This window comes from Streptomyces sp. NPDC001604 (genome assembly GCF_042893475.1).
Lineage (GTDB): Bacteria > Actinomycetota > Actinomycetes > Streptomycetales > Streptomycetaceae > Streptomyces.
On the sequence record NZ_JBIAUY010000013.1, the window covers coordinates 229,516 to 282,240 of the forward strand.

General features: G+C 68.6%; 52 protein-coding genes and 8 pseudogenes. 28 read left to right on the forward strand and 32 right to left on the reverse strand.

All coding sequences use genetic code 11. From position 1 onward, the window contains the following. Positions 1-76 precede the first annotated feature (76 nt). The 5 genes from ACFY1E_RS31015 to ACFY1E_RS31035 all read right to left on the reverse strand — a co-directional run bounded on the left by ACFY1E_RS31015 (position 77) and on the right by ACFY1E_RS31035 (position 4,492). Complete coding sequence (locus ACFY1E_RS31015; protein ID WP_389081536.1) at positions 77-775, reverse strand: response regulator; 699 nt, start codon at positions 773-775, stop codon at positions 77-79. Beyond that, positions 772-1,878, reverse strand: coding sequence for a sensor histidine kinase (locus tag ACFY1E_RS31020; RefSeq protein ID WP_389081538.1), 1,107 nt, complete (start codon positions 1,876-1,878; stop codon positions 772-774). The genes ACFY1E_RS31015 and ACFY1E_RS31020 overlap by 4 nt, the downstream gene beginning before the upstream one ends. A gap of 573 nt (positions 1,879-2,451) precedes the next feature. Next, on the reverse strand, positions 2,452-2,598 hold the full coding sequence (locus ACFY1E_RS31025) for a hypothetical protein (RefSeq protein WP_389081540.1): 147 nt from the start codon (positions 2,596-2,598) through the stop codon (positions 2,452-2,454). A gap of 298 nt (positions 2,599-2,896) precedes the next feature. Further along, positions 2,897-3,358, reverse strand: a complete 462-nt coding sequence (locus ACFY1E_RS31030; RefSeq protein ID WP_389081542.1) for a hypothetical protein — start codon at positions 3,356-3,358, stop codon at positions 2,897-2,899. Positions 3,359-3,943: 585 nt separating this feature from the next. Continuing rightward, on the reverse strand, positions 3,944-4,492 hold the full coding sequence (locus tag ACFY1E_RS31035; RefSeq protein ID WP_389081545.1) for a hypothetical protein: 549 nt from the start codon (positions 4,490-4,492) through the stop codon (positions 3,944-3,946). 92 nt (positions 4,493-4,584) lie between these two features. On the opposite strand from ACFY1E_RS31035, the pseudogene ACFY1E_RS31040 reads away from it, so the two are divergent. The 4 genes and pseudogenes from ACFY1E_RS31040 to ACFY1E_RS31055 all read left to right on the forward strand — a co-directional run. Further along, positions 4,585-5,142, forward strand: a pseudogene (locus ACFY1E_RS31040) (transposase family protein); the annotation flags it as partial. A 178-nt stretch (positions 5,143-5,320) separates the two neighbouring features. Further along, positions 5,321-5,488: a transposase family protein gene (locus tag ACFY1E_RS31045; protein WP_389081663.1), complete on the forward strand. Its 168-nt coding sequence runs from the start codon at positions 5,321-5,323 to the stop codon at positions 5,486-5,488. Positions 5,489-5,720: 232 nt separating this feature from the next. Continuing rightward, complete coding sequence (locus ACFY1E_RS31050) at positions 5,721-6,671, forward strand: SDR family NAD(P)-dependent oxidoreductase (protein ID WP_389081547.1); 951 nt, start codon at positions 5,721-5,723, stop codon at positions 6,669-6,671. 553 nt (positions 6,672-7,224) lie between these two features. Further along, the gene (locus ACFY1E_RS31055; RefSeq protein WP_389081549.1) at positions 7,225-7,827 is read left to right on the forward strand and encodes a hypothetical protein; all 603 of its coding nucleotides are present in this window, start codon (positions 7,225-7,227) and stop codon (positions 7,825-7,827) included. Between the two features lie 136 nt (positions 7,828-7,963). Here the strand turns inward: ACFY1E_RS31055 and ACFY1E_RS31060 are convergent, their stop codons facing one another. The 3 genes from ACFY1E_RS31060 to ACFY1E_RS31070 all read right to left on the reverse strand — a co-directional run bounded on the left by ACFY1E_RS31060 (position 7,964) and on the right by ACFY1E_RS31070 (position 11,417). Continuing rightward, complete coding sequence (locus tag ACFY1E_RS31060; protein WP_389081551.1) at positions 7,964-8,170, reverse strand: hypothetical protein; 207 nt, start codon at positions 8,168-8,170, stop codon at positions 7,964-7,966. Positions 8,171-8,227: 57 nt separating this feature from the next. Beyond that, positions 8,228-8,995, reverse strand: coding sequence for an N-acetyltransferase (locus ACFY1E_RS31065; protein ID WP_389081554.1), 768 nt, complete (start codon positions 8,993-8,995; stop codon positions 8,228-8,230). Between the two features lie 118 nt (positions 8,996-9,113). After that, positions 9,114-11,417 (reverse strand): beta-L-arabinofuranosidase domain-containing protein, encoded by a 2,304-nt coding sequence (locus tag ACFY1E_RS31070; RefSeq protein ID WP_389081556.1) that lies wholly within the window; start codon positions 11,415-11,417, stop codon positions 9,114-9,116. 1,011 nt (positions 11,418-12,428) lie between these two features. On the opposite strand from ACFY1E_RS31070, the gene ACFY1E_RS31075 reads away from it, so the two are divergent. Further along, complete coding sequence (locus ACFY1E_RS31075; RefSeq protein ID WP_389081557.1) at positions 12,429-13,862, forward strand: glycoside hydrolase family 43 protein; 1,434 nt, start codon at positions 12,429-12,431, stop codon at positions 13,860-13,862. A gap of 203 nt (positions 13,863-14,065) precedes the next feature. Here the strand turns inward: ACFY1E_RS31075 and ACFY1E_RS31080 are convergent, their stop codons facing one another. Then, positions 14,066-15,097, reverse strand: coding sequence for a medium chain dehydrogenase/reductase family protein (locus tag ACFY1E_RS31080; RefSeq protein ID WP_389081558.1), 1,032 nt, complete (start codon positions 15,095-15,097; stop codon positions 14,066-14,068). Between the two features lie 172 nt (positions 15,098-15,269). Here ACFY1E_RS31080 and ACFY1E_RS31085 point away from each other — a divergent pair, with 172 nt between their 5' ends. Beyond that, positions 15,270-15,935, forward strand: coding sequence for a TetR/AcrR family transcriptional regulator (locus tag ACFY1E_RS31085; protein WP_389081560.1), 666 nt, complete (start codon positions 15,270-15,272; stop codon positions 15,933-15,935). A 629-nt stretch (positions 15,936-16,564) separates the two neighbouring features. Continuing rightward, a complete protein-coding gene (locus tag ACFY1E_RS31090) occupies positions 16,565-17,500 on the forward strand; it encodes an alpha/beta hydrolase (RefSeq protein ID WP_389081562.1) in 936 nt (311 codons plus the stop codon). A gap of 337 nt (positions 17,501-17,837) precedes the next feature. Here ACFY1E_RS31090 and ACFY1E_RS31095 read toward each other — a convergent pair. Continuing rightward, a pseudogene (locus ACFY1E_RS31095) lies at positions 17,838-18,403 on the reverse strand (rhodanese-like domain-containing protein). Between the two features lie 75 nt (positions 18,404-18,478). Here ACFY1E_RS31095 and ACFY1E_RS31100 point away from each other — a divergent pair. After that, complete coding sequence (locus ACFY1E_RS31100; RefSeq protein ID WP_010358257.1) at positions 18,479-18,760, forward strand: metal-sensitive transcriptional regulator; 282 nt, start codon at positions 18,479-18,481, stop codon at positions 18,758-18,760. A gap of 37 nt (positions 18,761-18,797) precedes the next feature. Here ACFY1E_RS31100 and ACFY1E_RS31105 read toward each other — a convergent pair whose 3' ends face one another. From ACFY1E_RS31105 to ACFY1E_RS31115, 3 genes are all read right to left on the reverse strand, one after another. Beyond that, on the reverse strand, positions 18,798-19,550 hold the full coding sequence (locus ACFY1E_RS31105) for a sulfite exporter TauE/SafE family protein (protein WP_389081565.1): 753 nt from the start codon (positions 19,548-19,550) through the stop codon (positions 18,798-18,800). Next, positions 19,547-19,909 carry a rhodanese-like domain-containing protein gene (locus tag ACFY1E_RS31110; protein WP_389081567.1) on the reverse strand — a complete coding sequence of 121 codons (363 nt, stop codon included), beginning with the start codon at positions 19,907-19,909 and terminating at the stop codon, positions 19,547-19,549. The genes ACFY1E_RS31105 and ACFY1E_RS31110 overlap by 4 nt, the downstream gene beginning before the upstream one ends. A gap of 63 nt (positions 19,910-19,972) precedes the next feature. Continuing rightward, positions 19,973-21,349, reverse strand: a complete 1,377-nt coding sequence (locus ACFY1E_RS31115; RefSeq protein ID WP_389081570.1) for a rhodanese-like domain-containing protein — start codon at positions 21,347-21,349, stop codon at positions 19,973-19,975. Between the two features lie 180 nt (positions 21,350-21,529). Here ACFY1E_RS31115 and ACFY1E_RS31120 point away from each other — a divergent pair, with 180 nt between their 5' ends. Further along, a complete protein-coding gene (locus ACFY1E_RS31120) occupies positions 21,530-21,916 on the forward strand; it encodes a DUF302 domain-containing protein (protein WP_389081572.1) in 387 nt (128 codons plus the stop codon). A 615-nt stretch (positions 21,917-22,531) separates the two neighbouring features. Here the strand turns inward: ACFY1E_RS31120 and ACFY1E_RS31125 are convergent. Next, positions 22,532-23,158, reverse strand: a pseudogene (locus ACFY1E_RS31125) (transposase); the annotation flags it as partial. Between the two features lie 104 nt (positions 23,159-23,262). On the opposite strand from ACFY1E_RS31125, the gene ACFY1E_RS31130 reads away from it, so the two are divergent. After that, on the forward strand, positions 23,263-23,763 hold the full coding sequence (locus ACFY1E_RS31130; protein ID WP_389081574.1) for an SgcJ/EcaC family oxidoreductase: 501 nt from the start codon (positions 23,263-23,265) through the stop codon (positions 23,761-23,763). On the opposite strand, the pseudogene ACFY1E_RS31135 reads toward ACFY1E_RS31130, so the two are convergent. Together ACFY1E_RS31135 and ACFY1E_RS31140 are read right to left on the reverse strand one after the other, a co-directional pair. Beyond that, positions 23,729-24,158, reverse strand: a pseudogene (locus ACFY1E_RS31135) (sensor histidine kinase); the annotation flags it as partial. The gene ACFY1E_RS31130 and the pseudogene ACFY1E_RS31135 overlap by 35 nt on opposite strands. 267 nt (positions 24,159-24,425) lie before the next feature. Further along, entirely contained in the window at positions 24,426-24,632 is a 207-nt protein-coding gene (locus ACFY1E_RS31140; protein WP_389081672.1) for a hypothetical protein, read from the reverse strand. A 313-nt stretch (positions 24,633-24,945) separates the two neighbouring features. Between ACFY1E_RS31140 and ACFY1E_RS31145 the strand changes: the two are divergent. Then, positions 24,946-25,128, forward strand: a pseudogene (locus tag ACFY1E_RS31145) (IS5/IS1182 family transposase); the annotation flags it as partial. A 101-nt stretch (positions 25,129-25,229) separates the two neighbouring features. Then, a complete protein-coding gene (locus tag ACFY1E_RS31150; RefSeq protein ID WP_389081576.1) occupies positions 25,230-26,216 on the forward strand; it encodes a TerC family protein in 987 nt (328 codons plus the stop codon). 7 nt (positions 26,217-26,223) lie between these two features. Here ACFY1E_RS31150 and ACFY1E_RS31155 read toward each other — a convergent pair whose 3' ends face one another. Beyond that, positions 26,224-26,532, reverse strand: coding sequence for a zinc-binding dehydrogenase (locus ACFY1E_RS31155; RefSeq protein ID WP_389081579.1), 309 nt, complete (start codon positions 26,530-26,532; stop codon positions 26,224-26,226). 118 nt (positions 26,533-26,650) lie between these two features. On the opposite strand from ACFY1E_RS31155, the pseudogene ACFY1E_RS31160 reads away from it, so the two are divergent. Further along, positions 26,651-26,799: pseudogene (locus tag ACFY1E_RS31160) on the forward strand (esterase); the annotation flags it as partial. 195 nt (positions 26,800-26,994) lie between these two features. Here the strand turns inward: ACFY1E_RS31160 and ACFY1E_RS31165 are convergent. Next, entirely contained in the window at positions 26,995-27,585 is a 591-nt protein-coding gene (locus tag ACFY1E_RS31165; protein WP_389081581.1) for a TetR/AcrR family transcriptional regulator, read from the reverse strand. Positions 27,586-27,687: 102 nt separating this feature from the next. Between ACFY1E_RS31165 and ACFY1E_RS31170 the strand changes: the two genes are divergently transcribed. Next, the gene (locus tag ACFY1E_RS31170) at positions 27,688-28,500 is read left to right on the forward strand and encodes an alpha/beta hydrolase (RefSeq protein WP_389081584.1); all 813 of its coding nucleotides are present in this window, start codon (positions 27,688-27,690) and stop codon (positions 28,498-28,500) included. A gap of 217 nt (positions 28,501-28,717) precedes the next feature. Here ACFY1E_RS31170 and ACFY1E_RS31175 read toward each other — a convergent pair whose 3' ends face one another. Both ACFY1E_RS31175 and ACFY1E_RS31180 read right to left on the reverse strand, forming a co-directional pair. After that, on the reverse strand, positions 28,718-28,915 hold the full coding sequence (locus ACFY1E_RS31175) for a hypothetical protein (RefSeq protein ID WP_389081586.1): 198 nt from the start codon (positions 28,913-28,915) through the stop codon (positions 28,718-28,720). Between the two features lie 370 nt (positions 28,916-29,285). Beyond that, entirely contained in the window at positions 29,286-29,504 is a 219-nt protein-coding gene (locus ACFY1E_RS31180; protein WP_389081588.1) for a hypothetical protein, read from the reverse strand. A 955-nt stretch (positions 29,505-30,459) separates the two neighbouring features. Here ACFY1E_RS31180 and ACFY1E_RS31185 point away from each other — a divergent pair. Further along, a complete protein-coding gene (locus tag ACFY1E_RS31185; RefSeq protein ID WP_389081591.1) occupies positions 30,460-30,897 on the forward strand; it encodes a hypothetical protein in 438 nt (145 codons plus the stop codon). Then, the gene (locus ACFY1E_RS31190) at positions 30,894-33,887 is read left to right on the forward strand and encodes a caspase family protein (protein ID WP_389081593.1); all 2,994 of its coding nucleotides are present in this window, start codon (positions 30,894-30,896) and stop codon (positions 33,885-33,887) included. The genes ACFY1E_RS31185 and ACFY1E_RS31190 overlap by 4 nt, the downstream gene beginning before the upstream one ends. A gap of 373 nt (positions 33,888-34,260) precedes the next feature. Here the strand turns inward: ACFY1E_RS31190 and ACFY1E_RS31195 are convergent, their stop codons facing one another. Next, complete coding sequence (locus ACFY1E_RS31195; RefSeq protein ID WP_389081596.1) at positions 34,261-34,461, reverse strand: DUF6192 family protein; 201 nt, start codon at positions 34,459-34,461, stop codon at positions 34,261-34,263. Between the two features lie 74 nt (positions 34,462-34,535). On the opposite strand from ACFY1E_RS31195, the gene ACFY1E_RS31200 reads away from it, so the two are divergent. Then, positions 34,536-34,973 carry an ester cyclase gene (locus ACFY1E_RS31200; protein ID WP_389081598.1) on the forward strand — a complete coding sequence of 146 codons (438 nt, stop codon included), beginning with the start codon at positions 34,536-34,538 and terminating at the stop codon, positions 34,971-34,973. Between the two features lie 10 nt (positions 34,974-34,983). Here the strand turns inward: ACFY1E_RS31200 and ACFY1E_RS31205 are convergent. The 3 genes and pseudogenes from ACFY1E_RS31205 to ACFY1E_RS31215 all read right to left on the reverse strand — a co-directional run. Next, positions 34,984-35,082 (reverse strand): annotated as a pseudogene (locus ACFY1E_RS31205) (hypothetical protein); the annotation flags it as partial. A 254-nt stretch (positions 35,083-35,336) separates the two neighbouring features. After that, the gene (locus ACFY1E_RS31210; protein ID WP_389081601.1) at positions 35,337-37,649 is read right to left on the reverse strand and encodes a substrate-binding domain-containing protein; all 2,313 of its coding nucleotides are present in this window, start codon (positions 37,647-37,649) and stop codon (positions 35,337-35,339) included. Beyond that, a complete protein-coding gene (locus tag ACFY1E_RS31215) occupies positions 37,649-37,867 on the reverse strand; it encodes a hypothetical protein (RefSeq protein WP_389081603.1) in 219 nt (72 codons plus the stop codon). Before ACFY1E_RS31215 ends, ACFY1E_RS31210 begins: the two co-directional genes overlap by 1 nt. Positions 37,868-38,580: 713 nt before the next feature. On the opposite strand from ACFY1E_RS31215, the gene ACFY1E_RS31220 reads away from it, so the two are divergent. Further along, positions 38,581-39,189 (forward strand): hypothetical protein, encoded by a 609-nt coding sequence (locus ACFY1E_RS31220; protein WP_389081606.1) that lies wholly within the window; start codon positions 38,581-38,583, stop codon positions 39,187-39,189. A gap of 28 nt (positions 39,190-39,217) precedes the next feature. Here ACFY1E_RS31220 and ACFY1E_RS31225 read toward each other — a convergent pair whose 3' ends face one another. The 3 genes from ACFY1E_RS31225 to ACFY1E_RS31235 all read right to left on the reverse strand — a co-directional run bounded on the left by ACFY1E_RS31225 (position 39,218) and on the right by ACFY1E_RS31235 (position 41,045). Continuing rightward, positions 39,218-39,964 (reverse strand): hypothetical protein, encoded by a 747-nt coding sequence (locus ACFY1E_RS31225; RefSeq protein WP_389081608.1) that lies wholly within the window; start codon positions 39,962-39,964, stop codon positions 39,218-39,220. Beyond that, the gene (locus ACFY1E_RS31230) at positions 39,961-40,488 is read right to left on the reverse strand and encodes a GNAT family N-acetyltransferase (RefSeq protein WP_389081611.1); all 528 of its coding nucleotides are present in this window, start codon (positions 40,486-40,488) and stop codon (positions 39,961-39,963) included. The genes ACFY1E_RS31225 and ACFY1E_RS31230 overlap by 4 nt, the downstream gene beginning before the upstream one ends. Positions 40,489-40,595: 107 nt before the next feature. Continuing rightward, on the reverse strand, positions 40,596-41,045 hold the full coding sequence (locus ACFY1E_RS31235; RefSeq protein ID WP_389081613.1) for a hypothetical protein: 450 nt from the start codon (positions 41,043-41,045) through the stop codon (positions 40,596-40,598). A 142-nt stretch (positions 41,046-41,187) separates the two neighbouring features. Here ACFY1E_RS31235 and ACFY1E_RS31240 point away from each other — a divergent pair, with 142 nt between their 5' ends. Beyond that, positions 41,188-41,346, forward strand: a complete 159-nt coding sequence (locus ACFY1E_RS31240) for a hypothetical protein (protein WP_389081615.1) — start codon at positions 41,188-41,190, stop codon at positions 41,344-41,346. 172 nt (positions 41,347-41,518) lie between these two features. Here the strand turns inward: ACFY1E_RS31240 and ACFY1E_RS31245 are convergent, their stop codons facing one another. Beyond that, on the reverse strand, positions 41,519-41,818 hold the full coding sequence (locus tag ACFY1E_RS31245; protein ID WP_389081618.1) for an antibiotic biosynthesis monooxygenase: 300 nt from the start codon (positions 41,816-41,818) through the stop codon (positions 41,519-41,521). A 501-nt stretch (positions 41,819-42,319) separates the two neighbouring features. Here ACFY1E_RS31245 and ACFY1E_RS31250 point away from each other — a divergent pair. The 4 genes from ACFY1E_RS31250 to ACFY1E_RS31265 all read left to right on the forward strand — a co-directional run bounded on the left by ACFY1E_RS31250 (position 42,320) and on the right by ACFY1E_RS31265 (position 45,706). Further along, entirely contained in the window at positions 42,320-42,598 is a 279-nt protein-coding gene (locus ACFY1E_RS31250) for a polyprenyl synthetase (RefSeq protein ID WP_389081665.1), read from the forward strand. Next, complete coding sequence (locus ACFY1E_RS31255) at positions 42,591-43,643, forward strand: polyprenyl synthetase family protein (RefSeq protein WP_389081620.1); 1,053 nt, start codon at positions 42,591-42,593, stop codon at positions 43,641-43,643. Before ACFY1E_RS31250 ends, ACFY1E_RS31255 begins: the two co-directional genes overlap by 8 nt. Before the next feature lie 95 nt (positions 43,644-43,738). Next, complete coding sequence (locus ACFY1E_RS31260; protein ID WP_389081622.1) at positions 43,739-44,899, forward strand: oxygenase MpaB family protein; 1,161 nt, start codon at positions 43,739-43,741, stop codon at positions 44,897-44,899. A 288-nt stretch (positions 44,900-45,187) separates the two neighbouring features. After that, complete coding sequence (locus ACFY1E_RS31265) at positions 45,188-45,706, forward strand: hypothetical protein (RefSeq protein WP_389081624.1); 519 nt, start codon at positions 45,188-45,190, stop codon at positions 45,704-45,706. On the opposite strand, the gene ACFY1E_RS31270 is transcribed toward ACFY1E_RS31265, so the two are convergent. Then, positions 45,690-46,109 (reverse strand): YybH family protein, encoded by a 420-nt coding sequence (locus tag ACFY1E_RS31270; protein WP_389081626.1) that lies wholly within the window; start codon positions 46,107-46,109, stop codon positions 45,690-45,692. The genes ACFY1E_RS31265 and ACFY1E_RS31270 overlap by 17 nt on opposite strands. A 75-nt stretch (positions 46,110-46,184) precedes the next feature. Here ACFY1E_RS31270 and ACFY1E_RS31275 point away from each other — a divergent pair. Beyond that, positions 46,185-46,386, forward strand: a pseudogene (locus ACFY1E_RS31275) (Tn3 family transposase); the annotation flags it as partial. A gap of 236 nt (positions 46,387-46,622) precedes the next feature. On the opposite strand, the gene ACFY1E_RS31280 reads toward ACFY1E_RS31275, so the two are convergent. Together ACFY1E_RS31280 and ACFY1E_RS31285 are read right to left on the reverse strand one after the other, a co-directional pair. Further along, a complete protein-coding gene (locus tag ACFY1E_RS31280) occupies positions 46,623-47,468 on the reverse strand; it encodes a helix-turn-helix domain-containing protein (protein ID WP_389081628.1) in 846 nt (281 codons plus the stop codon). Then, positions 47,465-48,178 carry a peptidoglycan-binding protein gene (locus ACFY1E_RS31285; protein ID WP_389081630.1) on the reverse strand — a complete coding sequence of 238 codons (714 nt, stop codon included), beginning with the start codon at positions 48,176-48,178 and terminating at the stop codon, positions 47,465-47,467. Before ACFY1E_RS31285 ends, ACFY1E_RS31280 begins: the two co-directional genes overlap by 4 nt. 351 nt (positions 48,179-48,529) lie before the next feature. On the opposite strand from ACFY1E_RS31285, the gene ACFY1E_RS31290 reads away from it, so the two are divergent. Further along, the gene (locus ACFY1E_RS31290) at positions 48,530-49,033 is read left to right on the forward strand and encodes a hypothetical protein (RefSeq protein ID WP_389081633.1); all 504 of its coding nucleotides are present in this window, start codon (positions 48,530-48,532) and stop codon (positions 49,031-49,033) included. Between the two features lie 269 nt (positions 49,034-49,302). On the opposite strand, the gene ACFY1E_RS31295 is transcribed toward ACFY1E_RS31290, so the two are convergent. Continuing rightward, on the reverse strand, positions 49,303-50,130 hold the full coding sequence (locus ACFY1E_RS31295; RefSeq protein ID WP_389081635.1) for a hypothetical protein: 828 nt from the start codon (positions 50,128-50,130) through the stop codon (positions 49,303-49,305). A gap of 514 nt (positions 50,131-50,644) precedes the next feature. On the opposite strand from ACFY1E_RS31295, the gene ACFY1E_RS31300 reads away from it, so the two are divergent. From ACFY1E_RS31300 to ACFY1E_RS31310, 3 genes are all read left to right on the forward strand, one after another. After that, on the forward strand, positions 50,645-51,013 hold the full coding sequence (locus tag ACFY1E_RS31300) for an STAS domain-containing protein (RefSeq protein ID WP_389081638.1): 369 nt from the start codon (positions 50,645-50,647) through the stop codon (positions 51,011-51,013). Between the two features lie 265 nt (positions 51,014-51,278). After that, complete coding sequence (locus ACFY1E_RS31305; protein WP_389081640.1) at positions 51,279-51,569, forward strand: ANTAR domain-containing protein; 291 nt, start codon at positions 51,279-51,281, stop codon at positions 51,567-51,569. Between the two features lie 604 nt (positions 51,570-52,173). Continuing rightward, positions 52,174-52,458, forward strand: coding sequence for a hypothetical protein (locus ACFY1E_RS31310; protein WP_389081643.1), 285 nt, complete (start codon positions 52,174-52,176; stop codon positions 52,456-52,458). The last annotated feature ends 267 nt before the right edge of the window (positions 52,459-52,725 follow it).

Below are 52,725 nucleotides of genomic sequence, written 5' to 3' on the forward strand. Positions count from 1 at the left end.
AGAAAGCCGCAGAGCGGGGAGCATGCCGATCAGGCGAGCCGGTCCATGGTGTCCGGATACCGGCATCACAGGGCTGTCAGGCTCGGTCGCCGTCCCCCGCCAGCCCCGCCCGGTACGCCAGGACCACCGCCTGGACGCGGTCGCGGAGGTCCAGTTTGGTGAGGATGCGGGAGACGTAGGTCTTCACGGTCTCGTGACTGATGACCAGCTCGGTGGCGATCTCGGCGTTCGACAGGCCCTCGCTGATGAGGAGCAGGACCTCGTGCTCACGGGGCGTGAGGACCTTCAGGCGCTCGCGCTCGGGAGACGCGGTGGCAGCGGAGGGGCGCACGCGTTCGGCGAAGCGGCCGATCAGGGTGCGGGTGACCGCGGGAGCCAAGAGGGACTCACCGCGGGCGACGACGCGTACCGCGTTGATCAGTTCGGGCGGCGGCGCGTCCTTCAGCAGGAAGCCGCTGGCGCCGGCGCGCAGGGCCTCGTACACGTACTGGTCGACGTTGAAGGTCGTCACGACGAGGATCCTGGCCGGGCTGGCGGAGTCGGGCCCCGCCAGGATGCGGGTGGCCTCGATTCCGTCGAGCAGGGGCATACGGATGTCCATGACGACCACGTCCGGCTTCAGCTCCTGCACGAAACGGATCGCCTCCCGGCCGTCCACGGCCTCGCCCACGACCTCCATGTCGGGCTGGGCGGAGAGGATGGTGACGAAGCCGGCACGCACGAGGGCCTGGTCCTCGCACACCAGCACCCTGATCGCAGGGGGCGGAACACTCACGCGGCACCTCCCGCAGGAATGCGTGCGTGCACGCGGAAACCGCCCTCCGGGCAGGGCCCAGCCGCGAACTCGCCCCCCAGCATCTCCACCCGCTCCCGCAGCCCGGTCAGGCCCCGGCCGCCCGAGACGTGCGGGCCGCCGTCCAGCGGGGCGGTGGACGTTGGAGCGCCGTCGGCCGTCCCGGCGGTGGTGATCTCGATGTCCGTCCAGTCGGGGGTGTGTGCGAGCCGCACCAGCGTCCGTCGGCCCGCGGCGTACTTCACGGCGTTCGTCAGGGATTCCTGCACGACGCGATACGCCGTGAGCTGGGCACCCGTGGCCATGGCCGGCTGCTCTCCGTCCTCGACCAACTCGATCGGCTGGCCGCTCGCTCGTGACTGCTCCACCAGATCAGGCACCCGGCCCGGCACCGGCGTCCGCTCCCGTGGCGCAGCATCACCAGTCGCCTCCAGCACCCCGAGCAGGAACCGCAGCTCGGCCAGCGCGCGGCGGCCGGTGCCGCTGATGGCGTCGAGGGCCTCGTGGAGACGGTCCGGCGACTCGGTCAGGTACTGCGCCGCACCTGCCTGCACCACCATCGCGGTCACATGGTGGGTCACCACGTCGTGCAACTCCCCGGCCAGGCGGCTGCGTTCCGCCGCAATGGCCATCTGCGCGGACAGGCGCCGACGCTCTGCTTCCTGCGCCCGCCGCCCGCGTACCTGGACACCCAGACCCCACACCGCCGCCAGGACCATGTAATAGAGCAGGTAGTCGGTGAGGCCCGAGGGCGAGCCCAGCATGTGCAAGGCGACGCCGAAGACCACGTACCCACCGGTCGCCGCCAGCGGTACGACCCGCCGGAAGCGGGCCTGGTGGGCGCCCGCGGAGTACAGCGCGACGTACAGCCCCAGGCTGCCGAAGGCGGGCGGGAAGCCCAGGCACTCGTACGCCGCGAACGAGGCACCCACCACCGTGAGGCAAGCAGCCGGCCACCGGGTGCGCACCGCGAGCGGCAGGGTCTGTCCCAGGGACAGCAGCACACTCGCGACAGAGGCGTCATGGGTGGGAAGGTCGCCGAACTGCACCCCGAACTGCGACAGCGGCGGCGCAAACGACAGCACCGTGAAGACAAGCGCGACCCCACAGTCCCTGGTGGCAGCAGAGCGCGATCCCCACCACCGCGACAGCACACGGAGCCGGGCGGCTGTGGCGGCCACTAGGTTCACGCGTGTGGAGAGGTGCCTGTCGTGGGCACGCGCCATTGGCGAGAGGGATGCCGAGCCCGATGGGACAGGCGCTGCTTGGTCTTCCGTCATCATCATCCACGATCCCGTAGGTCCCGCCCTGAGCGGCATGAGGACCGGACCGCGGCCCGCCCGCCCTTTCGGCACGACCGGTTCGGTATCCGCCCCACATGCCACCGCGGGCCGGACGGTCTTGCACGGTGAGCCTAGCGTCCTGTGGCGAGGGACTGCGTCCCCCGGAAGAGGACAGCCGGGTAGCTCGCTCGGGGGACCAGCGGAGACGGCAAGTGCCCACCCGTCGGCGACGACGCGCAAGGGGCGCGGCCCGTAGCTTTCCAGCATCGAAAGCGCAGACCGCCCACCTGGAGCCCGTCATGCGGAGGAAGCCGTGTCAGGCGGCGACGAATGCCCCCGAACGGGCCGAGCGGGTCGCCGTGGCCACGCGGTCTCCTACCCGAGCATCGCGGCCTGCTGGTGCACCACGACGTCGTCGTACAGGGCGCGGCCGGGGCGGCGCGCGGCGAGCAGCCTGGCGCTGAGAACGGTGGAGGTGATGACCGCGCGCTGGTAGAGCAGCGGGGCGCGGGGGATGTCCACTCCCCGGTTCCATGCGGAAGGGGGGCGTGTGGGGGGCACTGGGTCCGGCCGGTGGCCGGTGGTCGGACTCGGGTTCGGCGTTTGGTGGGCGGCGGGTGGGCGGGTCGGCCAGGGACCAGCAGGCGGCGTAGAAGCGGTAGGCCGACATGTGGCCCCGCAGTGTCTTCGGCTCGGTGATGTCCAGGCAGTGCGTGGCGATGGCGGCATCCACGATGTCCTCATCCAGGCCCGGCTCGAGGCGGCCGCCACGCAGGACGAGGGCGAGGTGACGGCGGGCTTCGGCGAGCAGCGCCTGGGGTCATGCCAGGGAAGGTGTTGCTGCGCCGCTGGCCGTGTCCTCCACCTCGCCAGTGAAGGCCAGAATTCCGTGCACTTGACACAAAGGATAGGCATTTCTACTGCGGCTCGCGAAATCTTTCAACAACTGATATCCGGCACACAGAACAACTTCATTGCCTTGATATGACTGCAGGTTGATTACTGCAGCTTCCAGGAGGCCAATCTCATCAGAAAGCAGGGGGATATCACCTCGCCTCTGAATGGAGGTGAATCCGGCTCGCGCGTAAAGCAGCGGTATCAGCCCAGATCCGCTCGCCCTGGCAAGCGTCTCTTCGTTCGCATCGCTCAGCTCGGCAATGCAGGTATAGGCGTGCTCGAGAACCTCTACAAGGGCGCCCACCTCTTCGGACGTGATGGCAATCACGTCCGAAGAGGTGGGCGTCAGGGACTCACTGGGCTGGTCGCGGTGGCGTCGGCGCATCGATCTACTCCCGGAAGGGCCTGCACTGCTGGTGTACCGCTTGCTGTCCGGCCGTTCCCCGCCATAGCCGATCACGCAGGAGTCAAGCGACGTCCAAATCATATCGTAAGCGCTTTCCCGCCCCAGCGCCTCTGACACCCTTTTTGTGGATTTGCTCCATTTCGCCGGATGAGGCCAGATTGAACATCCGGCCTCATTCAACCGGTCGGACAACGTCGGCACGTGTCAGCCGCAGGGAGGCGGCTACGATCACGACGTGATCACGTAGGAAATCATTGCAGCGGTCGCAGCAAGAGCCGTCAAAGCCTTGAGTCGATCCCCACTGGCTTCTCGAGACGACCTCTCCTGTCGACTACGAGTTCCGCCACTGACAGGCCGATCGTGAGCTCCAGAAGAAATAGCGATACCTTGCTCATTTTCCCCATCCACTGAGATGGTCGACCGGTGAGGTGGCCAGCGCCACCTCACCGGTCGACCACTTGACCCCATTCAGGACTATTCGGCGAGTTCGGCCTGTCGAATTGCCCCGGCTAAGGGCTGTCCCGCAAAGATCTCGGCTCCGAGTACGGGGCAGCCTGAAGACCCTCAGCCGGCGGTTCTTGAGGTGTTCAGGGACCGGGCGAAGTCGGTGAGTGTGCGGAAGTCGTTCTCCCGTAGGCCGATCCGCGGGTTGACGTGGTGGAGGAGCCCGGGCCCGTGGTGGTGGGCGGTCACGTAGGTCTGATCCAGCTCGCTCTGCTCGTCGTCCACCCAGGCGAAGGGACGGCCGCCTGCGTAGTCCACCAGCGGTCTGGTCTTCCAGTGGACTCCATCAGGGCGCTCTTGTAGGAGGACGTCGCCGAAGTCGACGAAGGGAAGTTCCGGAAGGCCAACGACCGGTGCGATCCACCGGTTGGCGTCGTCCATCCATGTGGTGGCCCAGCACAGCTCGAAGCCGAGCTGGAGCAGGTTTCGCCCGTGCTCTGGGTTGAACCAGACACGTAGGGGGTGCCGGGACGAGAGGCCCCTGGCGTCCTCATGGGCGTCGTTCCGGGGGACTCTGAGTGTGGTGTAGCCGTCAGGACGCCTCTCCGGCTGGGCCGCGTAAGGGTTGAGCGGCCCGTCCACGTCGAGGAACAGCAGCGGTCGGTTCACGGTTTCCCCCGGTCTTGCGCACTGTGGACTGCGCTGATCAGCGTAACTGTGGGATGGTCTCGGCATTGGGCTGCCTGAGTAATGATCATGATGTGGCGAGTGTGATCACGGCATCGGAGCCGGCCTGGACAACCCCGTTTGCGGGGCTGAGCCCGCGCTGTTTCGGCAAGCTGCTGACCACGCTGCGGCGCCCTGGAGCCGATGGGCTCCACCGAGGCCGGCCGTGGAGCCTGCCGCTCGAGGACCGGGTGTTGCTGGTCACGGCCTACTGGCGCACCAATCTGACGTTGCGGCAGCTCGCTCTGTTGTTCGGCGTCTCGAAATCGACGGCCGGCCGAGTCATCAACCACCTCGGCCCCCTGCTCGCGCTCCGGCCCCGCAAGCGGTTCGCCAAGGACACCGTGCTCATCGTGGATGGCACCCTGGTGCCCACCCGCGACCACAAGATCGCCGAGCGGTCGAAGAACTACCGGTACTCCACCAACCACCAGGTCGTCATCGACGCCGACACCAGGCTGGTCGTCGTGGTCGGCCGGCCGCTCGCCGGGAACCGCAACGACTGCAAGGCATGGGAGGAATCCGGCGCCAAGGCCGCCGTCGGCCGCACCCTCACCATCGCCGACGGCGGCTACCCGGGCACCGGACTCGTCAACCGTGAAACGAGGCTGTGCAACCGTGCGCCGGTGACGCTCCGTCACGGGTAGCGGGACTTTGGGCGAGTGTGATGGCCTCGTACGAACTGTGTCGCCGCACCTGGATGTGGTGCGGGTGGAACGGGTGTGGTCGTCGGGTGGTGTGGTTCGTATCGCTGCGCGTACCCGCGAGTTGATGGTGGCGTGTCCGGACTGCCGGTGCGCGTCGGCGCGGGTGCACAGCCGGTATTCCCGCACGCTGGCCGATGCCGCTGCCGTGGGTCACCCGGTGCTGATCAGTCTGATGGTGCGGCGGTTGTTCTGTGACAGTGCGGACTGGGGTGGTTGTGATCAAGCAGTGTGATTGCGCGCCCGAGTTGACCCACTGAGTGCTTCACCTGGCCGCGCTCGCTCTCAGTTCCGCGCCCGTCGTGGGCGGAGCGGCCCTTTTGCTCTCGGCACTTATCCGGAGGAGTGTCGGAAATTTGTCGGCGGTGAGCGTGATCTGTCGGCGGTATGTCGGTCGAGGTTGCGACCTTGAACGGGTTGGTGCTCTCCATGAGCACGCTGCCCCGGAGCGCAAGGAGCCTGTCATCGTGTCATCCGCATCCCAGAGCCGACCGTGGGACGTTCACCGGCTGCCGTCTGCCGAGGGCAGGACCTTCCTGGTCACCGGGGGTAACGCCGGGATCGGCTACTTTGCCGCAGAGCAGCTCGCCGCCACCGGCGCCGTCGTCATGCTCGGCAGCCGGGACCGCGCGAAGGCCGACACCGCCATGGCCTCGATCCGCTCGCGTGTCCCCGGCGCGCATGTGGTGCACCTTCAACTGGACCTCGCCGACCTGTCGTCCCTGAAGACCGCCGTGGACAGGCTGGACGTCGATCATCTCGACGCGGTGGTCCACAACGCAGGAGTCGCGCTCGACGACCCGCCACGTCGAGAGACCAAGGACGGCCACGAGCTGATGTTCGGCACCAACCACCTCGGCCACTTCGCGTTGACCCAGTGGCTGGCCCCCCTGCTGTCCGCGGCGCCGGCGGGCCGCATCGTGACGGTGGGAAGCTTCGCGGCGCGGTCCGAGCGACTGGACCTCGACGATCTGCAGTCGACCCGGGACTACCGGCCCAAGCGCGCCTACGGCCGATCGAAGCTGGCGCAGATGTGCTTCGGCTTCGAACTCGATCGCCGCCTGCGTGCCGTTGGCAGCACGGTGCTCAGTGTGGTGGCCCACCCCGGCGGCGCACTGGACTCCCTCACCCCGTCCCGCCCGCCGGTAAGCGTGACAACCCCCAGCGAGCGGCTGCGCGCCTTGCCCTCCTCGCTCTTGGTACAGGGCAAGGACGCCGGAGCATGGCCCGTCGTCCGTGCCGTCCTCGACAAGGAGGTGCAGGGAGGGCAGCTCTGGGGGCCGAGGGCCTTCGGCCTGCGTGGCATACCGAGGCGTGAGCCCGTCCCCTCTCATATGGCCGCCCCAGCCGTCGCCGCTCGTCTGTGGGCCGTCAGCGGCGAGCTGGTCGGCGCCGATCCGCACCTCGGCTTTCGGTAGGCGCGGAGCCGCGCGCCCAGGACCGCGGCTGAAGCCTGGGACCTCGACCCGGACGGCCAGACCACTGCATCGGCACTCCTGGTGCGCGAACCAACCGAGATCGGCTTGCCCGGGCGAGTTGGGAGATCAACCTCTACTGCACTTCGGCTGCAAGCACTGCTGTCGCGGCGAACGGCCCTAGCCGGCTTGAGCTGGGAGCAGAAAATCAAGCTCAGCGACATCTTCCGGGATGCGGGCGTCGCACGGGGAGCCGGGCCGCTTGCACCTGCGCAAAGCACGAGGGCAAATGCCCCCGTCGGCCATCTGGGAGCCGAAGGTCTCGTCGATCCAGCGCGGTACTCGCGATGCACTTACGACCGCGCGGGCAGCTGGTGGCAGAAGGGGCCAGGCTGCACCTTCCACCCACGGCCGGAAAAGGGCAGCGTTCCTCCATACTGCTGATGACCCTACGAATCCGCGGCGTTACAGGCTCGTTGTAGCAGTCCAAGGCGCTGCCTGGAGTGGCCGTTCGGGCAAACCAGCCAGGGACTTGGCGAACGAGGAGAGCGAAGGCATGAGCGAGGGATGGTCCGCGCTGGTAGTGGCCATTGTGGGTGTCGCCGGCACACTCGGCGCGGCACTCTTGACGCAGAGTCGGGCTGACCGGACCAAGCGGATGGAGCTGGACGCGGCCCAGGCGCAAAGACGCGAGGAGCACCGGCAGGCCGAGGCCTTGCGACAGGCAGAGCGTTCCGAGCAGAAGGCGCAGGCGCTCTTCGATCTGCTCCGCTCCTGCTACATCTCATTGAACACGGCCTCACGGCAGTACATGACCGCTCAAGTCAATCTCCTGCACGCGCTACAAACGGGCACGAGGATCGACCTTTGCCTGGAACAGCTCGAAGCCAGCCGCATCGCCCAGCGGGACAGCTATGCGGAGGCTGAGATGGTGGTCCCTGACGGAGTGCTGGCCGCGGCCACAGCAGCCGGCCACCGTCTGAACGCAGGCTATGGACTGCTCAAGCGTATCTCCGCGACCACCCCATACGATCAACAGGAACTGAGCGCCTTCGCGGCAGGGGTCGATGAGTCGTGGAGCCAACTGGCTGCAATGCAGCAGCAGATGCGCCAGTCCCTCGGGATCGAAAGCAGCCTGCGGCTCGCAGGTACCGACTGAGCGTCGGGCCTACCAAGTTGAGAAGCGCAGCGAACGGTCACACGAACAGTGGCTCGCCACACCCCGGCATCGTTCCAGTCCCCCAGCCCACGCTGACAGTTCATGCCCGAGCAGTAGCTCCACTGGGAGTGTCAACTTACTGACTTCGGCTTGTCAGGGTGACGTAGGCACGTCCCAGGAGGACGGGCGCTGGAGCGGCCCGGACTTCGGCGCCCTCTTGAGGGCCCGCGTCGACGTCCTCGGCGCCGTCCGAGGTGTAGGCGACGGAGATGTGGGGGTAGCGGCTCGGCGCGGCCCTGAAGACGGCCCCGGCGCGGGGCCGTCGCCTGGGTGAGGATTCCATGATCTCGGTGATCGGGCTCCCGGGCCATCCGCTGGTTTATCTCGGCGAACGGTGTGGTCAGGTGGTGGGCGGATTCACGTCGTGCCGGATCCATACGTTGGGCTCGACATAGACGGCTTGGTCATGTGCGGTGTCACAGTGCACCGGGACGAGCGCGCCTGGCACGTCGATGTCGCCGTCGCTGGTGAAGGGCAGGCCGGTCCACCGGCGCCACTGGGACAGTGAGCCGCTGACCGTCATCGATGCCGGGGCGATCTTCTGGATGCTGCCACCGGCCTTGACGTGTACCCGGAGCCAGGGGTCGGTCGGAAACCCGTCGGCGCCCTGTCGCCGGATGTAGTCGGTCATGGTGACACGCGGTTCGCGGTGCTTGGCTGTGGGACGGACCGGGGCCAACAGCACGTTGTGGCCCTGCCGTCCGACGGCGTCCCGCAGCGCGGCCAACATCCTGTAGGACAGGCCACGGCCGAGATAATCGGTGTCCACCGTGATCTCCAACGCACTGACAGCTGTCGGTGCGCGCCCATGGCGTCGGTCGCGGATCGCCCAGACCAGTACCTGATCCCAGCCCTTGTCCGGCATCTCCTCACGGCCGTCAAGGTCTGCGTTGAACGGCACACTCAGCCCGCGGGCCACGACACGGTCACCATCCGTTGCCACCACGCAGTACCGAGGGAAGTCCTCCGCCACCCAGCCCAGCAAGGCTTCCCCCACCGGATCGTGCGGTATGAAGGCCGGCCACGTCTCAGCGATCTCGTACATGAGGGAGAGCAACGACGGACGCTCGGCAAGAGTGGTGATCACAATGCTGTCGATCTCTGTCACGGCCAGGACACTGCCACGGGACCATCCCTTCTGGCCAGCGGTTTTACCCCAAGGAACCCCATAGCCGCCCGCAGCGAACAGGGGGGAGAACGACCGAGCCATCCTTCGGCGACGGACGCTAGTTCAGCACGATGCGCCAGCGGTTGTCGGCGGTGCCGTCGTCCGCGTCCTGGACCGCGAACGCGCCGACGGCGGTGGAGTTGCCCGCGATGGCGAGCAACTTGCCGCTGTTCACGTTGCGGATCTTGTACGTCCCGTCGCCCTGGTCGAGCAGGGTCCATTTGTGGTCGGCGGTGCCGTTGTCCGACCACTGCAGAACGGTCGCGCCGTCTGCCGTGTCCATGTTCAGGACGCCGAGCACCTTGCCGCTGTTGGCGTTGCGGAAGCGGACCGCGCTTCCATCAGTGATCATTTCCCAGTTGTGGTCGGCGGTGCCGTTGTCCGTCCATTGCAGAGCGCGGCCGCCGTTGGCCGTGGACATGTTCTGAATGCCCAGCACGAGACCGCTGCTCGCGTTGGCGAGACGGACCGTGTTGCCGGTGGTGTTCCAGTAGACGGTGTAGTTGAAGCCGTGCGCGTCGTGGAACGGGCCCAGGTTGACGGTGGAGCCGTTGGCAGTGGCGGTGAAGGCGAGCGAACTGCTGCTGGTCCGCTTGACCGAGGACGCGTCCAGCGTGGGGAGCGAGCTGAGAGCGGTGTCGCCGTAGTTGCCGGCCAGGACCACCGGGCCGTATGTGATCGCGGCGACGTTCGCGTTGTCGTTGGCCGGTCGGATGCCGATCCGCATGGGCAGGCGGACGGTGACCGTGTCGCCGGAGGTCCACGAGCGGTTCAGGGTGGCGTAATTGCCGGGCGTGGTGGTGATGTTCTGCGCGACGCCGTTGACGCTGATGGTGGCCCCGGTGGTCCAGCTCGGTATACGGATGCGCATCGCCCACGTTCCGCTGACACTGCCGGTGACCTGAAGGGTCGTCGTGTCGCTGACAGGGTAGGTCGTCGTCTGGGTGACGGTGATACCGCGCTCCGTCCAGGTGAGCACCGACGGCACGAACATGTTCACGGTCAGCGTGGTGTCGTTGTGGAAGTAGATGGAGTCCATCAGCCTGGTGTGCATCTCCAGGCCAGTGCCCTGGCAGCACCAGAAGGTGCCGTAGTCGGTGCTCCAGGTGCCGCCGCCCAACGCCGGGCCGACACCGCGTCGGCCTCCCGGTTTGAGGGGGGTGAAGTAGGTGACGTGGCCGTGGTCGTCGGCCGGGTTCTGCTGGCCGATGATCTGATTCAGCCACGCCCGCTCGTAGTAGTCGAACAGGGCGACGCGGTTCGGGTCGAGCGTGAACAGCTCCCGGGTGAGGGTGAGCATGTTGATGGTGTTGCAGCTTTCGCACGTGTCGTTGGTCAGGTAGCCGGCGATGGCGTTCGGGGCGCGGAAGTGCTCCGCCTGGCTGTTGCCGCCGATGGCGTAGGTGTGCGCGTTGAGGGTGATGTTCCAGGCGTTGGTGGCGATGTCCCGGTAGCGGGTGGTGCCGGTGGCCTTGTACTCCCGGGCGGCCCCGATCCACTTGGGTACCTGGGTGTTGGCGTGAATTCCGTTGAGCTGGTCCTGGTTGGCCGCCAGCGGGTCGAACACCGCGGCGTGGTCGAACCGCTGGGCGACGGTGAGCCAGCGCGCGTCGCCCGTCTGCTGGTAGAGATCGGTCAGTACGGCGTTCATGCCGCCGAACTCGACGCGCAGCATGGTCTGCATCTGCTGGGTGGTCAGCCGGCCGGTGCGCCAGTCGACCCATCCCGCCAGGGCGAGGAGCACGTCCCGGGCTTGTGTGCTGCCGATGTGGCGCCATACATCCAGCAGGCCGGTGAGGGTCTTGTGGATGGTGTAGTACAGCACCTCGCCACTGGTTCCCTGCTCGAGAGCAGTGAAGTTGGACTCGGGGTAGCCGGAGAGGTACCCGGGGTTGAAACCGGCAGCGCTGTTGTTGGCCTGGCACTTGGCCAGTTCCGCGACCATGTAAGTGGCCTTGTCCCGGCAGGTGGTGTCCCCGGTCACGGCGTACGACTGTGCCCATGCCGTGAGGAAGTGCCCCTGGATGTGGGTGCGGAAGCCGAACGTCGGCGCGTCCCAGCCGCCGTTGGCAGCCGCGCCGTTGGTGGACAGCTTGTGGGTGGCGCGGAAGTTGTACAGCAGCCGGTCGACATCAATGAACCGCAGATAGTTCTGGGTGCGGTTCTGGTTGTCCAGCCACCGGCTTGCGGTGAGCCGGACTTGGCCGAGTTCGAAGGGGTGCGCCAGGACCCCGATGTCGCTCCTCGCGGGGGCGATGGCCGCTCGGGCGGAAGACGCGCCGAGGAAGGGTCCGGTGGCAGAGGCGGCCACGGTGGCCCCGGCCAGCTGCAGGAGACGACGCCGGCTGACGGAGGAAGACATCTTGAGCCTTTCGATACGGCAGGGCGACTGCTTGGACTTTTGATGTGCCGGCTCACACGTCCGACGGTCGGGCGTGGCGCCTCACGGGCTTGAGTGCTGCCGACGCGGCGCCCTCCGGCCGACAGGACGACGACCTCTTCTGCACGTGGTTCGATTTTTCAAACGCCGTCCGAAATATGGAACGAGGGTCTTCGCTGACACATGGGATGGATTAAGGGATATGGACGTTGCTTGTGTCTAGCCGTGTGACACAAAATTCTTGCCGGCTGTCGGGACGTCCCGCAGTTCTGCGACCACGTGCCGCGGGGGCTGCAGTTCCGTGGCCCGGTACACGACGGCCTGCGGACGGGCCGTGCAGCCGCTCTGCGCATGCGGGTTGGCGGTCAGCTTCGCGTAACCGGCGGTGTAGGCGCGGCGTCGGCCTTCACCTTGGCGGCCATACGGGCGAGGTCAGCGCCGGCAGGCAGGAGGCCGGGTGCGCGAAGGCTCCGCCCACGGCCGCCGAGGGGGCGGCGACGCCGGCGAGACCGACAGCTGCGACGCGTGGCCTTGAGCATGGTGCGCCGACTGATCTGTCGTGTCGCATGCATGCACAGGAGACGGCGAATGTGTCGGATGTATTGACGCGCTCTCCATTCCGGATTTAGCCTCTGCCCGATTTCACGAACAGTGTTCGATATCTCGTTCAACGTGCCCGATTGGACAGGGAGTTGGTTATGAAGGCTGCCGGCCCAAGCGCCGCCCACCTCGAACGCCTTCACCGGCGCTGAGAAGCACAGACACCCGGCCCGTGTCGCAGCCGCCCCACCTGGGCGGACGCATGTGCTCTCGCGCCCTGACCCGCCGTCACCACGGCGCCCTGGGCGAAGCGGTGAAACCCCGTCGTTCGCCCCCCCGGTTCCAGCCCGGGCGCTGTCCTGGTCCTGTCCCGCCCATTCCGAGACCAAGTCCCCCCTGCCACCCCGCTCCCCCTTCGCCCGACGGTGGCACCCGCACCCGACAGGAGATCCGATGTCTGCGCTCCGCGCCCGGCTGACGGTGATATTGCTCGCCGTCTGCCTCCTCTTCACGGGCCAGGCCCTCACCGCACCCCAGCGGGCGGCCGCTGCTGACCCCGGCTACCTGATGGTGCACTTCACCGGGGAGGGAGCGACCAACCAGCAGATGTACCTCTCCCACAGCACCGACGGCCTGCACTGGAACGACCTCAACGGCGGCGGCATGGTCCTGCGCTCCACCGTCGGCACCAAGGGCGTTCGCGACCCCGCATTCGTCCGATCCCCCGACGGCAGCAAATACTGGATCATCGCCACCGACCTGTGCATCAGCTGCGGGCAGGACTGGAACGCCGCCATCAACAACGGCAGCCGCAACCTCGTCGTGTGGGAGTCCACCGACCTGGTCACCTGGTCGCAGCCGTGGCTGCTGAACGTCGCCGGTGCGATCCCCGACGGCCGCAACGCCTGGGCACCCGAAGCGATCTGGGACCCCGAGAGCAACGACTACGTCCTGTACTGGGCCACGAACGTCCCCTTCAACGGCGCGACGAAGCACCGCATCTTCGCCGCCCACACCAGCGACTTCCGCACCATCACCACCCCCCAGCTCTACATCGACCGCCCCGGCACCCAGGAGATCATCGACACCCAGATCATCGAAGTGCCCCCAGGCGTCGGCAACTACCGCTACGTACGGGCCTCCGGCGACGGACAGATCACTCTCGAAGGCAGCAACTCCATCCTCGGCACGTGGACCAAACTCGGCGATCTCTCCGGCATCGGCCTGACCGGGTCGATGGTCGAGGGCCCGATGTGGATGAAGTTCAACGGCACCAACAAGTGGGCGCTCTACCTCGACCAGTACGCCACCAACGGCGGCTACATGCCCGTCACCACGACCGACCCCTCCAACCCCGCCGCCTACCAGAAGCAGGCGTCGACCAGCTACAACATGGGCGGCACCAAAAAGCGCCACGGCTGGATCATGAACCTCACGGCCGCCGAGGAGAGCCGCGTGCTCGCCCGCTGGCCCAACACCCCGGCGCAGCGGCTCCAGTCGTACAACTTCCAGGACCGCTATGTACACCACACCAATTTCGACGTGCGCATCGATCCGAACGTCAGCCCCGTCGAGGACTCCCAGTTCCGGCTGCGGCCCGGCCTGGCGGGCACCGGCACCGTCTCCTTCGAGTCGGTGAACTACCCCGGCTACTTCCTGCGCCACGCCAACTACGACTTCCAGCTCGTGTACAACGACGGCAGCAGCCAGTTCGCCGCGGACGCGACCTTCCGCAAGGTCGCCGGGCTCGCCGACTCCACCTGGTCGTCGTTCCAGTCGTACAACCACCCCGACCACTACATCCGCCACTACGCCTACGAGCTGCGCCTCGACCCGATCACCACAGCGACAGCCCGCAGCGATGCCACCTTCCGTGTGACGAACTGACCCGCATCGCCAGGAGCACCGACGCCTCCAGGCCGGCGCCGACACGGAGGCGTCACCCCCAACGTCCGCACGGCCCCAATGGCGGCACCAAGGCCCAGGTCCCGAGGGCGTTCGCGCCGCAACACCACACAGAGGGACGGTGAGGCGGCGAAAGAACGGTGCGGCCACCGGGCAGGTGTGGGCGTGGGATTCCGGGTGCGGCGTCAGGCGTGCAGCACGACCTTTCCGGCGACGGTGCCGGACTCGGCCAGCCGCATTGCCTCGGCGGCCCGGGTGAGCGGCAGCTCGGCGGCGATCTGGGCAGTGATCTCACCGCGCTGCAGCGCAGCGAACACCTCGGTGAGGTCGGCGTGCAGCCGGGCCCGGAAGCGGCCGGGGCTGAGGGCCCGGCCGGCCCAGACGTTGAAGAAGTAGGCGCGGCGGCGGTTGGGCAGGGCGTTCCACACCCAGATGCGGCCGAGCAGCTTGAGCACGGGCCACTGCTTGGAGCCCTCATCGTCCCGGGTCGAGGCGCTGCCGTAGGAGACGAGCGTGCCGCCAGGCGCGAGAAGGCGCCAGGAGTCGACGACGCTGCGGCCTCCGACGTGGTCGAAGACCGCGTCCACTCCGCCCGGCGCCAGCTCGCGGACGCGGGCCGGGATGTTCTCGGTGCGGTAGTCGATCGGGGTCACCCCCCGTTCTCGCAGGGCCCCGTGGTGGAGCGCTGAAGCGGTGCCGATCACCTTCGCGCCCACGGCCTGGGCGAGTTGGACCAGGACCGAGCCGACTCCCCCGTTGGCGCCGTGCACCAGGACGGTCTGCCCGGCGCGGAGCCGGGCCTTGCGGTGCAGCATCTGCCACGCAGTGATGCCGTTGACCACCACGGTCTCCGCCTCCGCCGCGCCGACCCCGTCCGGGACCGGCACCGCGTCGGCGGCGTCGACGACCACGTGGCTGGCCCAGCCGCCGACCTTGAGCAGCGCGGCCACCCGGGTGCCCACCAGGCCGGGAGCGACGCCGTCGCCCGTCGCCATGACGGTGCCGACCAGGTCGTAACCGGGGACGAACGGGAAGGGCGGCTGGTCGTAGTAGCGGCCGCGGCGCATCTGCTGCTCGGCGAAGGACACGCCGGTGGCCTCCATTCGCACGACGACCTGGCCCGGACCGGCGGTCGGGACGTGCCCCCGGCGCATCTGCAGTCCCTCCGGCTCGGCCTTGCCCGGCAGCACGACCTCGACCATCTCTGCAGCGTTCATGGCGACCTCCATCGATCCGACCAGCACAGTTAGTAGCTGGTGCTTTCGTTAGAAGTTATAACTTCATCGCGGAGTGACAGTCAAGAGCGTTCGTAATAGGGTCTAACTCAGGACATGCGCCGGGAGACGGATCCCCGGAGGCCGGTGATCACACGCGAGAAGGGATGAGCACATGACCGTCGCGGGCAAGGAGACACCGCGCGACCGCTACCGCGCCCAGCTACGGGCCGAGATCAAGGAGCACGCCTGGGAGCAGATCGCTGCCGCCGGGGCGCCGGGGCTCTCCCTGAACGCCATCGCCAAGCAGATGGGCATGAGCGGCCCCGCGCTCTACCGGTACTTCGCCAGCCGGGACGCGCTGATCACCGAACTGATCCGGGACGCCTACCGCAGCCTTGCCGACACCGTCCGCACCGCTGCCGCCTCGGGCGCGGACCTGGCGGGACTGGGACGCGCGCTGCGCGCATGGGCACTGGACGGCCCCCAGCGCTACTTCCTCATCTACGGCACACCGGTCCCCGGCTACCACGCACCCGACGACATCACCGCGATCGCATCCGAGATCATGCAAGCCCTCCTCGACGCCGCCCGGCCGACCGGCAAGACCATCGTCACCGTGGACGACGGCCACCCCGCCACCCACCTGGAAGCCCACCTCGCCCAGCACCGGCAATGGGCGGCAGACCACCCCGCGCCCCCGGCCGCCCTGCGCCGCGCCTTGCACTTCTGGACCCGCCTGCACGGCGTCCTCTCCCTGGAACTGGCAGGCCACTTCACCGGCATGGGACTCGACCCGGCCGAGCTCTACGACGACGAACTGCGCCACCTGAGCCAGTAGGCGCCCCCTCCAGGCGCAAAGGCTGCGGCGATCATGGGAACGGCTGCCTCATGACCGCCGAGTCTCGTGCGTGCGATGAGCCGGGCGCGGCCCGGGCCCGGGCATCACATGCGGCACGTGCCGCGTCTTGGACTTGTACGGAGGATCCGACAGGTCATTGACATGCGTGCCCGGCTCCGGGCGGTGAACCAGCCGCGTTCGCCGAGTGGTTCGACAGTTAGGGCTACATCGGCTCCCGCATCCAGGGCGGCGGCCATCAACGCCTGGTGGTCCACCGGGGTCCTCGACACCGACCGCGTTCTCCCGGTGAGGCACCGCGCGTCGCGGCCCGACCGGCTTCCTCCGCGACGACCCGACAGCCACCACCACAGGCGCTGCCTCCTCGGCCATTGCCTCCAGATACTGCTCCAGACCGATCACTCGGCGCCCGAGTACCTCTTCCGCGTCCGCCAGGTCCGCCCGCGCCCCGCACCAGTTCGGCTTCCAGCGACACCCACCACCAGCCGCTCCGAACGCGGCACCCGCCTCTGATCGCCTGCCACACCCGTCGGCGTGCTATGTTCCCCTCCATCGATCAGCAGGAATCCTGATGGTTGGTGACGTCAAGCATGTCCTCGAAGGGAGCCGGTATGTCCCTGTTGGCCCGGCCGGCGGTGGCCGCCGTAGCCGCCCGAACGATGCAGCGCCTGACCCGGCTGGCCGACCGGCGTCCCAGCGGGCCCGGATCCGCCGCCGCCTCACACGCCAGGTTCCCCGAATACCCGCGGAACGTCGACGAGTTGACCATCCCCACGTCGACGGCCCCGGCCCGGGCCACGGTCTACCGCCCGGCGGCCGAGGGAGTTACGCCGCCGGTCCACGTCAACTTCCACGGCGGCGGGTACGTCGTCGCGCTCACCGAGACCGACGATCCCCTCTGCCGCTTCCTCGCCGCCGAGGCGGGCGTGGTCGTCGTCAACGTCGACTACGCCGTCGCGCCACAGCATCCGTTCCCAGCGCCGCCCCGGCAGGCGTACGAGGTCGTGCGGTGGGTCGCCGAACACGGAGCGGAGCACGGCTGGGACGCTTCCCGGCTCACCGTCGGCGGACAGAGCGCCGGGGGCGGCCTCGCGGCGGCCGTGGCTCGGCAGGCACTGGAGGAGGGCGGACCGCCGATCGCCCTCCAGGTCCTGCACTATCCGCCGCTGGACCTGGTGACGAACGCCCGCGAGAAGCACAGTGCCGCCGCCAAGCCGGTGCTGCGGCCCTGGATGGCCGACGTCTTCGACACCTCGTACGTCCCCGACCCGGCGATGCGTGCCGACCGGCTGGTGTCACCCGCGCACCCGTCGGACACGGCCGACCTGAAGGGGATCGCACCGGCGGTGGTCATCACGGCCGAGCTCGACCTGCTCAAGGGGGAGGGTGTGCGCTATGCCGACCGGCTCAGAACGGCGGGGGCGCTGGTGGAGCACCGGGATGTGCCGGGAGTCGACCACGGGTACGACAGTTCGGACGACCAACGGGCCCGTGAGACCTATGCCCTGATAGCCCGTCATATACGGCAGGCAACTGCCGGCGCCTAGGGTCTCACCGCCTCCTGAAGGGCCCCACACTCAGTTGGCGGGCCTGTTCGGCCGCACGACCCCCGGGACGTGCGAACGGGCCGGGCCCCTTGGCGCGCTCGCTCCCTCCGGCCGCTGGACCGCGCCGGTTCACCTCGGCGTCGTTGGCGCTGACGTTGCCGGGCTGGAAGGTCGCAGCCAGCCGTTCGCCGGTGTTGTCACAAGCGGCGACGAACACATGATGTCCGAGGAAGCCGTTGCAGGTGCCGTGGGCTGCCTCCTTCTCCGACGGTGCCGGGATCAGCGTCCTGTCGCCTCATCAGTGCCCCGGAATGTCATGCGCTTTGCGGCCAGGAGGTCAGCCGGTCAGCGCGGCGAGGGTGTCGTCCAGGTCGGTGGCCTTGGGCTGGTTGTGGGGGAATTCGGCCAGGATCTTGGCCATGCCACAGGTGTTGGTGAGGGCAGAGAAGACCAGTCCGCCGGCGACGCCCGCGGAGAGCCAGCGGGCCATACTCCAGCGTTGTCCGGCGATCAGGCCGGTCAGGACGAGGGATCCGGCGGCGAGGCGGACTTGGCGGTCCATGGGCCAGGGGGCGCGGGTGCCGGCCGGGCGGTGGGTGTCGTGGCCGAGCTGCGTCCAGGCGGTGGTACCGCCGATGAGGGTGGCTGCGGTGATGCCCTGGTCGGCCAGGCGCAGGCTTGGGCGGAGCGGGCGCCGGAGGCGCACACGATGAGGAGGTCGCCACGGTCTGCGGCGGTCTTCAGGGCGGGCAGGGCGGCATCGAGGCGGTCGAGGGGGATGTTGTGGGCTCCGGGCAGGTGGCCGGAGGCGTATTCGCCGGGGGTGCGCACATCGATGACGGTCAGCTCGTGCAGGCGGACGTTGACCTGATCGGCGGTGAGGGCGGTGGTGGTGGGGGCCACGGAATTTCCCTTTGCTTGGTTCGGGTTACCCCTTCGGTAGGATACCCAAGGGGGTATCGAGAAGGAGCGTGGGTTGTGGAACTGGCGATGGCGGCCGAGGAACTGAAGACAGTGGTCAACCGGCTGCGCCGGGCACAGGGCCAGATCGCCGGTGTGATCAAGATGATCGAGGAGGGGCGGGACTGCGAGGACGTCGTCACCCAGCTCGCCGCGGCGTCGCGGGCTCTGGACAAGGCCGGTTTCGCGATCATCGCCACCGGTCTGCAGCACTGCCTGACCGACGCCGACATGGCCGCCTCCGGCGACCGGGAGCAGATGCGCACCCGGCTGGAGAAGCTGTTCCTGTCTCTGGCCTGAGCCGTGGTGCCGCGACGCCGATCATCCGTCTGACTCCTCAGGCGAGGGCGTCGATGAGCATGAAGGCGGCCACCGTCAGCAGTACGACGGCGAAAGTCCGTTGCAGCAGAGAGCCGGTGACGTTGGCGGCCAGGCGTTTGCCGTCCCAGGCGGCCAGGATCGCCGCCCCCGTGAAGGGGCCGATGACCGCCCAGTTGACGCCCGCGGTGGTGGCGCCGCGGGTGGCCAGGGAAGCCAGCGCGTTTGCCGAGATGACCAGCAGGCTGGTGCCTACGGCGGCCTGCATCTCGAATGCCAGCACGGTGACCAGGGCCGGGACGGCGAGGAAGCCTCCGCCGACCCCGAGCAGACCGGTCAGCGCGCCCAGCCCCACGCCGGTTCCGGCGGCCTTGGCGGGCCGCGCCTCGCCGGCTGCCGGGCCGGTGGCGGTGCGGCTGGGGCGCAGCATCTTGACGGCGGCGAGTGCGGCGACGGCCGCGAATGCGACGGTCAGTACCGGCTGGGGTAGGCAGGATGCGGCGGCTCCCGCTGCGGCCGCGGGCAGGAGTCCGGCCGCGGCGAACAGAGCGCCGGCTTTCCAGCGGACGTTGCCGGTGCGAGCGTGGGCGTACAGGGCGGTGAGCGAGGTTGCCGTCACAATGATCAGGCTGGCGGTGGTCGCAGCGGCCGGCGTGAAGCCGAGCAGGTAGATCAGCGCCGGGACGGCCAGGACACTCCCGCCCCCGCCGAGCGCGCCGAGCGCGAGCCCGACCACCGCCCCGGCGATCAGGGCCAGGATCAGAGCACTCACGCTATGACACCGTTGCTGCCGCCCGCACCGATGACCGGCAGCCCCGCACGCGCCCAGGCGGTCATGCCGCCGGTGACGTCCGTGGCCTGAACGCCGCGTCCGGCCAGCATCTGGGCGGCCTGCTGGGAGCGGTGACCGGAGCGGCAGATCGTGACCACCGGCCTGTCCTGCGCGGCTGCCGGGAGCGACGCCCCTGCCGCCAGTCGGGAAAGGGGCAGGTGCAGTGCCTCGGGCGCGTGCCCGGCGTTCCACTCGGGTGTTTCGCGTACGTCCAGCAGGACGGCGGTGCCGTCGCCCGTCTGCTGGTGGGCCTGCTGGGGGGTGAGGCGGCCGGGGCCGCGGCGAAGGATCGACAACATCGTTTGATCACATTCGTTGTGGTGGGCGGGGAAGATGCGTTGTGGTGGGTGGGGAAGGGCGTGTCAGTCGGTGCGGCCGGGACCGGTGAGGGTCAGTCCTGCCTCGGTGGCGGCGTCGAAGCCGTCGTCGATGGCGACCACGTCGCGGCCTGCGGCATCCAGCAGGGAGGCGGCGATCGCCGCGCGCATCCCGCCGGCGCAGTGGACCCACACCATCCCGTCCGGCACCTCGCCGATGCGGCCGTACAGCTCGTGGATGGGGATGTGGACGGAGCCGTCGACGTAGCCGCCCGCACGCTCCGCATCGCGGCGCACGTCCAGCACGACCACGTCGTCGCCGCGCTCACGGACATCGGCGAGATCGACGAAGCGCGCGCGGGGGAACGAGGCGAGCTGCTCGCCCTCGCGGATCCAGCCGGCCGGGTCGCCGGTGGCGGCGGCGGCCGGGCGGTCGATGCCCACCCGCGCCAACTCCCGCTGCGCGTCGGCGATCTGCTCCGGGGTGTCGGCGAGCAGAGTGACGGGCTTGCCCCACGGGATCAGCCAGGCCAGGTAGGTGGCGAGCTTGCCCTCGCCCTCGAAGTTGAACGACCCGGCCACGTGCCCCTCGGCGAAGGCCATGCGGCTGCGCAGGTCCACCACCCACTCCCCCGCGGCCAGCCGGGAGGCGATCTCCTCGGCGTCCGCCCACCCCGGCGGGGTGAGGTCGACCGGCGCGGGGCCCGCGGCGTTGGCCGGACCCATGTGCGCGTAGTAGGCGGGCACGTCCTCCAGTCCGGCGAGCATCCGCTGAACGAAGGTGTCCACGTCCAGGGCCAGCGCGTCGTTGGTCTCGCGCTCCTTGCCGATCGTGGTCGCGTCCCCCTCGGCCTGGGAGGAGGAGCAGAAGCTGCCGAAGCCGTGGGTGGGCAGCACCGGCACCTCGTCGTCCAGTTCGTCGGCCAGTCGGCGGGCCGAGGCATGCTGGGCGCGGGCCAGCTGCTCGGTCAGCCGCGGCTCGACCAGATCGGGGCGGCCCACCGTGCCGATGAGCAGCGATCCGCCGGTGAACACCGCCACACCGCGCCCGTCCTCGGTCAGGGCGTAGGAGGTGTGGTGCGGGGTGTGCCCCGGAGTGGCGATCGCGCGCAGGATGAGGCCCTCGTCGACCGGCACGGTGTCGCCGTCGGCGATCGGGGTGCGGGCGAACGACACGTGCGCCCCGGCCGGCACCAGGTACTGGGCGCCGGTGACGCGGGCCAGCTCCAGGCCACCGGTGACGTAGTCGTTGTGCACATGGGTCTCGGCCACGAAAGCGATGCGCACCCCGCGGCGGGCCGCTGCGGCAATGACCTGGTCGATGTCCCGCGGCGGGTCTATGACCACGGCGGCACTGGGTCCGCCGGCCAGGTAACTGCGGTTGCCCAGGCCCTCGAACTCCAGGGTGTCGACGAAGAACACGGCTCATGACTCCTCTCGGACGATGTACCCCGGGGGGTATCCGGCTGTTACCTTAACAGCTATACCCGGGGGGGTATTCCAAAGGCGGGAATGCACCTCACTCGAGGCTTGACCCGACGCCCCACAGGTACCCCCGGGGGTATAGAGGAATCAGTTGTTCCGCACTATTCGGGAGAGCCCGTGCCCTACGACCGCACCATCCGCCTCGGCACCGACTTCGACACCACCGTCACCGCCGTACGCAACGCCCTGGCCGACCAGGGCTTCGGCATCCTCACCGAGATCGACGTCAAGGCCACCCTCAAGGCCAAGCTCGGCCACGACATGGAGGACTACCTGATCCTCGGCGCCTGCAACCCACCGCTCGCCCACCAAGCCCTCGAGGTCGACCGCAGCATCGGCCTGCTCCTGCCCTGCAACGTCGTCGTTCGCCGCGCCGGCGACACCACGCTTGTCCAAGGCCTCGACCCGGGCACCATGGTCACCCTCACCGCCCGGCCCGCCCTGGAGCCGGTCGCCGCCGATGCCACGACCCGGCTGGACGCCGCCCTGCAGTCCCTCGCCTGACCCACTCAGCCCGGCCGGCGACCCCAGGCGGACTCAGCAGAAGGAGGACGAGCCCACACCGCTGACAGAGTGACATCGCTGAGTTCTCACGCGTGAAGCCACACGTCGTGCGAGACAGATTCTGACAGGACTCCGGGTGGTCCATCTCGCGTGTCGGCACTACGGGATTGATTAACGCTCCGCGCCAAGTCGGCCCGCCAGACCCCGGCTGGGATCCGAGCCATAGTCACTCGCGTGTGGCGTGTGCTCGGTCGAGCGGGATGACGACGGCTGAGCATCGGGCGATCTGCTCGCGGACCCGGCGCGGGCGATCGACACGGTGTGCGCGCACGGGCGGCGCCGAGCTGCCACTGGCGCAGTGGAAGACGTACGTCCCCGAGGTGCCGTACCGGAGGGTCTGCAGGAGTTGATCCGAGCCGCGGGGGCACTACACGCCGTCGCGGCGCACTGGTTGCTGGGGAACATCGCCGAGGACGCGCGGGACACGGAACGGAGGGGGCGGACGAGCACTGCGTCCGGGCGCTGAGCCTGTTGCAGCGGGCGGGGTCGGCCGGGGACCTGGCCGATCTGTGCAGGCTGCTGGGGAATCTGCTGCGCCGTACCGGGCGGGTGGACCCAGGACGCATAGCGGCGGACCTGGTGTTCATCCAACCCTGCCAGGCCCATTCCGGACTGAAATGTCTCCTCCACCCACCACCTCCCACCACCTCGACCCGGCGACGCGCACAGGAGACCAGGGGCACCGAGGTGGGTAACCAGCAACGGAAGTAGGCGAGTTCACTGGTGGTGCGGTTGCGGCGGATCAGCAGCCGGTGGCTGCCGGGCCAGCCGGGCTTCGACCAGGTCGATAACGGCCCAGTCGTAGAAGCGGTGCCCCTTGGCGCCCGCCCCGGCCGACAGCTTCTGCCAAGCCCTCCTGGGCACCCTTGCCGCCAGAGCATCCGCGCAGAACTTCCCTGCACCGGTGCTGACTTCAGCTGAGCAGGCGACAGCGAGCACGTAGCCAGCCTGGCGCTCTTCCAGTATGGACCGCATCTTCGGGTTGCCGTAGACCTGGTCGCCGACGACCCAGCCCACGCGGTGCCCGGTGTCCAGGAACCGGCCGATCATGCGGGCGGCCAGCTCCGGCTTGGTCGCGAACGCGGTGTCCTCACCTAGCCCGGCAGCCCGGCAGCGGTCCGCATCGAACGACCACGAGCGCGGAATGTAGCCCCTGTGAACACGCGGGCACTCCCCGTGAATTGGACGAGTCCTGGATCTGCGTTGTACATCGCCTGCACGGGCCCTAACCAGCACGAAGCGAGTCTTGAGTCATCCCGACGGACACCAGCCGCCAAGGAGTTGCGATGACCCGAAAGACCCGTCTGCGCGCCGCCCTCGTCACCGCCACCGCCGTTGTCACCGCCGCCACCGTGACGGCCGGGGTCAGTGCGGCCGGCCCCGACAAGAGGGCCGGGGAGCCCAGCAAGAAGCAGATCGCCCACCTCTTCGACCGCTGGAACGCAGCGCTGCAAACCGGCGACCCGGAGAAGGTCGCCGGCCTGTACGCGAAGGACGCGGTGCTGCTGCCCACCGTCTCCAACAAGATCAGAACCAACCACGCGGAGATAGTCGACTACTTTGAGCACTTCCTGAAGAACAAGCCGGTCGGCAAGAAGGTCGAGACGATCGTCAACGTGCTCGACCGGAACTCCGCGATCGACACTGGCATCTACGAGTTCACGTTCACCGACCCGAAGACCGGCGCCAAGAGCACCGTCGAGGCTCGCTACACCTACGAGTACGAGAAGCGGGGCGGCACCTGGCTCATCGTCAACCACCACTCCTCGAAGATGCCCGAAGGCTGATGACCACCCACAGGCCGCCGCCGGGCGCGTCCTTCAGGCCGACCGTGCCGCCGTCGTCGGCCACCATCTGTGACGACGGAGAGGCCGAGGCCCGAACCGGAGCGCCCGGTCAAGCCCTGACCGCGCCAGAAGCCGTCGAAGGCGCGGGACTTCTCCGCGTCCGACGTGCCGGAGCCCTCGTCCAGGACAGAGAGCACCACTTCGTCGCCCCTCGGCTCCACCCGGACAGTGATCGTGCCGCCGTCCGGGGAGACCTCCAGCGCGTTTGAGAGCACGTTGTCCAGCACCTGCTCCAGATGACCGGGGCTGGCCAGCACAGACGGCCGGCCGTCGGCACTCCCCCTGAGCGCGACGGTGACTCCGCGCTCGTCGGCGGCCGGTCTCCACACCGACTTCGTGTCCCGAATCCGCAGAGCGCCGTAAAACCAGGTCTTCTCCGGCCCGCGGCCGTAGTCGACCTCGGACTTGATGCGGTGACCGTCCGGCGACCAGCCCGGCGTCGGCGGGAAGGTGTGGGGGATCACCGGTGCGAGCTCGTCGGCGCAGACGACCGTGGCGCCATCGGGCCGGGCAGGTGTAGAGCTCGATGGTCCTGGTCCTTTTCCCCGAAGTCCGCGTCCTTCGACCGGTTCCTGGAATGGGTGCGGCGCCAGCGCTCGCCCTCAGCCAACCCATCCGTCCGCCTCGGCGGCCAGCGCGTCCAGGGTCCGCTCCGGCGGCCCGGACTCATCCGCCGCGGCCGGCTCGCCGTCGGCCTGCACGGTCAGCCGCCCTGGGGGCGGCTGTCTGTCGGCGTACGGCCTCTGGTGAGTGGCGTCGAAGGTGGGCCATGAGGATGACGCGCTGGCGCAGGAGTGGAACTCCTGCACGGCCGGCCATGATCCTCTTCTGGAGCTTCAGGTCTGTGATGCGGCCTTCGTTGACGCCGGAGTTGTATGGGGTAGTGATTCCCTGCAAGACGGCGTGCTGGTCCTCGCGGATGGCGTTGGCCAGGCTGGCCAACGGCGGGAGCCGGGAGTTGGTGAGGTGGTCAAGCCAGTCGGGCAGTGGGGCGGCATTGCGAGCGTCCAGCATCGCGGCGAACTGCCGTACAGGTCATGGGTTCGGGCCAGTTCTGGGCAGTGCGCGAACAGCCGCCGCAAGGTCTCGGTGGCGTGCAGGCCGCGCTGGGACGGTGTGGTGGTGATCCGCCGGGCAACCTGGCGGGGCGAGGGTGGCCGTTTGTCGGATGAGCTGTGGGATCGTCTGTAGACGTTGCTGCCGCAGTACGAGCGGCGCTTTCGGTATCCGGGCCGCAAGGCGACCGGTATCCAGTGGGAGTGCCTCCGGAAGGAACTGGGCTTCGGCTCGGGCGTGACCTGCTTTCCATACTATGTCGTGACATTCTGTTCATCTCTAGTGCGTGGTAGCGATGGCGGAGGGTAGCGACGCTGTCAAAACCCCCACGCTCAGCAGGAGTACTAGCAGTGAACGTTTCCCTATCCGTCTGGCTGCTCACCGCCGTGGCGCTGTGTGCGCTCGTTGCCGTGGACTTCTTCGTAGGGCGTAAGCCGCACGACGTGTCGATCAGGGAGGCCGGAGTCTGGGCCGTCGTCTGGGTGGTTCTGGCCTGTCTGTTCGGGCTCGGGGTGCTGGTGTTCGGCGGGTCGGGACCGACCGGCGAGTTCTTCGCCGGGTACATCACGGAGAAGTCGCTCAGCGTCGACAACCTCTTCGTCTTCGTCCTGATCATGGGCAAGTTCGCGGTGCCCTCGCAGTACCAGCAGCGCGTGCTGATGGTCGGCGTCCTCATGGCCCTGGTCCTGCGTGCCGCGTTCATCGCGGCCGGCGCGGCCATCATCTCCGCCTTCTCGTGGGTCTTCTATCTCTTCGGCGCCTTCCTGATCTGGACCGCCTGGAAGCTCATCCAGGACGCCCGCAAGGACGAGCACGAGGAGGAGTACCAGGAGAACAAACTGCTCAAGGTGGTGGAGAGGCGTTTCGGCGTGACCGACCGCTACCACGGCACCAAACTGTGGATGGAGCAGAACGGCAAGCGGGTCATGACCCCGATGCTTGTCGTGATGCTCGCGATCGGCTCCACGGACGTCCTGTTCGCGCTCGACTCCATCCCCGCGATCTACGGGCTGACCCAAGACCCGTACATCGTCTTCACCGCCAACGCCTTCGCCCTCATGGGCCTGCGCCAGCTGTACTTCCTCATCGGCGGCCTGCTGAAGAAGCTCGTCCACCTCAGCTACGGCCTGTCGATCATCCTCGGCTTCATCGGCGTCAAGCTGGTGCTGCACGCGCTGCACGAGTCCGGCGTCCACGTGCCGGAGATCAGCATCCCGTTCTCGCTCGGCTTCATCGTGCTCGTCCTGACCGTCACCACGATCACCAGCCTGCGGGCCTCCAGGAAGCAGGAAGTGCAGGAACGGCGGGACATAGCCGAGGTGGAAGGCTCGGCCTAGCCGCGGCTCAGTCCCTCTCGGGGGGCGGCCTTCGCGCCCCGAGACCCAGAGCGCACCTGGGCGAGACGCAGTCAACCGCCAGGGCCAGCGCCTTCGAATGGGCGGTCGTCTCGAGGCTGTAGTGCGCCCCGTGGCCGGTCAGGGACGCGAGGCGCGCGGCGGCATCCTCGCTGCCCGCGGCGACGGTGTGCGTCGCCCCCAGCTCGCGCGCCGGCTCCAGCCGGTCCGGCCGGGTGTCAACACCGATGACGGTGGTGGCACCCGCGACTGCATCGGCCATGATGGCGCTGAGGCCGACTCCGCCGCATCCGAACACCACTGTGCTCCTTCCCGCCTCGCCCCTCAGCGAGTTGAGCACCGCACCCGCTCCGGTCTGAATACCGCACCCAGCGGACCGAGGAGTGGGCCCAGGGCGCCGCCCTGGTCACGGCTGTCGGAAAGCCGGCGTCCTCGTCACCGCGGTCCGCTACCAGGGCATCATCCACGACTTCGTGATGCTCAACGGACTGCGTGACACCTCCGCCGCCGGGCCGACATCAACCAGGCCGTCGACGTCCTGCGCAAGGCCGTGCACGCCAGTTGACACGAAGCAGAGCAAGGCGAGGAGCCCCGGGGCGCGCTGCGGCCCGTGGCTCCTCGCGCCTCGCCATGAAGGTGTGACCTCCAGGCGATTGCGCCCTTCCGGCCACTCGATCCTGGGCGTCCGGCGCACCCCGCGTGCGACAGTCGGCGCAGCTCAAGCCTTCCGGCACGCCTGGACGCCCGCCGCCGCGGGAACTCAGAAAGCAGACGACGGCTGCCCCAGGACAGCGTGGACGCCGCGTGCCAGCGCGTCGGAGACGGCCGGACCGTCGAGGTAGCCGCCGACCATGGCGCCGTCGCGCAGCAGGACCAGCATGGCCGCGGCGGCGGACGGGTCGGAGTGTCCACAGGCGGCCGCCAGGGAGGTGAGAGCTTCGCGGAACCAGGCGCGGTGCTCGTCGATGGCCCGGCGGACGGGGTGCTCCGGGTCCGGGTACTCGGCGGCGGCGTTGATGAACGGGCAGCCCCGGAAGCCGGCGCCGCAGGTCTCGTCCGCGATCCCGGCGACGAGCAGATCGAGCGCCTGCTCAGGAGAGCCGACCTCGGCGGTGCCGGCGGCGAACTGGGCGCGGATCGCGGCATCGCGGCCACGCAGGTAGGCCAGCACCAGGTCGTCCTTGCTGGGGAAGTGCCGGTAGAACGTCGCCTTGGTCACCTGGCCCTCGGCGATCAGGCGGTCGACCCCGACGGCCTGGATCCCCTCGGCGTAGAAGAGGCGCGACGCGGTTTCCAGCAGCCGCTCACGCGGCTGCGACCTGGGGGTGGCACGGTCGGTCACGGCATCCATACCCCCAGAGTAACAGACAGGTCTGTCTTGACACCGGCCCTGCAGGAGTGCTCTGCTTGAGACAAGACAGAACTGTCTGTCTCTATCGAAGGAATGGTGAGCATGTCCGCGAAGTCCATCGTCCTGATCCACGGCCTGTGGCTCAGCCCCCACAGCTGGCAGCCCTGGATCGACCGCTACCAGGCGCAGGGGCACACCGTCCACGCCCCGGCCTGGCCCGGAATCTCCGAGCTGCACGAGCCACTCGACCACGACCGGGCACCCGCCGGCCTGGGCGTGCGCGAGATCACCGACCACTACGAGCGCTTCCTGCGCACCCTGGACGAGCAGCCCATCATCATCGGCCACTCCTTCGGCGGCCTGATCACCCAGATCCTGCTGGACCGCGGCCTCGGCGCCGCCGGCGTCGCCCTGCACCCCGCACCGGCCAAGGGCGTCCTGCGCCTGCCGCTGTCCACCCTGCTCGCCACCCGGCCCGTCCTCGGCAACCCGGCCAACCTGCGCCGCACCGTCAAGCTGACCGACCGCCAGTTCCACTACGCCTTCGCCAACACGCTCCCCAAGGAGCAGGCCGCCGCCGAGCGCGCCCGCTGGTCCGTGCCCGGCGTCGGCCGCCCTCTGTTCCAGGCAGGCTTCGCCAACTTCACCCCCGCCCGCAGCGCCGCCACCGCCATCCGGTTCGACAACTCCGACCGCGCACCGCTGCTGCTGGTGGCCGGCACGGCCGACCACATCGTGCCGGCCGCGGTCGTGCGCGAGACCCACCGCCGCTACCGCCGCTCCAACGCGCTCACCGAGTACAAGGAGTACGCCGGCCGCGACCACGGCACGGCCCTGCACGAGGGATGGGAAACCGTCGCGGACGACGTCGTGGACTGGGCTCGGCAAGTGCGACGACCCGCCCACACCTGCTGATACCGAACCGCGAGCCTGCGATGCTTACCGCAACGCCGCAGCATCGCGGTGGTCGGATCGCACGGGCCGCGGTGCCTGAAGTGCCCGCTTCCGCCGTCGGCCGCCGTCCCCCTCGTCAGGAGGACCGCACGAGGCCCACCTGCCAGCCGGTCGCGGGCACCGTGGTCTCCTGCGAGTGGACGACGGCGACGGACCACCCGGCCGTCCAGGTCTGCCGTCACCTCGCCGAGGCCCTGCACGAGCTCGGCTGCCCCAGGACCGCATCGACGACGTCGTCCTGGCCGCCTCCGAGCTCGCGGCCGGCGCCACCGAGCACGCGGAAGGCCCCTACCGCCTTCTTCTCCACCAGACCGGACCCGCCTACCTCCTGGAGTGCTACGACCACAGCAGCACCCTCCCGCCTGTCGACGTCCATCCGGCAACTCCGCTCAACGACTCGCCCCTGAGCGAACCGGACACCGACGCGCTGCTGATGCAGCAGGGCGAGCGTGGCCGCGGACTCGCCATGCTCGCCTGTCTCTCCGCTGGGGACCCGCCGTCCAGAGGACGCCTAACGGCAAAGGGGTGGTGGCTGGGTGCGCGCCGGACACCACCTCGCCTGACCCTGCTCTGGAGAATTCGGCAGGCTGCCGGTACTGGCCGAACTCCAGCGCGAGCTGATCGTCGCCAACACGATGGACGGCCTCGCCTCCGCCCGGGCCTGCGGAGCCACCTGCGGGGATCACCTCTTATCCGGTCGGGAGCTCTGGTCGAACCCAATCGCCTTGACGAGAGCGACCGCTTGATCACCGATGAACACAGGGTGCGGAGAGTGGCTCGATGTCCGCGGTGGCGGTTACCTCGCCCGCCCTGGCCGGCACGGTAGGGAACGTACCGAACAGCACGGCACGATGGTGGGGGACGAGGCGTTCGACGACCTCGCCAAGGTTGTGCCAGACGTGCCATTTGTCCGCGCAGTGCTGGGCGTTCGGGGCGCCTTCACGGGCGCCGTCGGCAAACAGCATTGCTCGGTTCCCGGTACACGATCTCGACACCGGAGTGCTCGCACAGCCACGCGGCGATACTGTCCACGTCGCGGTCGGGCAGCAGGTCAAGCCGCTGGTGCGTCTCGCAGCCGACCAGGACGGTTCGGCGAAGGCGGCCCCTCCTGTCGTGAACTCGTCGCATCCAGCACCAGTAGAGCCGCCCAGGCCGGATCTGGCAGTGCCATGACCAGGCGACAGGACCTCATTCGGCTGATGACGACACCGAGTAGCAGCGCCAGGCGCGTCACCGCGCGGGCCGCCAGGACCACGCCCAGCGCCGCGCGCATCCGCAGCAGGACGGACGGGCGCCGACCGTACCGACAGGTCAATCCCTCGACCTGCTCGGCGAACGTCACCCGTCGGCACCCCTTGTTGTCGCAGAACAACCGGCGCACTGACGGCAGGCGTTCCGGGTCGGGCAGACGACGTGGGGGTGCAGTTCCACCTCGAGATCGGACCGGAACGCACCGCCCACTGGCCCTCCGAACAGCTGGAGCGCCACGGCGTGGATCCGAAGGACCTCTACCGCGCCGCGGTGCGAGAGGACGCAGCTGCTACCCAGGTGTGGCGGCAGGTTGCACTGCGGTTCGCGGACCGCGTGCTGGACCTCCGGCGACATGGACAAGTCCCGGGCGCAGGTCGATGACGGCGTCGGACACAGGGTGATCGTCAAGCGGATCCGCGTCAGACAACACTCTCGCCGGGTCTTCACCGCTCCAGGACGGTCTACCGGACGTGGGGCATCGCGGTAATGGTCGACCACAACTTCGAGCAGACGGCCGTTGCAGTCCTGCGATCCCAGCACGCGCGCTGGAACCGCTGCCCCGGTCAGCGGCCTGGCTGCCGGATATCAAGCAGGGTTGACGTCTTCGACAAATGGCCGCGGCGGCACCTGATGGAGCGCCACACTGTGAGTACGGGACGGGGGGTGCTCATGAATGCGATGGACCCGACGAGCAGAGCGAGTGAACGCACCGGTCGGGAGGCCGAGTTGGCCGTCGGGCTGCGCATCCTGCCGGAGAACGGCGGCGGCCTGGAGACGGTGGAGCGGCTGATCCGCGGCCTGCGCCGGGAGCTGGGAGAACTCCACGGCGTCTGTGTGGGCCCTGCACCCTCCGGCCCGCCCCCGCCCGGCGCGAAGGGCGACGCCGTCACCATCGGGGCGATCGTCGTGGCGCTCAGCGCGTCCGGCGGGGTGCTCACGGCGCTGGTGGACACCCTGCGCGACTGGCTGGGGCGGCGCGCCGTGCGCGATCGCATCGTGGTCAGCATCGGTGACGACAGCCTGGAGCTGGAGCACGCCACCGACGCCGAACGAGCTGCCCTCGTCCAGGAGTTCGTCCGACGCCACAGCGGATCCGACCCGTCATGAGTCGGCGTCTTGCGCTGCTGGTCGCCACGTACGAGCACGACGACCCGGGTCTCAGCCGCCTGACCGCGCCCGCCCACGACGCCGAGGCGCTAGCCGAGGTCCTGCGTGACCCCGCCGTCGCCGGCTTCGACGTCACCCTCCTCGTCAACGAACCGCACTACCGGGTCGGCGAGGCGGTCGGCGATCTCTTCGACCGCCGGCGCAGCGACGACCTGGTCCTGCTGTACTTCACCGGCCACGGCCTCAAGGACGAGGACGGCCGGCTGTATCTGGCGATGCGCAATACCCGCCGCGGAAGCCTGCTGTTCACGTCACTGCCCGCCGAGCAGGTCGACCAGGCCATGACCGGCAGCGACTCACGGCGCCAGGTCCTGATCCTCGACTGCTGTTACAGCGGCGCGTTCCCGGCCGGACGCCTCGCCAAGTCCGATCCGCAGGTGCATGCACTCGAACGCTTCCAGGGCCGGGGCCGTACGGTCCTGACCGCCTCCGACGCCATGCAGTACTCCTACGAGGGTGACCGGCTCACCGGATCCGCAGTCCAGTCCGTCTTCACCCGCCACCTGGTCACTGGCCTGCGTGAGGGAACCGCCGATCTGGACGGCGACGGCGACATCACCGTCGACGAGCTGTACCGCTACGTCCACGACCGCGTGGTCGACGAGATGCCGCAGCAACGGCCCAAGCGGCAGGACGACGTCGAGGGCCGTATCGTCATAGCCCGCAACGTCCACTGGACCCTCCCCCTCCACCTCCGCAACGCCCTGGACAGCCCCGTCCCCGAGGACCGCCTGTCCGCCCTGGACGGCCTGGCCCATCTGCGCCGCGTCGGCAACGAGACGGTGCGGGCGAAGGTGGAGGAGCAGATCGAACGGCTGGTCGGGGACGACAGCCGGAAGGTGTCGGCCGCGGCGGAGGAGTTGCTGGGGCGGGGGCGGCTGGTCGTCGAGGAGCAGGTCGTTGAGGACCAGGTCGACGAGGCGCCTCCGGCGAGCGCGCCACAGGCACCTGCAGAGGGCGTCCCCCGACCGGAACCCAGCCCCGAACGGCCTTCTGTCACCCGCCTGTTGAAGGAACGGTTTCTGGCGGGTGCCCGTGCCGGACAGCAGAGGGTCAGGAGGAGTGCGTACGCCTTCGGCCTGCGGGGCGTCGCCGGTGTGCTGGCCGCACTCGCGTCGGCGCTGATGCTGTGGGGGCTGCTCCGCGAGGGCGAGACCTACACCCTGTACGGCACTTGGGAGTTGGGCAGAGTCGGCTGGTACGTCGTCGGCACGTCCGCGGTCGCCCTGGTCGCGGCGATTCTCCTGGTCGTGCCGAAGTTCCGGGGACCCGCCGGAGCGGGCGTGCTACTGGGATGTGCGGCCGCGTCCGTATGGGGCATCGTGTACTTCACCGCGAACGCGACCTCCGACTACGTGTTCAAAGACGCCGCCCGCCTTGAACTCGCCGGTCACGCGGTGCTCTTGGCCGCCGCGGTCGTCGCCGCGCTCGATCTCTTGCGTGCCAGGGAAATCGCCGTCGATCCTCGCCCGCCGCGGGCTGTCTGGAGCTGGGTGGTACTCGGCACGGCGTGCGGGGTCGCCCTGGTGGGCGTCCTGGCGCCCGCACTGCTGCTGCACCAGATCGCCGGACTTCGACAGGTGAATCCGCACCCGCAGCTCGCTCTCTGGTTCCACGCCTTCTTTGCCACCGGCGTGACGGCGGCCGTCGTCCCTCTCTGCGCAGCCGTACTCACACCACGCCGGTTCGGTCACGCCCTGCTGCTTGGCTGGGCCGCAGTCACGCTCGCGGTGGCGGCGGCCACGTACGCGTGTTTTCTCGGGCTCGGAGAAACTCTGGGCAACGTCGTGCTCGCCGGGGCCACACCGATGGCGCTGGCCGTCCTCGCGACGCTCCTGGCACGCTGGGGCCGGACGATCGAGGGACCGCCGCAGCGGCCCCGGTGGCGGATGCTGGTGGCGGCGCTCGTCCTCCTCCCCGCCCTGGCCGTCGGCGGTGGGATCCTCGCGGAGCGCACGGCGCACCGCACAGCGGTGACCCCGCTGGACGTCGCCTACGCCAAGGACGGCAAGACCCTGTACGTCACCACCGAGTTGTACTGGGCTGTCGCGCACAAAGACGACCCGCCGGCATCGATCAGCGTCCTCGACGCGGCGAGCGGCCGGACGATCAAGGGCCCAGTAAGGCTCGACGCGGCGACCTCGGACGTGGCATCGAGCGACGACGGCCGCTATCTGTATCTGGCGCAGTCCAAGACCCGCACCGTCACGGTGTTCGCCGCACAGGAGATGGAACCGGTCGGCACACCCCTGCGCCTGCACGGCAAACCGTTCCGGATCAAGGTCACCTCGGACCACCGCGCCTGGGTCTTCAGCGGCGATCCCGACGAGGCCACGTCGATCGACACCCGCACCGCCAAGCTCGACAAGCGCCGCATTCCCCTGGGCAAGGACTGGACCGACGCCACGGTGAGCCCTGACGGCCGACGGCTCTACGTGGCTCGGGGCACGTCGGTCTCGGTGATCGACCCGGACACGGGCAAGGTGGTCGACGCACCCATCGAGCTCGGCGGCAAACCCGTCGCCCTCACTCCGGACCCGGTCGATGCCACACGCGTATACGCGGTCGTGGAGACCGGCGACAGCGAACAGGACGACCAACCCGCGCTCGTCGTGGCTCTGGACACGAAGAGCGGCATCGTGCAGGGCATGACCAGTGCGCCGGACGCCTACGCTCACAGGATGGTCGTGAGCCCGGACGGTCGGCGGCTGTACGTCATGCACCACCTCTTCGACCGCGGCAGTGTCTCCGTCGTGGACACCAGGACGATGAAGGCTCTGGGGAAGCCGGTCGACGTGGACGAGCCGCCGATGTCCGTCGCGATCTCGCCCAGCGGTGACCGGGTGTGGCTCGCCCTGTTCAGGGACGTCGCATCCTTCCGGACCGCCGACCCGCACTCCGTCTCCCACTTCGCGGTGAAGACTCCATGAGAAGGCCCACGGGGCCCTCCGACCGCCCGGCACGCGGCGAGGCGGTGCAGCGCGCGGCGCGTACTGCACCGCCGACCGGCACGCGTGCGGGCGGACCAACCAGGCGCAGCGCGGCGTGCGCGTCGGCCACCAGATCGGCCGATGTTCCCTCGACCCACGTGGTGGCCCGATTCCCGTTCACGGAGCCGAACTTACATCGAGATTCGAACTCCGGGAGCTGCATTCAGCGGACGTCAGCCATAAGGCTTGGGGCCAGCAGAGACTGCGCCCCGCACCGGATCCCTGGCAGGAACAAGCGGTGCGGGGGCAGCCGACTCATCCCCTGAACGGAGACCGTGCCGGTCGCGCTCCCTTCTGTGGGTGCGCGCCATCGCTAGTCGCTCTGCAGGGTCAGTTCCTGGTCCATGTCGACGTCGCCGGTTTCGGCGGCGTGCTCGATCCACCCCAGCGCCGCCCGAACCCGGGCGATGTTCTCGGCCAGCACCACCTGTTCGTCGTCGGACAGGGTGCGTCCGCGCAGTCCGGGGACCACCCGGTTCGTGGCGGCCACGAAGGCGTGGCATGCCCCGACCACGGTTCTGCGGTGGGCCTCTGCGGGGCTCCGGTGGGACGATGGGATGGGTGATCCTTCAGCTCGGGAGGCGAATCATGGGGCAGGCACGTGAGGTCATGGACCGGCTCACGGAGGCGGTCACCACGCACGCGGACCCGAAGACCATCGGTGAGCTCTACGCAGCGGATGCGGTCGCGTTCACCCCTGACGCAGGGGAGATCCACGGGCGCGACAACATTGCCGAGTACTGGCGGCAGATGACGGACGCGATCCCGGAGGGGTCGTACCAGTCGGTGCACTCGTACGAGATCGGGAACACGGCGATAGACGAGGGGTTCTTCAGCGGCCGGAACACGGGGCCGATCCAGCTGCCCTCGGGAGACACGCTGCCTCCTACGCAGAAGGAGGTCAGGATCCGCGGGGTGGACCTGGCCACCGTCGACGAGGACGGGCGGATCGCGGACTACCGGCTCTACTTCGACGAGATGGAGTTCCTGGGGCAGCTGGGGCTGCTGCCCGACGAGCCGTCCTGAGGGCGGTTCATCAGGCCCCCGGCGCCCACATGATCACGGCCATGCCAGCCAGGCAGATCAGTGCGCCGGTCACATCCCAACGGTCGGGGCGGTAGCCGTCGGCGGAAACCAGGATCTGCCGGAACCAGCCCCGGCGCTACCAAACTGGAGCCCGATGCCGCCGTGGGCGCTGGAGCGGCTGACGTCCCGCACCAGCCGCATGTAGGTGGTCAGGCCAGGCTGGCGGGTGCCGACTACGTCAGCACTCGCGGCCAGCTCGCCACCGGCAGGGACCGAGACTCTCAGACGCCCGGCCTCAGTCTGGTGCAAGGGACGCGGCCTCGAGCGGTGAAACACTCGGGACCGCATACGCATGCTGTGGGATCAGAAGTTGGAGATGACGTTGGTCAGGACGTTCTCGATGGTGTTGGGGTCTTTGGCGTCATAGGCGCGGGCGTGGCCGGCCTCGGCTATCTGCTGCAGTTTGTCGATGCAGGCGTCGCTGCCGTAGGCGATGGTGAAGACCCGCACGGCGGGTTCGTCGGGGTCGCCCAGCGTTCCGGTGACCTCTTCCAGGACGGCGCCGCCCTGGGTTTCCTCGCATCCGTCGGTCAGGACGACGACGGCATTGATGGCGTTGGCGTCGTAGTGGTCGCGCAGGCTCTTCACCGCATCCTCGACGGTGCCGTACAGAGCGGTCCCGGCGTCCTTCTTGAGGGCGTTGACGTCGCCTTCGAGGCGCTGGCGCTGTGTCTTGCCGTCCGCTGCCCGGCTGCCCATTGGGGCGATCTTCTCGTCGGTGGTGTGCCGGTCGGAGAAGTGCCACAGGCCGACTTTGTCGGTGTCGGTGAAGCCGTTCAGCAGGGCGCCGTGGGCCTTCTTGACCAGGTCGAGCTTGCTGGGCTCGCCGGATACCCGCTGCTTGCCTTTCGCGTTGAGGTCCATCGAGCCGGAGGTGTCGATCGCCAGCAGCACGTTGGCGGGTTTGCGCAGCTGGCGCCACACGGTCAGCAGCTGGTCCAGGACCGGGTCCGGGGGCTGGCCCAGCGCGTCGGGCAGCTTCTCGTGCGGGACTCCGTTGGCGGGTGTGATGCGGGTGGTGAGGCCGGCCGAGGGGGTGCGGAAGCCCAGCGCCGCGAACGCGTCGCGGGCGGTCGTGGAGGCGGTGAGGAAGTGCCGGAAGTCGGCGGCAACGGTCTTCTTGGCGTCGGGCAGGCCGGGCAGGGTGATGTAGGGGTGGTCGGAGTAGATCGTGCCGACGCCGTCGGCGTTGGTGGGGTGGAAGGCAACCAGCTTGGTGCGCGGTGGCTTCTTGGTCCTGGCGCAGCCGGGCTCCTGGGACCGTACGCCGCAGGGGTAGCCCATGTTGTAGGCGACGACGCTGTTCTCCTCGACGGTGACCGCGGAGAGATAGGCGGCCGCCTGGCCGGCGTTGTCGTAGCGGCGCAGGTTGGCCAGGTAGGTCAGGGTGGTGTCGCCGTAGTGCACGACCGCCTTCTCCATCGTGCGGACCTTCTGCTGCATGGCCTCATCGTGAAGGTTCGCGGTGGTCAGTTCGCTGCTGGTGCCGGTCTGCGCGTAGAAGGAGGCGAAGGTGGCGTTCAGCCCGGAGGTGGAGTACTCCGGGTTGGTCTTGCCGAGCTTGAAGCCGGGCCTGCTCGCCAGGTCCGCCAGGTCCTGCCAGCTGATCTTCTTGTCCGGCCAGCCCAGCTTCTTCGCGGCCGGCTCCGGCATGGCGATGGTCAGCGGGCTGGTGACGATCGAAGCACCCGCAGAGTGCGGCAGCAGGTCACGCGTGTGGGGGTTCACGGCCCGCTGGCGGGCGATCTGCAGCCACACATGCGAGGCGGGCGACCACACGTCCGGGCGCGGGCCGTCGACCGCGGTCTTCCAGCCGCCGGCCAGGGCCCGCATGGCGGTGCCGGAATCGACGCTGTCGACGGCGACCTGCACGCACTGCCCGTGGCTCAGGTGCGCTCCGTAGTGGCCGGCCAGGTCCGTGAGGATCGCGGACTTGTCGGTCGAGGACGCGATCCTCAGGGTCTGCGTCGGCTTGGCACAGGAGGCCAGCCCGGATTCCGCTGTCTCCTGGGCACCGGACTGCTGCCCGATGAGGACGGCGGCCGTCACCGCCAGGGCCACCGCGATGCCCGCCGCCACCAGGGCCGTCCGACGGCGGAACCACGGCCTCTGGGCCACCCGCTGATCCCCCTCGGGCGGCGCTTGCCCGGACCCGGGCGGCGCGTCTTGTGGCTCCTGCCCGGCCGGCTCCCCCGGCTCCCCCGGCTCCTCTGAGTTGCCGGACGCGGTCCACGCCGTGAGGAGGTCCTGCGCCGATCCCAGCTGTTCCCGGCTCGCGTCGGGCAGCACCGCGCAGGCGTCCACGAGCGCATCGGCGAACCGCCCGAGCGCTTGCGGGCCGGACTCGGCAGTAGCCCGGGCCGCGAGCTCGCGCAGCCGAGTCCAGGTCTGGACGTCCAGGCTGCAGGCCCGCACGAATCCCTGGAAGGGGCCCTCGCTCGGCAGCGTTCCGTTCGTCACCTTCGACAGCGTCGTCTTGTCGTACCGTGCCTCGCCGTACATCTGCTCCAGGCTCAGTCCCAGCGCTCTGCGCCGGATGGTTAACGCCCAGGCCAGCGCCTTCACCGGGCTCTCCTGCGGGGTGTGGCCGGTCGGCTTGCGTCCTGGCGTGGCCATCACGCCTCCCGGGCCGGGAGCGAGACGGCGAACAGCTGGCGTACCACGTGCCCGGCAGCCATGCCGCCCCCGGCCACGCAGGCCAGCGCGGTCTGCGGCGGGTAGCCGACCGCCACCAGGACGACCACCACGATCTGGATCAGGACGAACACGCCCGCCCGCCAGCTGGGCGGCACGAGGACGCACTCCCCTACGACGTTGCGCTGTGTATTGCTCACAGTGGATTCCTCCGGTCCGGACACGATGCGGTCAGCCGAAGGCCATGAGGCGGCGGAGGGCTGCAACCCTCCACCGCGGCCTCGGCGGCTCCACAAGCCTTTGCCAACCGGCCACCGCTGCACCACAGTTAACCCGGCATCAGCAACGAGCAGCACCTCTTCGCAACATCTCCCCGATGCCGCACGACGACCGGTCCTGCAGCATCCAGACTCCCGGCAACCTCCTCTCAGACCGCTCACAGGACGCATCCACCTCCGCACCGGCCTACTCACGCGGATTTGAATTTCCGCAGGTCGCAACCGGGTTGCATTGTTGCGGGACCCACTTGGCAACAATGCGCACCGCCCAATCAACGGCGTATCCACCACACTGGGAGGCGATCCCGCGGCGCGGGATCAGCCACAGCGGAGGTCCCTTGGTCCGGACACCGCGGCACGATGGCCGGCCCCCCGCTGCAACGGAGGGCCGGCCCGCCGCACCCCTACCGGCAACAACTCCCCGTCCGGCACTTCCGAAACAGCAGAGCAAACGGATGACATGCCTTGCGCCACAGGTGTTGCGATCAATGCAGTGCGCACCCATAGCCACTGAGAGCGAGGACTCACCTCGCGAGTCCGCCTTGGCCACGGACATCAACCCGTCCGGGTGAGTGGTCAATTCAGGTACCTGCTGACGGACAGTTGATCGGTGCCAGACGAACGAGGTCGACCCTATGCTGACGGTCGTGCAGGTACTGGGCATGAGCAGTGAGGACGAGATGGTCGCCTGCTTCTTGAGCGGCGAGCTGTCCAGCCAGAGGTTCGGCAACAACCTCCGGTCCCACCTGGCGGCGGCCGGGCAGGCCGATCAATTGCTGACGCATCCGGACCTCTCCGACGCTGGAGCGAACTTCGCACGTCGCGCTCTGCTCGCTGCTACGCGCGGGTACGGCGAGAACCGCGATCTGTTCGAGAACTTCCCCACTCAGGTCACGTGGACCAGGGCACTCCTGTCCAGCGACGAGGCGGCCGGCGTGCGCTACCTCGACTATTCCTACTGGGTCGAGCTGTCGGGTGGTAGCCGCCGGCCGGCCGACGCGGCTGCACGCATCAAGGCCGGGCTACGGACGTTCGACGTTTCCAACGACCCGTTTGTCGACGCGGCCCAGGCGCTCCTCAGGGGCGAGCGGTTTCCTCCACTCATCCTCGTCGGCGAGAGGGAGGACAATCTGGTCTGCCTCGAGGGCCACCTGCGCCTGACCGCCCACGCCCTCATCGGCTTCCCTGCCGAGCTCGAGTGCCTGATCGGCATCGCACCGACCATGGGACGCTGGGCGAAGTAGCCGCACCAAGCTCTCGGCGCCCCGAAGCTCAGGAGGGCTGGTGGGCCGGGGAGTCCGGGTGGGGCCGCATTAATTGCAGGTCCTCGCCCCAGGCGTCCAGCACCGCCGCGTGGCCGGCGGCCCGGGCAGCCGCCTCGACCCGGGCGAAGAGCCGCTGCTGCGGCGCCACTTCGCCGGTCGCGGTGATTCGGGCGACGGTGTCCAGCAGGTCGGCGCTCTCCCAGTCGGGCAGCGGGAACCGGTCCAGCTCCCAGGCCAGGTACTTGTTGTAGGGGCGCGGTCGGCGGTCCAGGGCGAAGAGCAGGTCGAGCAGGAATCCGACGCTGGCGGCCGCGTCGAGGTGGCCGGCGAGCGGGTCGCCGTCGCGGTGGTTCTTGACCGAGCGGTAGAGCGAGTTGGCGTAGGCGTCCAGCAGGGCGGCGGCAGACCGGAAGGCCTCCTCGGGGCCGAGCCGTCCCATTGCGGCGACGATCCGGGTGACCTCCCCGTCGCTGCGGTCGACCAGCACCTGGGAGCGGGCGATGGCGTACCGCTCCCAGTCGGCGGGCCGGCGGAACCGTTCGAGGGTGGTGACGACCAGGTCGAGCCGCGCGGATCGGTAGCCGTCGAGCGCGGCCAGCTCGCCCGCCGCGTCGTCGTCGAGGATGACGTAGAGGTCGTGGTCCGAGTGACGGGTGGTCATGCCGTCGTGGGCCCGGGAACCCTTGAGGACGAGCCCGACGACGGCCGGGTCGGCCGTCGCCTCGGCGACGAACGCCTTGAAATCCAGTGTCACGCCAGGTCCTTGCGCATCAGCGTGCACATCGTCTCGTACCGCTGGAGCGAGCCGTCCTCGGCCTCCACGTCCCAGGAGTCGAGCTCGCGGCCGAAGGCCTGGTAGCCCAGGCGTTCGTAGAGGGCGCGGGCGCGCGGGTTGCTCTCCTCGACGCCGAGTTCGGCGCGGGTCAGGCCCCGGGCGCCGATCCGCTGCTCGGCGGAGCGGATCAGCAGCGTGCCGATCCCGCAGGACTGCAGGGCCGGGTGGACGCCGAGTTGCCAGAGCCTGCCGACGCCGGGCTTGACCGTGTAGTCGATGCCGCCGACCGCCACCGGTCGCCCGACCGGCGTGCAGACCGCCAGGTAGTCGATCTCGCCCGCCTCGGCGCGGCGGATCTGGTGGACGAGCTCGCGCACGTGCTTGGGGGAGCCGGCCCAGCCGCAGGACGGCAGGTCCTCCTCGGTGAGGCCACGCACCGACAGGTGCAGCCTGATCTCGGGCATTGCCGCATCCCTTCGACTCCGACAGCGGCCGTCTCCCATTCCAGCAAGCCGGTCCCCATACCGTCCAAGGGGTTTCGGAGCGGCCCCGACGTCAGCCGGTGATGCCCGTGGTAGGGGTGCCGGCCCCATTCAACCGTCGGCTTGGGTCAGGTAGGCCGGGGCGCGGAGTTACTCGGGCGGTGCTGGGCAAACAAGCCGGGCTCGGGCTCGACCAGGACGCCGAGACTGACCAGGCGCTTGAGCTTGTGCCGGGTGCTCTCGATGTTCTTCGGCATGATGGCGAGGTCGAGATGCTCGCGCAGATCGCGGGCGCACATCGGCCCGGCGGCGTCTGCGAAGACGGTGAGGATCTGCTGGTAGGCCGGGTGGTCCGGCAGGGCTGGCGGCGGATCGGCCGGCTCCGGAGTAGTTGGCGACAGGGCGAGAAGCGTCTTGCGGGTCACCGCCAGGTTCTCCGTCTCCTGGTCGAGTTCGCGCAGGGGCGCGGTGAGCTCGTCGATCTGCGTGCGGAGCTGTTCCGTGGTGGTGGCGAGTTCCCGCTCGCGTGCGTCGATCCGATCGAGGAACGGTGTGATCTGGGGGGTCCATGCGGTCACCCGCGCCAGGTGGGTGTGGTCTGACCGGTCAGCCTGCGCGTGATCACGTCGATCATGGCGCAGCGCACCCTGGACTCGGAGGACCTCGGCCTGCTCTCGCAATCCCGCACGAGCCGCCTGAACAGCATCAGGTGCCGAGCGGTTGCTCCACGATCCGCCTCTTCGCCTGCGGGACGAAGCCGGCGTCCTGGTCGGCGGGGTTGCGTTCGACGATCTCGACGTCGATGCCGAGCGTGGTGCCGTGTTCGACGACGGGCTTCTTGAAGCCCTGGCCCCCCAGGGCCTCTTGACACGGCGATGACCAGCAGGACCAAGTCGCGCGACCGACCCCAACCGCCCAAACTCACAGGATCAGGCGACCACAAGATGGGCATACCGGCTCATAACGTCCTCTGGCAAGCGAGGCTACGTCTTCCTCGGCACTGCCACTGCGGCGGCCCTGGTCATGTGGCTCCGTACATGATCGGCCGGACCTAGTCACCTGGTTCTGCGAGAAGGTCGTCCACCACATGACATCGAATTGTGGGGAGGTGCTCAGCGATCGCGTCACTCATCATGGCTTCCCCTTCGGGGTCCACGTCTGGGCACCCCTCGCGAGTGGCAGCATCCGGCCACCGTGCGTACGCCACCCAGGTGCCGTCATCGGCCTGATGCAGACGTGATCCGTAGCTGCCGCAGTGCTTGTGCATCGCGCGTGTCACGCGGTGCCAACCAGCTGCGAACTGTTGCTCCTTGCCTTCGTGCAAACGCCACCGGTAGATCACCGCAAACATGACACGACCTCCCCCTTGACCTTCCGCGCCTCCGGAATCCGGTGGGTGTGCCCTGCATACCCACCACACTCCAGATCGGAACTGTACATGTCAGCGTATTGGGTGGGGGCGATCTCTGACGATCGCAACAAGGCCACCGCCACAGCCGGCGGATCCGGCTCTGGACATGATCGGCCGGACAAGTCCTGGTAGTGCTTCGTTAGGTTCTGGTTCTGCTTGCGGTGAGGGGGCGGCCGCAGGTGGTGCAGGTTCCGGTCCAGCACCGCAGCAAGTCCTGCAACGCGTCGAGGACTTGGTAGAGGCTCAGGCTGTTGTGAGGGCTTTTGGGTCGTAGCTGTGCAGAGCATGGGGCGCGGGGCTGCAGCAGCGGTGGTCCGTACGGCCGATCGATGTGATCACTCGATCGTAAGTTCTTCCGTGTTCGCGCCCCAGGGGACGCGATGCTCGAACGGACGGCCCGTGACCGGCGCCGCCAGGATGTGCTGTGGGTGGGGGAAGAGCATCACGAGAGAAGTGGGACGGCGCGGGGGCTTGGACGAGCAGGCCGTGCTGCTGGTGGCCGGGCTGGCCGATCTGGCGGTGAGCACGCTGGGTTCGGCCATGGGGACGGTGCGGGGGCTGCTGCGCCGCTCGGACGCTGCTGAGCTGGCGGCGCAGGCCGAGCACGACCTCGCGGCGCGTGGGCGCCTGGTGCTGGACCGGTACGCGGCCGTCCCGCCGACCCACCTGGAGGTCCTGGCTCGGCACGCCCTGGCTCGGAAGACCGCTGCTGATGACTGACCGGTGGGAGCAGGCCGCGTTCAAGATCCGTGTCGACGAGGTGGTGCGCCGGTTCGTCGCTCAGGAGGCCGACCTGTTCGCCGCGATCGATCCGCTCCTTGCCCCGGTGGCCGAACAGTTGGAGGCCGCGGTCGCGGACGACAAACGACTGCGGGCGGCGTTTTGCTACTGGGGCTGGCGCGCGGTGGGACAGCCGGACAGTGCCGCGCTGATGCGGGCGGCGGCGTCCATGGAGCTGGTGCACGCCGCCGCAGTCGTGCACGACGACCTCATCGACGACAGCCCGCTGCGGCACGGGCGACCCACGGCTCACGTCAGCCTGCGCGGCCCCGTGCGACGTCGCCCGCGCACCGATGCCGCCGCCAGGTCGCTGGCGATGCTGGTGGGTGACCTGCTGATGGCACTGGCCGGGCAGCTGTTCGCCACCAGCGGCCTGCCCGCCGCGTACCTCGCCCGCGCCCGCCCTCTGTGGTCGGTGATGGCCCGCGAGCTGATCGCGGGCGAGTGCCTGGAGATCCTGCGCACCGGAGCCGGTCCGGACACCGAGGCGTCACTGAAGGTAATCCGCTACAAGACCGCCAAATACACCGTCGAGCAGCCCCTGCTGATCGGTGGTGCTCTGGCTGGGGCCGGCGCGCGGCTGCGTGAGGGCTACTCCGCGTACGGGCTGCCGCTGGGCGAGGCGTTCCAGTTGCGGGACGACCTGCTCGGCCTGTTCGGAGACCCGGAACGCACCGGCAAGGCCAACGCCGACGACGTACGCGGCCACCGCCCCACCGCGCTGCTGGCAGAGACCTGGCGCCTCGCCGGCGACGACGACCGCAAGAGGCTGCACGCCCTGCTGGGCCGACGCCGTCCGGACGCGGATGCTCTGAACGCGGTCCGTGAGGTGATGCACCGGCTGAAGGCACCCGACCGCGTCGAGGAAATGATCAGCGCACGGGTCGAGGAGGCGCTCGGCGCGCTTCATGAGCTGGATGCCCCCACGCACGCCGGCGCTGCCCTGACCGCGCTGGCGCAGTCGGCGGCGGACCGTCTCTCTTGACCCCTTGCACCCGATGTGGCGCAACCCCACTGCCATGTCAGGCCGATGCCCCCGGCCACTCATGGACGATCCCGTGGAAGACAAGGAGCCCCGCCATGACATGCACCGAGGCATCGATGGACGCCCTGCGGCAGGTCGGTGACGAACTCGCCGACGCCACCGTCGCCGCACTGTTCGAACGCGGCCAGGTGGGCACGTTCAACACCCTGATGCGCTACGTCTCCACCGTCGGCGCTCCCCTTCCAGAGGGGCTGCCGGACGTGGCACGCGAGTACCTTGAGGCCACCGGCACCCCGCCGTCCTGGGTGGACTGGTCGGAAATGGAGAAGGCCCGGCTGTTCTTCATCGACAACAACGTGCACATCTCCACCGCGCTGTCCTTCGCCTCCGTGCCCGCCTGCTACGTCGTACCGCACGTGGCGAAGCTGCTGTCGGCCACCCACGGGCTCAACTACCCCTCCAAACGCATGGCGGAGACGGGCCAGTTCACTGTCTACCTGATGCAGCCCGACGCCTTCGAAGCCGGCAGCCGCTTCATTCCCGCCGCCCAGAAGGTCCGCCTCCTGCACGCCTCCATCCGCCACCACCTGGGGCGCGAGAACCGCTGGGACGCCGGCGCGCTGGGAGTGCCGATCTGTCAGGAAGACATGATCGGCGGGCAGATGTTCTTCTCCCTGCTCGTGCTGGCCAGCCTCCACCGCCTCAACATCCACATGTCAGAGGAAGGTGCGGAAGCCTACTACTACGCATGGCGGGTGGTCGGTGCCATGCTCGGCGTCGACCAGAAGGCCGTTCCCAAGACGCTCGACGAGGCCCGCCAGTTCCTCGACCAGTACATGATCCGGCACATGGGACCCTCCGAAGAGGGCGCGCAATTGACCCGGCAGCTCATCAACCTCTACGAGGAGATCGTTCCCGGCACCTTCTTCGACCCGATCGTCTCCGCTCTCATCCGCTACCTCATCGGCGACACCTGCGCCGACTGGCTCAACGTGCCACACACCCCGTGGGACACCGTCGTCAAGGCCGTGCCCCACCTCCTCGGCGTCCTGGAGACCATCGAGGACCACTCCCCCTTCGGAGCCTGGGCCCTGGACCGTCTCGGCCACCTCACGACCGTCTTCGAGCTGTCCTCCCTCACCCGCGGCCGCGTCATGCACTACGCCATCCCCGAACAGCTCAAGAAGGACTACGGCATCACCAGCATCACGCCCCGCACCCGCCGATGGACCCCACCAGCCGCAACAGTCTCCTGACGGGCCACCTCGCTCAAACGTCGCCGGCACGTTCGGGGTGATCCGGCGAGGGTGAGGTTGCGGCGGCGGGCCATGCCGAGCATGGCGTGGTGGCCGGAGATCCCCACCGCCGGTCGTCCGCACAGCAGAAGCCGCCTCGAACCGACCGCGCTCCCCTGGCACGAAGGTCCGTGCCAAATACAGCGCGGCACACTTCACTGGCCACCATCCGCCCACTTCTTCATTTGCCAACTACGCCACGACGTCACAGGGAGAGGACGTCGGCAAGCGCGATCACGGAGGGGCGGCGTGCGGCTGACGATCGACACCGATACGGACACCTACGAGCAGGCGATCGCCACAGTCCAGGCCGCCTACGGGCTGCAGCCCGCCACCCCGCCCGACGGGCCCGAGGCCCCGGATCCACGACCGGGCCCGCAGGACCTGGCCGAAGCCGACCTCGCCGACGGCTGGAGCGAACAGACGCTGTTCCAGTTGGTCGCGGTGCTGATGCCCGGGGCCCGGGAGGTACTGCGCCGGATCACCGAACTGGGCAGCAGCGCTTCCTACGACGAGGTACAGCAGCACTTCGCCCACCGTCCGACCAACCCGATCCCCATCTCACGGATCGGCGGGACCCTGACCAGCATCAAGGCGGCCCAGCGACGCGTCGCCCCTGACAACTCCGGCCCCTTTCTCCAACGGGATGAGCGAGCACGGCGCTACCGCATCGACGACCTCCTCGTCGCCGGGCTCATGCGAGCCTTCGCCATGGCCGATGCCCGCCCTGACCTGCTGCGAGGCAAGCCGGTCACGGCCGCTCAATGACGCGACCAGGCACGGTTGGGACAGGACTGAGATGCTCATGCAGCATCTTCAACTCCCCGCCCCGCCGCACGATGACGTTAGTGCCCCGGCCCTGGCCAGAGCGGAGTTCACCGCTCACGACACCGGTCCAGGCGAACAGATAGCGACACACCGCGACTTCAGCGGTGAGCACAGGCCACTCCAGTTCACGCACCTCATACACCTCGTCGAGGATCTTCGCGAACGTCTTCTCGATGGCGGATCGGATCTCCTCGATGCCCCGATGCGAACCGTCCGAGAACCAGTACACGGCGTCCTCGGCGATGAACGGCACGACACGTGAGATGTCGTGGCTGTTGTTGGCCCGTTCGTACTCACCCATGAACGCAGCGAGCTCAGATTCCAGACATGTCCGATCCCTCATGCGGCCATCATGCCGACGCTCTCGCGCGGCCGTCACGCTTCCCTCGCTGCTTCAGTGGCCACCTTCGGTGTGCTCCTCAACACCGTGATGCTGTGGCCACGAGGTACGTCGACGCCGCCGTCGCCCAGCTGCGGGCCGAGGGCTACGAAATCCGTGACGAGGGCGTCGCGCGGCTGTCTCCGCTCAAGCACAAGAACCTCAACGTTTTCTCGCCCGCCACGGCTTCAACGCCTCCGCCCCGGTCGGCGGCTTGCGACCGCTGCGCGACCCGGCCGCCACTGGCCGGACGACGACGAGGACGACGGAACGGAGGGCTGACCGGAGGGCCCGGGGCCGGGAATCCCGGCCAGGCGGCACCTTCCTCTCCGGACGCAACGGCTGGAGAGCCACCTCGACGGCACCTGGGACCCACGCTGCAAAACCCGCGACGAGGCGAAGGCGGCCCTGGCAGGCAGCTGACTCCGCGTCGTCACCGCCGCCCCAGGCCGGCCATAGCCCAACTCCGACCACGGTTCAGAGTCGCAGACACTTGCCTCGCCCGCCTGCCGGTACGAAGCATGCCTGGAGGCCAGTGAGGTCACTGCCGTCGATCATCGGCGTGACAAGGAGCCCGTCCGCGTCGTACTGGTCCGTGACCCTGGCACGCTCATGTGCGCCGCCCGGAGTGGACACAGTGAGTATGTCTTCGACCTGCGCGACCCCCACCAGGGCCCACGCGGCACGGCACTGCTTGCTGTATACGACTTCCAGGCGTGCTCCCGTGGAGAGTTTCTGCGTGCGGAGTGTTTGTTCTTGACTGGGCATCGCGCAGCCCATCTCCGTCGGTTCGAACCCTGCACACGCTTGGGCGTGGCATCCGGGGGCAGGTAGTGCGGACGGCACAGGCTTCGTGGGGTTCTCGGTGTGCAGATGGGGTAGGGCAGTCACACCTATTGCGGCTGCGAGCCCGACTGCGCAGGTAGCGGCGAGGATCCCCCAATGCCGCCGGATGCTCCATCTGTTCGCCGGAACGGATGTGCCGTGGTCGCCCGGCCGTTCGTCGGGTGATGGTGGGGCGGCCCTCTGGGCCACGGAGGGCGTGGGCCTGTGGGCTCGTCCGCTCCATTCCAGGTCAGCCAGTTCCCACAGCGCCACCAGACGCCCGGCAGGTTCTCCGGCGGCCTCGCACAGTGCCTCGACGGCCTGACGCGGGGCGAGCTGCTTGCCGTTGAGGTAGCGCTCCCAGGAGGACTTGCTGTACGCGGTGCGCTCGGCCAGCGCGGCCATACTCAAGCCCGTGCGGGCCCTGAGCTCGCGTAGCCCTTCGGCCAGCCGCGTGGCATAGGGGGATCGGCCAGAGGACGGTGCGGTGCCCCTCACTTCCGCAGTACCTGCCAGGTGTGCGGGCCGACGACTCCGTCGACGGGCAGCCTGGCCTGGCTCTGTAGGCGCTTGACCGCCCGCGTGGTGTTCGGCCCGTAGACACCGTCCACGACGCCTGGGTCGAACCCGTGGTACCACAGCAGGCACTGGACCTCCACGACATCCCAAGCAGGCCCGGAAAGCAGCGCAGTGCTCGTGGTGCTGTAACCCGCATACAGCCGCCCGTCCTTGCGCTTGACCACGCAGTCGTACGTCTTGCCCGCCTTGTAGGCGAAGGCCCCGCGAGACGGGGAAGTCGAACCCCCGTGTTCCCACGGCGCGACGACCAGCAACCCGGTAACCAGCCCACCGACTGCGACAGCCACCAGGGCGCCGATCAACGCCGAACGCCGCGTCCTCCACGACGTCGGTGGATCTGCTGTCTTCGATGCGTCGGGTTCCTGCTTCCACGCCTCCTCAGCCACTTCATGAAGCGCCAGAACCCGTGCCGGATCGACGCCGACGACCCGCGCCAGCTCTTCCACCGCCTGTCGCGGCGGCAGCACCTTTCCGTTGAGATAGCGCTCCCAAGAGGCACGGCTGTAGCCCGTCTTGGTCTGCAGCGACGACAGACTCAGCCCACTGTGATCCTTTAGCCCGCGCAGTTGAACGACGAGTCTCCGCACCCGCTCATCAAGCGAATCGGGTAATTCCTTCCAGCGCGGCATGTTCCACCCCATACCATCCAACGATCTGGTTGAGCATCAGAATCATCTGGTCTCGGGGGCCCCACCGCAGGTGACCTTTCGGTCAGCTTGCCAGCTCGTCCACCGGTCCCCCACCGCGTCCCAACCCGTCTCACACACAGCAGCATCCCAGCAGGTCAGCACATGAGACGTCCCATGAAGCCCTCAATCCAACGCCGGTCCTGGCAGCCGGAGACCGGTCCCCCGCAATCTCAGTGGTGCAAGCCGGACGGCGCGGTCCACCCCGCGCCGCCCTCACCAAGCGCTCCCGGGGCGGTGCCAGAACACGCCGTGTGCGCCGTCATCGGAAATCCACACCGGAAGGAACAGTCCATGAAGACAGTCAAGCGCTCAGCGCTCGCGCTCGCTGCATTAGTGTGCGGCGCTACGGTCGCCGCCGGTCCTGCAGCGCAGGCGCTGGAGGCTCCCGCACAGCAGCCCGCTGCCGCAGCCTTGCGCGCCTCAGTCCCGGCTTCGCAAGAGGCCGGTGGAACCACGGCGACCAGTCGAGTCGACAAGATCAAGTCCTTCACCTGCGAAGGTACCCACGAGCAGGTGAAGGTGTGGTACCGGGACTACGACAACAACCGCACCATGCTGCGCGAGATCTACCTCAAGGACGGAGACGGCTTGAAGTGGGTGACCGCTGACGTGTACTGGCGGGCGGACGGCGGTAAGACCACGATCCAGAAGTTCGGCATGGAAGCTCGAACCTTCCCGGACGTGTACGACTACGAGACCAAGGACGTGGCCATCGCCAAGTCCCGCAGCCCCTACGCCAAGGTCGTCATCCACACCGTCTTCTACGACTGCAAGGGCTACATCGACCTCAACTGAGGTGTGACGTCCGGGGAGAACGCCTCATCACCACCCACTGGCATCCTCCCTCTGTGCCACCGGCAGCAAGTTCGTTGAACTTTCCGCCTGTTCAAACGGAACGCCAGTACGGGGCGACTGCTGGCCCTGATGCGCGGTACGGCTTGGAAGGTTTGACCATGTCGACGGTGGTCCCGGGCGGCCCTTCGGTGTCCGGAACCACCAGGTCTGAGCACAGGCACCGTGGGCGGTTCGATCCGAAACGTGACGACTCGTGCCGCACTATCCGCTCAGGCGGAAAGCGACCCGAGGTACTCCTCGCCCATTTGCGTGATGCGCATGGCGTTGTCGCCCATGGAGCGGTTGGCGAATCCTTCACGGTGAAGGCCCGTGAAGTGACCGGTCATGTCCCGGGCCGGTAGGGCATCTCCGAGTTTGTCGGTGAGCCAAGCGGCCTCCGTGTTCTGGAGGGCCTCGACACCGAGGCCCTTGGCCAGCTTGAGGGCCCACAGGAGCTTGTCCCGCTTCAGCTTGACTCGGTGGTAGGGAATGACCCCATCGAGCGTTGTCGGTATGTGATCGAGGTCGGCGAACGCCTCCGGTACGGGGATGGTGCGCGGCTTTCTCCTCGCACCTCCTCGCGATGTGGAACCTGCGCTGGCGGGCTTGCCACCACGCTTGGAGCGAAGGCCCCTGAAGCCATCGTCGATCACGTTCTGGGCGGCCCGTGACAGGTAGAACTCGCCCTTGACCTCCCCCTCATGAATCCAGCCAACCTGCACGGCTTTGTCGAAGTCGCGGTTGAAGTGTGCGGGGATGCGCTCACGCGCCCGCTGAAAAAGTCTCCGTAGATCACTTTGCGTAAAGGTCTCATGGCCTTCTTCTTGCAGCAGGTAAGAGGCGAAGGCAGTCATCTTCTCCGGGTTGGTCCTCGCGCCCGAAAGCTCCAGCGCTTGGCGTGGGCCCTCGACGGACTGGCGTGGGTGAGATTCGACCCGCTCGCCGATTTCAAGGCGGGCCTCTTCCGCCTCGTGGGCGAATGCCGGGGGAAGAGCAGGAGGCTCGGGGCCCGGAGATGGGGGCCTCAGCTCCGGCGGAGCCTGGAGCATGCTGATCACTTGGGCTCCTTGGGCCACACTTATGTCCTGTTGGAACGCGATGCGACCAGTGAGCACCAATCGGACTTCTTGAGATATATCGGTCATATAAGAACGGTAGCTCTCCTCCATCCCGTGGCAAAGAGCTGGTGAGAGTCGACGCCTCGTGGACGGGTAGGGATGCCTGCGGGCGCGTGCAGGACGCTTCGGCGGTATGGGGCCTGGTCCCGAGACGCCGGGGCCGAGGCCGGCGCTCGCGTATCGGCCTCCTGATGTGCCGGCCGTGGTCGTGACCTGGCAGCTCACTGTGGCTCTCGATCCTCGCATGCAGAGCATGAAGGCATGCGCTCGGCTCTGCGCCACGCGTTGATGGTGATCCTCGCGCAAAACGGGCATGCGGGCCAGGTTGACCGTGAAACCGGCGAGGTGCAGGTCAGGCTGGGTCTGTGAGGTTGTTTGCCGGTGCCGGTCGGCGAAACGTTCCTGCCCCTCGCGGGGCTCGCTGGCAGGGGGCAGCGTCGACATAATCAGGCGTATGACCGGTGAGGCCGACCGCCACCGCGGTTCTCTGCACCACTCGCTCCTTGGAGGCGGGGCGGAGGTGGTCGAGTTCATGCAGGGTGCGGCCTGGGTGGTCGCCGCGCGTGGCGAGTTCGACATGGACACCTCGGGTGTCTTGACCGAGGTGTTGGAGAGGGCCGCGCGGGAGCATTCCAGGGTGGTGGATGCCTCGGCGGTCACGCTCGCGGATTCGATGTTCCTGACGTTGCTGCTGCGCGTGCACGGCTGGACGGACCTGCGGCTGGCCGCGCCGGCGCCGCAGGTGCGGCGGGTGCTAGAGCTGACGGGAGCCGACCAGGTACTGGTCGTGTGGGCGACCCTCGAGGACGCCATCTCGGCGTAAGTTCCGGTTGGCGGAGGTGTGTTGGGCGTCTGTGGGCAGCGGGCGGGCCAGATGTAGTACGGCGGTGGCTGCGATGTGAGGCGGTGCCGTTCCGGCCGAGGGCTTTTCGGATGAGCGGTGTGGAGGTGTTCGTGTGGGGCAGGCGTCTGCTATGCGACCTCCCCAGCGCAAGGTGTCGGCGCGTCCCCGTGGGACCAGCAGGAATGCCTCGCCGCCCGAGATCCGTCCAGAGTCAAATGGAACTGCGGACGGCCTGTCTCCTCGTATGGCCGCGGAGCTGCTGCGGGAGAAAGAGCAGCTCAAACACGCGATGGAAAGCCGGCCGGTCATCGACATGGCCCGTGGGGTGCTGATGGCGGGCTTCGCCTGCCAGCCGAACGAAGCCTGGGACCTCCTGCTGGCCGTTTCCCAGCGCGCCAACGTGAAACTACGGGTGGTCGCTGAGGCGGTGACTGCGTCCACGACCGGGCAGCCGATGCCGGAGGATCTAAAGGACCATCTGGCGGCAGCCCTGCAGATATGGCAGGCGGAGCGTGACGGGCCGTCGCCTGGCTAGTCGGGCTCTGCTTGTCCGGGGAAGGGCCGCCCACACCAGGGGAGGTCGAAGCAGCCCCTTCCCCGTCCCTTGTCGTCATGTGGGCCTCCCCGGCGGTGGACAGGATCGGGCGAGTCGCTTGGCGTTTGTGGGCGATGGCAAGGTGCAGGCGGCAGGGGCTTTGGGACAGTAAAGGGGCGTACCGCCGCCTCGACGGCGGGGCGGGCGTGTAGGAGGTCCGCGCACTGGCCCCCGGTGCGGCCTTCTGCAGGGCGGTCCTTGCGGCCGTGGGGCGAGCGGAAGCGCGCCTCGTCGCGAACCGGTCGCGGGACGAGGGTCGGGGCTGCAGCGGCTCCCCCTGCGGGAGGCAGCTCCGGCCCGCCGGAGTTCGAGGGCACCCGTGACCATGCCCGGGCGGTGTGCGTTGAACGGGTGACACGCGTGTGCACCGGAGTGTCGGGCGTCCCAGTTCTCGCTGGCGTGGGTCTCGGGATCGCGTAGGTCATGCTTTCCGGTGACCGTCCTGTCATGGCAGGTGGCCCCTGGTCTTCCCCTCGAAGCCAGGGGCTATCGACATTCCGGAGTGGCTCCGCGCACAGCCAGCCTCCCGGGGCAGACTGAAGACGTGTCGCCCTTCTCCTTGTCCGTCGTCCTGCTGGTGGAAAACGAGCACCTCCCGGTCGACGCGGAGCTCGGTGAGCTGACCCCGCCCGAGGTTCCGCAGTGGGGCGGTCTCCTGCGGGCTGCGCCGAAACGGCTCGCTGCCGCGATGCGGCCCGGCCAGGAGGCCCGGCTGCGCTGGCCTGATGGGCAGGAACGCAGCGTGCGGCTGGGCGGACAGCCGCAGACGGATCCTGAGGGACGCTTGATCGTGGCCTTCCTGGGCGAGGGGCCGCCCCCGGCCAGGTGATGGGGCTGACGGGCAGGGCAGGGCTGGCGGCATCCCGTGACGGCATGTGGTGTTCGCGAGCACCGCGGTACGCACGGAGCCGGTCAGAGGCTGGACTTGGCGCCGCGCAGGCGAGGGGACTGGCTTCGACATCTGCCGTTGGCACCGCATGACAGCCGTATGTGGCCCCAGTTACTGACCTTGTTGGGGTGATGTCGTGAGGGTCGACACGTTGTGGTTGGCGCAGTAGGCCGGTCACATGAGGTATCCGCAAGGGGGAGGGCTGAC

Bases quoted from the DNA above. Each gene is read 5' to 3' on its own strand.
- ACFY1E_RS31055 (WP_389081549.1), top strand. From the start codon at position 7,225: ATGAGCGAGGGATGGTCCGCGCTGGTAGTGGCCATTGTGGGTGTCGCC.
- ACFY1E_RS31185 (WP_389081591.1), top strand. From the start codon at position 30,460: ATGAATGCGATGGACCCGACGAGCAGAGCGAGTGAACGCACCGGTCGG.
- ACFY1E_RS31300 (WP_389081638.1), top strand. From the start codon at position 50,645: ATGACCGGTGAGGCCGACCGCCACCGCGGTTCTCTGCACCACTCGCTC.
- ACFY1E_RS31085 (WP_389081560.1), top strand. From the start codon at position 15,270: ATGACCGTCGCGGGCAAGGAGACACCGCGCGACCGCTACCGCGCCCAG.
- ACFY1E_RS31245 (WP_389081618.1), bottom strand. From the start codon at position 41,818: ATGTTTGCGGTGATCTACCGGTGGCGTTTGCACGAAGGCAAGGAGCAA.
- ACFY1E_RS31075 (WP_389081557.1), top strand. From the start codon at position 12,429: ATGTCTGCGCTCCGCGCCCGGCTGACGGTGATATTGCTCGCCGTCTGC.
- ACFY1E_RS31220 (WP_389081606.1), top strand. From the start codon at position 38,581: ATGCTGACGGTCGTGCAGGTACTGGGCATGAGCAGTGAGGACGAGATG.
- ACFY1E_RS31180 (WP_389081588.1), bottom strand. From the start codon at position 29,504: ATGCTGTTTGCCGACGGCGCCCGTGAAGGCGCCCCGAACGCCCAGCAC.
- ACFY1E_RS31285 (WP_389081630.1), bottom strand. From the start codon at position 48,178: ATGCCGCGCTGGAAGGAATTACCCGATTCGCTTGATGAGCGGGTGCGG.
- ACFY1E_RS31130 (WP_389081574.1), top strand. From the start codon at position 23,263: ATGACCCGAAAGACCCGTCTGCGCGCCGCCCTCGTCACCGCCACCGCC.
- ACFY1E_RS31270 (WP_389081626.1), bottom strand. From the start codon at position 46,109: ATGAGGGATCGGACATGTCTGGAATCTGAGCTCGCTGCGTTCATGGGT.
- ACFY1E_RS31060 (WP_389081551.1), bottom strand. From the start codon at position 8,170: ATGGAATCCTCACCCAGGCGACGGCCCCGCGCCGGGGCCGTCTTCAGG.
- ACFY1E_RS31170 (WP_389081584.1), top strand. From the start codon at position 27,688: ATGTCCGCGAAGTCCATCGTCCTGATCCACGGCCTGTGGCTCAGCCCC.
- ACFY1E_RS31305 (WP_389081640.1), top strand. From the start codon at position 51,279: ATGGCCGCGGAGCTGCTGCGGGAGAAAGAGCAGCTCAAACACGCGATG.
- ACFY1E_RS31210 (WP_389081601.1), bottom strand. From the start codon at position 37,649: ATGGCCACGCCAGGACGCAAGCCGACCGGCCACACCCCGCAGGAGAGC.
- ACFY1E_RS31200 (WP_389081598.1), top strand. From the start codon at position 34,536: ATGGGGCAGGCACGTGAGGTCATGGACCGGCTCACGGAGGCGGTCACC.
- ACFY1E_RS31190 (WP_389081593.1), top strand. From the start codon at position 30,894: ATGAGTCGGCGTCTTGCGCTGCTGGTCGCCACGTACGAGCACGACGAC.
- ACFY1E_RS31030 (WP_389081542.1), bottom strand. From the start codon at position 3,358: ATGCGCCGACGCCACCGCGACCAGCCCAGTGAGTCCCTGACGCCCACC.
- ACFY1E_RS31090 (WP_389081562.1), top strand. From the start codon at position 16,565: ATGTCCCTGTTGGCCCGGCCGGCGGTGGCCGCCGTAGCCGCCCGAACG.
- ACFY1E_RS31080 (WP_389081558.1), bottom strand. From the start codon at position 15,097: ATGAACGCTGCAGAGATGGTCGAGGTCGTGCTGCCGGGCAAGGCCGAG.
- ACFY1E_RS31165 (WP_389081581.1), bottom strand. From the start codon at position 27,585: ATGGATGCCGTGACCGACCGTGCCACCCCCAGGTCGCAGCCGCGTGAG.
- ACFY1E_RS31045 (WP_389081663.1), top strand. From the start codon at position 5,321: ATGGTGGCGTGTCCGGACTGCCGGTGCGCGTCGGCGCGGGTGCACAGC.
- ACFY1E_RS31070 (WP_389081556.1), bottom strand. From the start codon at position 11,417: ATGTCTTCCTCCGTCAGCCGGCGTCGTCTCCTGCAGCTGGCCGGGGCC.
- ACFY1E_RS31260 (WP_389081622.1), top strand. From the start codon at position 43,739: ATGACATGCACCGAGGCATCGATGGACGCCCTGCGGCAGGTCGGTGAC.
- ACFY1E_RS31110 (WP_389081567.1), bottom strand. From the start codon at position 19,909: ATGTTGTCGATCCTTCGCCGCGGCCCCGGCCGCCTCACCCCCCAGCAG.
- ACFY1E_RS31230 (WP_389081611.1), bottom strand. From the start codon at position 40,488: ATGGGAGACGGCCGCTGTCGGAGTCGAAGGGATGCGGCAATGCCCGAG.
- ACFY1E_RS31255 (WP_389081620.1), top strand. From the start codon at position 42,591: ATGACTGACCGGTGGGAGCAGGCCGCGTTCAAGATCCGTGTCGACGAG.
- ACFY1E_RS31290 (WP_389081633.1), top strand. From the start codon at position 48,530: ATGAAGACAGTCAAGCGCTCAGCGCTCGCGCTCGCTGCATTAGTGTGC.
- ACFY1E_RS31175 (WP_389081586.1), bottom strand. From the start codon at position 28,915: ATGGACGTCGACAGGCGGGAGGGTGCTGCTGTGGTCGTAGCACTCCAG.